Below are 57,082 nucleotides of genomic sequence, written 5' to 3' on the forward strand. Positions count from 1 at the left end.
CCGGCCACGCCCGCACCCGCCCCGGCCGCCCCGGCCCCGGTCGCCGCTTCGGCCCCGGCCCCGGCCGCTCCGGTGCCCACCCCGGCGCCGGCGGCGCCCGCGCCGACTCCGGCGCCGACGGCCACCCCGGTGACCCCGGCCCCGACCGCCGCCGCTGTCGCGGCCAACGGCGACGGGTACGTCACCCCGCTGGTGCGCAAGCTCGCCACCGAGCACGGCGTCGACCTGAACACCCTCACCGGCACCGGTGTCGGCGGGCGCATCCGTAAGCAGGACGTACTCGACGCCGCCGCCAAGGCCAAGGCGCCGGCTCCGGCCGCTGCCGCCGCCCCGGCGCAGGCCGCCGCGGCCGCCGCGCCCAAGTCGGCGCCGAGCCCGCTGCGGGGTCGCACCGAGAAGCTGTCGCGGCTGCGTGCCACCATCGCCAAGCGCATGGTGGAGTCGCTGCAGGTCTCGGCGCAGCTCACCACCGTGGTCGAGGTCGACGTCACCAAGATCGCGCGGCTGCGCGAGCAGGCCAAGGCCGACTTCCTGGCCAAGCACGGCGCGAAGCTGTCCTTCCTGCCGTTCTTCGCGCTGGCGGCGGTCGAGGCGCTGCGGCAGTTCCCGAACGTGAACGCGTCGATCGACATGGAGGCCGGCACGGTCACCTATCACGACGCCGAGCACCTGGGCATGGCCGTGGACACCGACAAGGGCCTCATCGTCCCGGTGATCCGCAACGCGGGCGACCTGAACCTGGCCGGCCTGGCCCGACGGATCGCCGACGTGGCCGAGCGCACCCGCACCAACAAGATCCTGCCGGACGAGCTGTCGGGCGGCACCTTCACGCTGACCAACACCGGCAGCCGCGGCGCCCTGTTCGACACGCCGATCATCAACCAGCCGCAGGTGGCCATCCTGGGCACCGGCGCGGTCGTCAAGCGCGCCGTGGTCGTGGACGACCCGGACCTGGGCGAGCTGATCCTGCCCCGGCAGATGGTGTACCTGGCGCTGTCGTACGACCACCGGCTGGTGGACGGCGCCGACGCGGCCCGGTTCCTCACCGCGGTCAAGGAGCGCCTGGAGGCGGGCAGCTTCGAGGCCGAGCTCGGTCTCTGACCCAGCGTCAAGCGAGGGGCGTCCCGGCTGTGGCCGGGGCGCCCCTCGCCCGTTCGGCGGGGGCAGCGGGCGCGTCCGGCTTCGGGCACAATGCCGCCGTGATCAGACGCGCCAAGACGATCGCGGCCGGTACGCCCTGCCGCTCCTGCGGCGAACCGGTGGTGTCCGAGCGAGACGCCGCCCCGTGGTGCCCTGGCTGCGAGTGGAATCTGGAGGCCTTCGACCGCCGCCGGGCCGAGCTGGGCTGGCGCTGGGTCGACCGGCTGACGTTCCGCTGGGCACTGCGGCAGACCCGCCGCGACTACGCACAGTGGACCGTCGACGGCCTGGGTCGCCCCGATCGGGTCACCTGGGTGGCGCTGCAGGCGGTGTCGCTGGCTCTGGCCGGGTGCTGGCTGCTGCTGGTCGGCGCCGGGTTGTGGCTGTCGGTCGCCGGATGGCCCAAGGGCCTGGTGTTCGGGGTGCCGTGCCTGCTGCTCGCGTACGCGCTGCGCCCGCGCCTGGGCCGCCTGCCCGAAGACAGTCCGCTGCTCACCCGGCAGGCCGCCCCGACCCTGTACGCGCTGGTGGACCGGGTCGCGGCCGCGGTCGGCACCCGGGCCCCGGCGGTCATCGCGGTGTCGTACGACCTCAACGCCGGCACCGCCGAGGTCGGCCTGCGCCGCGACCGCGTCCTGGAACTTGGCCTGCCGCTGTGGGCACTGCTCCCGGCGCAGCAGCGGGTCGCCCTGCTCGGCCACGAGCTGGGCCACTTCGTCAACGGCGACCTGCGCCGGGCGCTGGTGACGCAGCCCGCTCTGACCATGCTGGGCCGGGTGGTGCGACTGATGCGCTACGACTACACGGCCGCCGCGATGGGCGGCCCGGCCGGGCTGGCCCTGCGGCTCTTCTTCAGCCTGACCAGCTGGATTCCCTGGCTGCTGCACCTGGCCGTGCACAGCATCGCCGCGCGCGGCGGGCAGCAGGCGGAGTACCGGGCGGACCTGATCGCGGCGCGGGTGGCGGGCACCGCCGCCGCCCGCGACCTGGCCGACAGCATGGTGACCCTGCCGGAGGTGCTGGAGCCGGTGAACCGCTCGGCCCGGATGGGCGTGGCCCCGGCGCTGTGGCTGTCCACCGCCGAGCACGTGCGGGCGGGGCTGGTCGATCGGCTGCCCGGACTGCGGCAGCTGTCGGTGCGCGAGGAGACGTCGCTGTTCGCGTCGCACCCGCCCAGCGGACTGCGGGCCCGGATGCTGGAGGCGCACCGGTCCGATGCGGAGCCCGCGCCGCTGGTCGTACTGTCGCCGGAGGACAACTTCCGCATCGACGCCGAGCTGGCCCGGTGGCTGGAGCAACTGCGCCAGGCGGTGTCGGCCCGCTGAGGCGGTCCCGCTCGGGCATGATTGGCGTATGCGGATCGTGGTGGCGGGAGCCTCGGGCTTCCTCGGGCAGCCCTTGCTGGCGACGTTGCAGGCGCACGGCCACGAGGTGATCCAGCTGGTCCGCCGCCCCGCCGAGCACCCGTCCGAGCGGCAGTGGGACCCGGCCGCCCCGATCCGCCTGCCCGACGGCACCGACGCCGTGGTCAACCTGTGCGGGGTGGGCGTCGCCGACCGCCGCTGGACCGACGAGTACCAGGCGCTGATCCTGTCCAGCCGGATCGTGCCGACCGCGACCCTGGCCCAGGCGGTGGCCGAGCAGCGCATCCCGCTGCTGGTCAACGCCTCCGGCGTCGGCTACTACGGCGACACCGGCGACCGTGAGGTGACCGAGCTGTCACCGGTCGGCGACGACTTCCTGGCCGGGGTGTCCCGGCACTGGGAGCAGGCGACCGTGCTCGCCTCCGACGCCGGGGCGCGGGTGGCGCTGCTGCGCACCGGATATCCGCTGCACCGCGACGGCGGTTTCCTCAAGGCGCAGCTGGTGCCGTTCAAGATGGGCGTGGGCGGGCGGCTGGGCAGCGGGCGGCAGTGGGTGCCGTGGATGTCGCTGGCCGACTGGCTGGGCGCGGTGCTGCACGTGCTCGGCGACGACCGCATCGACGGTCCGGTCAACATGGTCGGCCCCGAGCCGGTCACCAACACCCAGTTCACCAAGGCGTTCGGTGCCGAACTGCACCGACCGACCCTGTTCCCGATCCCCAAGGCCGCCCTGAAGATGCTGTACGGCGAGTTCGGCAACGAGGCCTTCCGCAGCCTGCGCGTGCTGCCCGCCGTCCTCAAGGAGACCGCCTTCCCCTACCAGCACCGCACCATCTCCCAGGCGCTGCGCGCCGCCATGACCGACCCCCTCCCCACCCCCACCCCTCATTGATCATGAACTCGCGGGGTGCCGCCCCGCGCTCAGCGGCGGCGGCTGACCGCCGCCGTGGCCAGAGCGCGGAGTGCGTCGCGGGCGTTGGGGTCGATCGGCAGGTCGTCCAGGACGGCCAGGGCCCGGGCGCAGCGCTGCTCGATCAGTGCCTCGACCGCCTCGGGCGCGCCGGTGGCGGCGATCGCGGCCCGTAGCCGCTGCGCACCGCGTTCGCCCAGGTCGGCGCGGCCGTAGAGGGTGGTGATGGTCCGGGTCTGCGCCGTGTCGGCGCGGGCCAGCGCCAGTCCGATCAGCACGGTCGGTTTGCCCTCGCGCAGGTCGTCCACGATCGACTTTCCGGTCTGCTCCGGCTGCCCGAACACGCCGAGCAGGTCGTCACGCAGCTGGAACGCCGCGCCCAGCGGGTCGCCGAACCGCTCGAACCCGTCGAGCAGGTCGGCGGCCGCGCCCGCGAGCGCGGCCCCGATCTGCAGCGGCCGGGTGACCGTGTACCGCGCCGTCTTGTACCGGATGACCTGCTCGGCCAGCGGCAGCGAACCGCTCGCGACGGTCAGGTCCAGGTACTGCCCGACCATCACCTCACTGCGCATCAGCGCGAGCCAGCGTCGGGCGGCGGCGACGCGCCCGGGGTCGGCGCCCGCCTCCTCGAACATCTGGTCCGACCACATCGCGCACAAGTCTCCGGCGAGGATGGCCAGACTCGCGGCGAGTCGCTCCCGGTCGGCCGCCGCCCCCCGCAGCGGCGGCACCCCGGTGAAGGCACGGTGCAGCGTCGGTTCGCCCCGGCGCAGGTCGCTGGCGTCCATCAGGTCGTCGTGGATGAGCGCGAAGCTGTGGAACAGTTCCAGCGCGGCCGCGGCCGAGATCACCGCTTCCTCGGCGGCCGGGTCGAGTTCCCGCTCCGGCGCGGCCGCGCGCCAGCCCCAGTAGCAGAACAGCGGCCGCAGGCGTTTGCCGTCGGCCAGCACGAACCGGCGGATGAGGGTCATCGCCTCGGTCAGCCCGGACGCGGGCGTGTCGGGCGTCTGATTCTCGATCGTGCCGAGTTCGTCGGCGCGGTGGTTCAGGAAGCGCGCGAGCGCGGTGTCGAAGCGCTGCCGCAGCGGCGGCGGCTCGGGGAGAGTGGTGCTGGTGGCGCGGCGTGGTGCGATGGTGGGTACGGCACGGACGGTCGACATGGCCGGCTCCTCTCCGGCTGGGCGCCCCGGTGCAGCGCTACCAACTTGACTAAGTCAATCATACAAGCAATTGCATCAATGCATACATGACACTGAACCTCAACCTGTCCACTTCACGCGAGTGGGCTTCTCATTCATCGCCAAATCGGATCCGAACGTTACGTGGCCGGGGGATCGACGATCCCCCGGCCACGTAACGTTCGGTTCAGCAGTCGCGCAGCTCCGGCGACTGGTTGCGCAGCTGCGCCAGCGGCGAGATGAACTCGGAGTACGTCTGACCGCCGACCGCCGACAGCGCGAACGCCGCCACCCGGTGACAGTTCTGGAACGCGAACTTCACGCCGAAGTGCCGCTCCGCCGCGCCCCGAATCGAGTCGCTGGCCAGCGCGCGCAGCAGCTGCCCGCGCTCGGCCTCGCTCGGCGGCGGCACGGCGTGCTCGCCGAAGGGCGCGGTCGGGTCATCGGCCAGCTCCTGCGCGGCGGCGGTGAGCACCGCCCACGCGTACGGCAGCGACTGACGGACGCAGTCGACGAACTCGGCGTCGTCGACCTGCCCGGCCTCGGCGCGCTCCAGCAGCGCCACGGGAACCTCCAGGGACATGTGCCTTCCTCTCCTCATCGGTGGTGCTCGGCGAGCTCGAGCCACTGCGGCCCGAGCACGAAGTCGGGGTCGACCTGGGCGGCAAGGTCCTCACCGCTGCGGGCGTTGCCCCACGCCTGCGCGTTGCGCAGGTGGAACTCGACGGCCTGGGCGGTGTAGCGGTCCCAGTCCTTGGCGCAGCCGTCCACGGCGGCGCGGATCACGTTGAGCGCGGCCCGGTTCACCGGCTCCAGCTCGGCGATGGGCCGCGGGGCGCCCCGCTCGGCGGCACGCACGAACGACGACCGCCCCACCCAGGTGAGCAGGTCGCCCCCCACGTGTTCGCGCAGGAAGTCCACGTCCGAGGCGTCGTCGATCTTGTTGCCGACCACGTGCACCCGCACCCCGAACTCACGGGCGTAGCCGATGTACTGCCGGTACACCCCCACGCTGCGCAGGGTCGGCTCGCACACCAGGAACGTGGCGTCGAACCGGGTGAACAGCCCCGAGGCGAAGCTGTCCGCACCGGCGGTCATGTCGACCACGACGTACTCCCCCGGCCCGTCGACCAGGTGGTTGAGCAGCAGCTCGACCGCGCCGACCTTGGAGTGGTAGCAGGCCACGCCCAGGTCCTCGGTGGCGAACGGGCCGGTCACCGCCAGCCGCACCCCGCCGACGCGGCGGACCAGTCCGTCGTAGATCGGGTTGGGTTCGGCCACCCGCAGCAGGCGCGAGCCGCGCCCCGGCGGGGTGGTCTTGACCATCGCGGCGGCCGAGGAGATACGCGGGTTGTCGCCGCGCAGATACTCCTTGATCTGGCCGAGGTGGTCGCCGAGCGAGGGCAGCAGGACAGCCTCGTCCTCGCTGATGCCCAGCGCGGTGGCCAGGTGCTGGTTGATATCGGCGTCGACGGCCAGCAGCGCCGCGGAGTCCTCCGCGGCCAGGTGCCGGGCCACCAGCGCCGCAAGGGTGGTCTTGCCACTACCGCCCTTGCCGACGAATGCCATCTTCATACTGCTATTGATACCCATTTTCAATAAGGACTCAACCACCCCGGGCCTGGCGTGTCGTCGCTGATAAACTGCGCCGAGTGTCGATCGCCTCGCAGCGCACTCCGCTCACCCCGCCCGCGTCCGAGCCGAACGCTCCCGACGCGGCCCCGGCCTCCGGCAACCCCCGCACCTGGCGAGCAGACCTGCTGGTCGCGGCCGTGTCGCTACTCACCGCGGGGTGGGTCACCGGCGCACTCTGGGCCGACCCGGCGCACCGCGCAAGCGGCGTCAACTCCGGTGACCAGGCCTTCTTCGAATGGCTGCTCTCCTACGGGGCGTACGCGATCACGCACGGAGTCGACCCGCTCTTCACCCACCTGCTGAACGTGCCCGACGGCGTGAACCTCGCCGTCAACACCTCGATCACGGTGTACGCGGTCGTCTTCGCCCCGCTGACCATCCTGGCCGGGCCCACCGCCACCTTCCTGGCGATCCTCACCCTGAACCTGGCCCTGAGCGCCTTCGCCTGGTATCGCCTGTTCTCCCGGCACCTCGGGGCAGCGCCGTGGGCCGCCGCGGTGGGCGGCCTGTTCTGCGGCTTCGCCCCGGCGATGATCTCCCACGCCAACGCCCACCTCAACTGGACCGCGCAGTGGGTCATCCCGCTGATCATCGGCCGCTGCCTGCTGCTGATCCGGCGCGGTCGACCCGTCCGCGACGGCGCCATCCTGGGCCTGCTCATCGCGGTCTGCTTCTCCATCGCCGCCGAGGCGCTCTTCTTCACCGCGCTCGCCCTGGGCGTGTTCACGCTGGCTTGGGCGCTGTCGCGGCGCACCGAGACCCGGGCGCTGCTGCGCCCGGCGCTGACCGGCCTGGGCACCGCCGCACTGATCGCGGGCGCGCTGCTGGCGTACCCGCTGTGGCTGCACTTCCTCGGCCCGCAGGGCTACCACGGCACCGGCTTCGACCCGAAGGTCCACAACGAGGACCTCGCCGCGTACGCCGCCTGGCCGGAGCGCTCGCTCGCGGGGGCGCTGGGCCTCAACGCCAAACTGGCCGCCAACCCGACCGAGGAGAACTCGTTCTTCGGCGCCCCGCTGCTGCTGCTGATCATCGTCGGCCTGGTGCTGCTGTGGCGCCGCGCGGACCGGGCGCACCGGGCCACCCTGCGCGCGCTGGCCATCGTTGCGGGCGTGTTCATCGTGCTGTCACTCGGCCCGGAACTGCGCTGGCTGGGCCGCCTCACCGGCACACCCATGCCCGAGGCCCTGGTCGGCGGGCTGCCCATCTTCAACGCCGCCCTGCCCTCGCGCCTGGCCCTGATCGTCGCCCCGGTCTTCGGCCTGCTCCTGGCCTGGCTCGGCACCGCGCTGACCCGCCCCGAAACGGCGACCGGCAACCCCCGGCCGCTGCCAGGCCCGCGCTGGGTCTGGGTCGCCGCGTTCGCGGTCGCGCTGGTGCCGTTGGTGCCGACCCAACTGCTCGCCCGCGACCGGGTGCCCGTCCCGCACTTCTTCGCCGAGGGCACCTGGCGCCAGTACGTCGCCGACGGCGGCACCGTGGTGCCCGTACCGATCACCAACGACCTGGTCCCCGACGGTCAGCGCTGGCAGGCCGCCGCCCTGGCCGACGCGGCCGGGGGCGGCAAGGGCGTGTTCCGGCTGCCCGCCGGGTTCTTCCTCGGCCCCGGCGGCCCCAACGGCACCGGCCGCATCGGCCCGATCCCGCGGCCGACCCAGACGCTGCTGGAGGAGGTCGCCAAGACCGGCACCGTCCCGCCGATCGGCGACACCGAGCGCGCCGCGCTGCGCGAGGACCTGCGCTACTGGCAGGGCTCGATCGTGGTGCTCGCCGACGACGTACACGGCGCCCATTGGCCGACCTACCAGCCCGCCCTGCTGCAGACCATGACCGCGCTGCTCGGCGCCCCGGAGCGCGTCGACGACGTCTGGCTCTGGCGCGTACCCAACTGAACCGGCGACGTCGCCACCCAGCCCGCCCGTTCCCCCGCCCCACCACCGGACACCCGATGGGCGGCGGGGCGGCTGGCGGCTGACGGGAGCGGCTAAGCGGTGTGCGGCTGGCGGCTGGCGGCTGGCGGCTGGCGGCTGGCGGCTGGCGATGATCGCGGTCCGCGGTCACTATGTCGGCTACTAGCCGAGATTCCGACCGCGGACCGCAATCATCAGCCGAAACGGCCCCGAAGATCGCGACCTCCGGTCATTTCACTGCACGCGCCATGGGCCGAAACCCACTTTTCGGCCGCAAACGCCGATCATCCGCGGCGGCAGGCGCCGAAGATCGCTACCTCTGGTCACAACGCTGCACGCACCTCGATCAGACTTCCGCCCCGACCGGAACAGACGATCACCAGCACCTCACAGGCACGAAGATCATGCCTATGGGGTCGCGTTGTCGACGCTCGGACGACCTCCAACCCATAACGTGGTCATCGACTAATGCGGCATAGTGGTCGCGAGTTCCGATCGCGACCACGGCGCGACCACTCCAGGACCCAGCACCCGCGGCCACGATCCGGTCGACGGACAGGCAAAAGACCAGGGACGACGGATGGCGAACGGCAGAACCCATGGATGACGGCACTCCCGGCGAAGCGGTCACCCGACCGTCGGTCGCCTCACGCCCGGCGAGGATGCCGCGACGCACGACGGTCGCAGATGCAGAGGCGGTCGATGCCGAGACGGTCGTGGATGCCGAGGCGCTCGCGGACGCAGAGGCAGTCGGCGGGGCCGAGGCGGTCGTGGATGGCCTGACCAGAAACTGGTCGGGCAGGCTCGACGAGATTCCGCTGGCGCCCGCTGTGGGCGAGGTGATCGAGGTGGTTCCGGTCGTATCGCGTCGGGGGCACGGCTGGTTGCTGCTGAGCGCCGAGGGCACGATCGCCTGGTGCGACCGCGATTTCGGCGCCTACCGGCCGCTGGCGAAGTCGCGGGTGCCGGACCTCGACGACCCCGAACCCCGGTTCGGCTTCCGGCCCGGCAGGCGGCTACATGTCGACCCGACGGGCCGGTTCGCCGCGGTCGTACTTGATGGCGGCAGTCGCGGGCAGGTGCTGGATCTGGCCGGCGGCCGGGTCACCATGGAGCTCTCCGCCGATGACGACAACCCGGAAACCGTGCCGTTCTCGCTGGCGCTCGCCGAGCATCGCGGGCGGCCCGTGGTCATTCACCGCACCGCCTGGAACCGGCTGGACGTCAGCGATCCAGCCACCGGCGCGCTGCTCACCGCTCGGGAGTCGCCGCGCGACGGCGACAGCGAGCACCACCTGGACTACTTCCACGGCGCGCTGCTGGTCAGCCCTGACGGCGAGCGGGTGCTCGACAGCGGCTGGGTGTGGCACCCGGTGGGTGTGCCTGCCGTCTGGGAACTGGCCCGGTGGCTGGCGGAGGACCCGTACGAGTCCGAGGACGGCCCGAGTCGGGTCGACGTGTGCAACCGCGAATACGCCTGGAACGCGCCGATGACCTGGATCGACGCGCACACCGTCGCCCTGTCCGGAGGTGGCGAGCCGAAACTGCCCGACGTCGCGGTCTACGACGTGACCCGCACCGGTCGGCACCACGGCGTCGACTGGTGCGCCGAGGTGACCCGGTTCGACGGGCCACGTGGCGCGCTGTTCAGCGACGGCTGGCACCTGTTCAGCGCCGACGGCTCCGGCCTGGACGTCTGGAACCCGGGCACGGGTGAACAGCTGGGCCGGATCGACGGCATCAGCCCGACCGCGTACGACCCGGCCACCGGCGATTTCGTGCAGTTGCTCACCGGTGGCGTACGCCGTTGGCGGTGCCGCTGAGCCGGGTCACCACCGCCACTCGGCGCGGACCAGGCGCGGGGCGACGCGCTCGCGCCACGCCTCGCGGGTGCTCGCGCCGATTCTGCGTACCAGCGGTACCCCGAACCACAGCAACACGACGCCGCTGTACGCCGCGCTCACCCACTGCCCTGCCGTCAGGTAGCGGAACTGCCAGGACACCAGCGGATACCACAGTGAGCTGTACTCGGGGGTGTGCCAGCAGAGCGCCTCGACCGCCTGGTTGCTGGGGAAGCAGGCGGTCGGCCACAGCTCGTGCCAGAACAGGCTGTTCACGCCGATCCACACCGACACGATCAGCACGGCGAGGGTGAGCAGGTCGGCGCCCAGGCGCGCCTGCCGGTGCCCGAGCCGCAGCGCCAGGGCCAGGGAGGCGGGCAGGATTCCGGCGAGGAAGAAGCGCGGGCCCCAGCTCATGCCGCCGTACCAGGCCCACCAGGGGGCGTAGACCAGCAGCAGTCCGCCCAGGAAGGTGAGCCAGAGGCGGTGTACGCGGGCCAGGTCGATGCCGGTCGGGCCCAGGTCGGCCAGCGGCTCGCGGATCGGCAGGAACAGCCCGGGTAGGTACCAGACCAGGCCGCGGCCGAACGAGAACAGCAGCGCCAACAGGCCGAAGAAGATCGGGTACGAGAATCCGGGGCGCCCCGAGAACGGCATGATGTCCCTGGACCCGCGGTCGCCGACGTAGCCGCCGTGGCGTACCAGGATCTCCAGCAGCACCAGCGCGACCGCCGCGACCACCGGCAGCGCCAGTCGCAGCCGCCGGTCGCGCCACAGCTGGGACAGGCTGACCAGGCCCAGGCCGACCAGGGTGGCCGGGGTGTTCACCGCGCCGACCACCAGCGACGCCCAGCCCCAGCCGCGACGGCGGCCGCGCACCACGACCACGATGCCGACCATCACGAAGATCATCGTGAACGGCTCGCTGCCGTAGTGGCCGACGTCCGGTGCGATCATGCTGGCGGCCACGGTGAGCAGCAGGAACCGGCGGATCAGCGCGCCGGGCACCAGTCCGCGCAGCAGCAGCGCCAGCGCGGCCAGTCCGGCCGTGAAGACGACCAGGTTGAAGTACCTGATGCCCGCCTCGGGCGTGGCCACCAACTTGCCCAGCAGCCACAGCGGCGTGGAGAACAGCGGACCCATCAGCGAGTACTCGCTGTGGTCCACGCGGCCCTCGGCGAGCAGCGCGGTGATGCTGCGCAGCCGGTCGACGCCGTCGGCGACCGGCCCCAGCTGCTGTCCGAACACCAGCCTGGCCAGCCCGGCGGCGATCAGAAGAACCTCCACGGCGGCGGTCCAGCCCGGACGCCCGCGCTCCTCCGGCTGCGCCGCGGTGACGTGCGGCCCGGCTTCTATGGTGGTCGTTGACACGCCGGATACCTTACGGCCCGGCCGACCCCCGGCCGCCGTCCCCGCCGCCTCCGGCCAGCCCAGCCGCCTCCGGCACCGTCCGGCGCCTCGCCCCGCCCCGCACCGCCGCACCCCGCGGCGGCGCCATGCGGGAACAGGCGTCATGCGTGAACAGGCGCCGCGAGTTAAGAAGGGCACCTTCTACATCGCAAAGCGATAAGAAGGTGCCCTTCCTCACCTCAGGTCAGGGGGAGCGGCGCCAGAGTTTGCCGGGCCACCAGACGAAGCGGCCGATGTCCACGGTCAGCGCCGGGACCAGCAGCGAGCGGACCAGCAGTGTGTCCAGTAGCACGCCGAACGCCACCGCGAACGCGATCTCGACCACGAACACCAGCGGGAGCACGGCCAGCGCCGCGAACGTGGCCGCCAGCACGACGCCCGCCGAGGTGATGACGCCGCCGGTCACGGCCAGGCCCTTGAGTGTGCCCTGCTTGTGGCCGATCCGGCCCGCCTCCTCGCGGACCCGGGTCATCAGGAAGATGTTGTAGTCGACGCCGAGCGCCACCAGGAACACGAACGCGAACAGGGGGTATGACGAGTCGGCGCCCGGGAAGTCCAGCAGGTCGGTGAACACGTACCCGGAGATCCCCAGCGTCGCCAGGTACGACAGCACCACCGTGGCGATGAGCAGCAGCGGCGCGATCAGCGAGCGCAGCAGCACCATCAGGATCAGGAAGATCACGCCGAGCACCAGCGGGATGATCACGTTGCGGTCGCGCTGCGAGGTCTGCTGCACGTCGATGTTGATCGCGGTGAAGCCGCCGACCTTGGCCTCGGCACCCTCGATCGCGTGCACCCCGGTGCGCAGCCGCTGGACGGTCTCGGTGGCGGCGGTGGAGTCGGCCGCGTCGGCGAGCGTGGCGTCGATGCGGACCAGCCCGCCGACCACCTTCGGCTGGCCGTTCGGGATCGGGAACGGGCCGGTGTAGGGGTGCGCCTCGGCTACGCCGTCGGTGGCCCGTACCACGGAGAGGACCTGGTCGAGCTTGTCGGCTCGGACCACGATCTCGGCCGGGCTGCCGGTGCCGCCCGGGAAGTGCGCGGTGGTCAGCTCCTGCGCGGCGACCGAGTCCGGACGGCCGGTGAAGCCCTCGGTCTGCGGGATGCCCTCGGCCTTGAGCTGGGTCAGCCCGGCCACCCCCGCCAGCAGCAGGAACGCGGTGGCGATCCAGACCAGTCGGGCGCGGCGGCCGACCAGCGCGGAGACCTTCGCCCAGATGCCGCGCTCCTCGGCGGGCGCGGAGCCGAACTTCGGCCGCACCGGCCAGAACGCGGCCCGGCCGAGCAGGGTCAGGATGGCGGGCAGCAGCGTCAGCGAGACGAGCAGGCTGCTGGCGATGCCGATGGCGCCGACCGGGCCCAGGCCCTTGTTGGAGGCGAGGTCGGACACGAGCAGGCAGAGCAGGCCGAGGATGACGGTGGCGCCACTGGCCATGATCGGCTCGAACGAGGCGCGCAGCGCGACCCGCATCGCGTCGTACCGGTTCTCGGTGCGGCGCAGCTCCTCGCGGAAGCGGGACACCAGCAGCATCGCGTAGTCGGTGGCGGCGCCGAGCACCAGCACGTCCAGGATGGCCTGGCTCTGGCCGGAGACCGTGATGACGTCGTTCTTGGCCAGCAGGTAGACCACGCCGTTGGCCAGCGCGAACGCCAACCCGGCACCGAACAGCACCACCACCGGCAGGATCGGGCTGCGGTAGACGATCAGCAGGATCAGCGCGATGATGCCGACGGTGACGCCCAGCAGCAGGCCGTCGATGTCGCCGAAGACGGCCATCATGTCGGTGAGGATGCCGCCCAGGCCGCCGACGTGGGCCTGCAGGCCGTCATCGGTGCCGGTGTGGTCGCGGATCCACTCCACGTAGTCCACGTTCTTCTGCGCGTCGGTCTCCGAGAACAGCACGGTGACCTGCATCGACTTGCCGTCGTCGGAGAGCTTGGGCACCAGCGGCACGTCGACGAGGTGGGCGCCGAGCTCGGACTTGATCGCGGCGAGCTGGCTCGCGATGGTCGTCTGGTCGGCCGCCGTCAGGCCGCCGTCCCGGGCGTAGATCAGCTGCGCGGGCACGGCCTCGATACCGGCGAAGCCCTTGGCCAGGTCGAGCACCGCGGTGGCCTCGGCGCTCTCCGGCAGGAACGACGCGTTGTCGTTCTTCTGCACCTGGCTGACCTTGCCGGCCAGGTTGCCCATGCCGCCGCCGACCAGCAGCCACAGCACCAAGGCCACGGCGGGCAGCACCCAGCGCCGGCGCCGGACCGGCGCCTGTCCGCCGCCTGCGCCCGGGTCGTCCACCCGGGACTCGTTCTTCTCCCGCGTCGCCGTCATAGCGAGGCGTCCTTTCCCGCGTCTCCAACAGCAAGTGTCAGCACGTGCCACTATTTGTGAAAACTTTCACGAGCACGGCTTGTGGCTCACATTACTGGTCATGAGTCGGCCACGCATTCACGGGTGCGGGTGACCCCGACCACGTCCGGCCGCCGCGGCCCGCCGCGCGAGTAGCCTGAGCGACGTGACCAGCACTGCGATTCCCACGCTCGCGGTACGCCGCGCGGGCACCGTCGACTACCGGACCGCCTGGGACGACCAGCGCCGCCTGCACGAGGGCGTCGTGGCGGGCACCGAGCCCGACACCGTGCTGCTACTGGAGCATCCGAGCGTCTACACCGCCGGCAAGCTCACCGAACCGTGGGAGCGTCCCTTCGACGGCACGCCCGTCGTCGACGTCGACCGCGGCGGAAAGATCACCTGGCACGGGCCGGGGCAGATCGTCGGGTACCCCATCGTCAAGCTGCCCGTCATCCGCGGCGGCCTGGCCGACGTCGTGGCGCACGTACGCCGGACCGAGCAGATGCTCATCGACGTCTGCGCCGAACTGGGTCTGGCCACCGAGCGGGTCAAGGGCCGCTCCGGGGTGTGGGTGCGCGCCGACGAGCGCGGTCCGGACCGCAAGGTCGCCGCGATCGGCATCCGGGTCGCCCGCGGCGTGAGCCTGCACGGCTTCGCCCTCAACTGCGACCCCGACCTGACCTGGTACGACCGCATCGTCCCCTGTGGCATCAAGGACGCCTCGGTGACGTCCCTGTCCGCCGAACTCGACCGCGACGTGACCGTCCCCGAAGTCCTCCCCCTGGTCGAACGCCACCTCCCCACCATCCTGGCCACCTGACCCCTCAAGGTCATCGGAGTTCAAGGTCATCGGAGTTGCCGGGCAATCGGGCGTATGAGTTCGCGAGATACGCCCGATTGCCCGGCAACTTGAACGATCACCGGGGCGCCGACGGCGCCCGGGACGTCACGGGGTGACGCGGTTGAGGTCGCGCGGGAAGGCGCTGACCTCGCGGATGTTGGGCGCGCCGGTCAGCCGGGCCGTGAAGCGCTCCAGGCCGATGGCGAAGCCGCCGTGCGGGGGCATGCCGTGCCGGAACGCCTGCAGGTACGACTCGTACGCCGCGGGTCCTTCGCCGTGCGCCGCCAGCGCCGCCACGTAGTCGCTGTAGCGGTGCAGCCGCTGGCCTCCCGTAACCATCTCCAACCCCCGGAACAGCAGGTCGAAGCTGTTGGACCAGCGCGGGTCGCCCGGCTCCGGGTGGGTGTAGAACGGTCGCTTGACCATCGGGTACCCGGTGACGAAGACGAAGTCGCTGCCGTGCTCGCGCACCGCCCACTCCCCGATCGCCCGCTCGTGCGCGGGCGCCAGGTCCGGCTCGTCCGCGGGCGCGCCCGCGATCTTCAGCGCCTCACTGAAGTGCAGCGCCGGGATCTCGGCCGGGACCTCGGGCAGGGCCAGGTCGTAGCCAAGCTCGCCGACCCGGGCGACCATCCCGGCCACCACCTCGCGCAGCACCGCCATCACGTCCCGGTGGTCGCCGATGAACCCCAGTTCGGCGTCGAGCGACGTGTACTGGGCCAGGTGACGGGTGGTGTCGCTGGGCTCGGCCCGGAACACCGGCCCGACCTCGTACACGCGCTCGAAGACGCCGACCATCATCTGCTTGTAGAACTGCGGCGACTGGGCCAGGTAGGCCGGGCGGCCGAAGTAGTCGATCGCGAAGACGTTGGCGCCGGACTCGGTCGCGGTCGCGGTGATCTTCGGCGTGTGGATCTCGGTGAAGCCGAGGGCGTCCAGCGTCTGCCGGAACCCGCCCGCGGCGGCGGCGGCCACGCGCAGCCCGCGGGAGCGGGACGGGTGGCGCAGCGACAGCGGCGCGGCGTCGAGTTGCGTCGGCAGGCCCGCGCTCAGCACCGGCCGGTACAGGTCGAACGGCGGCGCCTCGGCGGGCTCGCCGAGCAGCCGTACCCCCACCTCGGTGAGCTCGACCCCGCCCGGCGCCGCCGGGTTCGCGGTCACGGTGCCCTCGACGGCGACGACGGTCTCCTCGGGGAGCGTCTCGACCAGCTCGCGCAGCTCGGGTTCGGTGATGACGGCCTGGCTCAGTCCCGCGGCGTCGCGCACGATCAGGAAGGCGACCGATTTGAGCAGTCGGCGGCGATGAATCCAGCCGGCGATGGTGATCCGTGCGCCCACATGCGCGGGCAGCTGTGCGGAAAGGATGCGTTGCATGGGTGTTTACCTCCGGGTTCTTCCGCAACGCCATCCCCAAAGGGGTGTGGGCGGTTTGGGAACCCGCGGTGCCACCACACCTTCACCCCGTGTCGCCGTGCGACTGCCGGGGCCTCTTGCAGCGCGGTTCGGGGCCTACGAGCGCGGTCTGACCGGCTCGACCCGGGCGTCACTCCGGTGATCGCCCCGTTCCTGCTGTTGGGCCGAGGCTAACGGCTGCTCCGACGGCAGGGCAACCCTATTCGTTGTATGGCAGCAGTCTCCGGCATATGCTGACCGCGTCGACATATGAGGGTGGTGTTCCGATGGCCAACACGCTGATCGATCTTGATGACGAGGCGCTGGAGCAGGCACGCGCCTACTACGGCACGACCACGAAGAAGGACACCGTGAACCGCGCGCTGCAGGACGCCGCCGCGCGACAGCGCGACCGCCGGCACGCCTTCGGCGAGCATCTGGAGCAGGCGTTCGCCGAATACGCCGCCATGGCTCCCGAGGAGCGGGAGGACTATGAGCGACACCTGGGCGCGGCCAGCCGGATGCTGGAACAGGTGGGCACGCTCGACGAGGCCTGGGTCCGGCGCCGCCGCGAGTGGGACGCCGTTCGCCCCGCTCGCGCCGCATGATCACCCACCTGCTCGACACCAGCGCGTACTTCCAGGGGCGGCTCAACCTCGGCGCGATGCGACGGCTCAAGGAACTGTCGGCGGACGGGTCGCTGGCCGTGTGCGCCGTGGCGATGCTGGAGATCCTGGTCGCGGCCCGCAACACCCAGGAGTGGCGCCAGATGCGCGCCGCGCTCGGGCTGCTCCCCCGGGTCGAGTTGTCGGATCCGCTGGCCGCGATCGATCTGCACGGTGCGCTGGCCCAGCGCGGCCAGCATCGCACCCCACCGGTGGATGTGGTGGTGGCCGCGACCGCCGCCGAGCACGGCCTCACGGTGCTGCACTACGACCGCGACTTCGAGCGGCTGACGCAGGTCAGCGGGGGCGCCGAGGAGTGGGTGGTGCCGGCGGGCACCGGGCACGCCCTGGGACGTTGACCGCGCGCTGAGACGTCCGTTACCCACGCTGAGATCAAGGGGTTGTCGGCGCGTACGCTGGCCGCATGACCATCGTCGCTCCCGAGGGCCGCCGCCTGCTGCGTGTCGAGGCCCGCAATGCCGAGACGCCGATCGAGCGCAAGCCCGAGTGGATCAAGGTCAAAGCGAAGATGGGCCCGGAGTTCACCCAGCTGCACTCGCTGGTGAAGCGGGAGGGCCTGCACACGGTCTGCCAGGAGGCGGGCTGCCCCAACATCTACGAGTGCTGGGAAGACCGCGAGGCGACCTTCCTCATCGGCGGTGACCAGTGCACCCGCCGCTGCGACTTCTGCCAGATCGACACCGGCAAGCCCGCCGAGTTCGACGCCGACGAGCCGCGCCGGGTCGGCGAGTCCGTGGCGACCATGGGCCTGAAGTACGCCACCGTGACCGGCGTCGCCCGCGACGACCTGCCCGACGGCGGCGCCTGGCTGTACGCCGAGACGGTCCGGCAGATCCACAACCTGGTCCCGGGCTGCGGCGTCGAGCTGCTGATCCCCGACTTCAACGCCGTCCCCGAGCAGCTGGCCGAGGTGTTCGCGGCCGCGCCCGAGGTGCTGGCGCACAACGTCGAGACCGTGCCGCGCATCTTCAAGCGCATCCGGCCCGCGTTCCGCTACGAGCGCTCGCTCGAAGTGATCACCAAGGCCCGCGAGGCCGGCCTGGTCACCAAGTCGAACCTGATCCTGGGCCTGGGCGAGGAGCGCGCGGAGGTGTCGCAGGCGCTGCGCGACCTGCACGCGGCGGGCTGCGAGCTGATCACCATCACGCAGTACCTGCGCCCCACCCCGCGCCACCACCCCGTCGAGCGCTGGGTGAAGCCGGAGGAGTTCGTCGAGCTGAGCGCCGAGGCGACCGAGATCGGTTTCGCCGGCGTGATGAGTGGTCCGCTCGTTCGCTCGTCGTACCGGGCCGGACGCCTGTACCGTCAGGCCCTGGCAGCCCGTACCGCCGCCTGAACCGTCGACACTGACCCTTAGGATCCACACCCATGGCAAAGGCCGAAGAAAAGGTCTCCTTCTTCCAGCGGTTGAAGCAGATCGGCATGGTGTTCTCGTTCACCGCCAAGCAGGACCGCTGGTTCGTGCCGCTGGTCGCGGCCGCCGCGCTGATCCCGCTGGCCGTGACGATCACCGCCGTGCTGCTCGGCGCGGGCTGGCTGTGGCTCCCGATCGGCATCCTTTTCGCGCTGCTCGCGGTGCTCATCGTGCTCAACCTGCGGTCCAACACCGCGATGATGAACATGATGGAGGGCCAGCCGGGCGCGGCGGGCCAGCTGGTCGAGCAGATGCGCGGCGACTGGCGGGTCAAGCAGGCCGTCAGCGCGACCGCGCAGATGGACGTGGTGCACCTGGTGATCGGCAAGCCGGGCGTCATCCTGCTGGCCGAGGGCAGCTCGCAGCGGGTCAAGCCGCTGCTGGGTGAGCAGAAGCGCCGCCTGGCCAAGGTCATCGGCGACACCCCGCTGTACGACTACATCATCGGCACCGAAGAGGGCCAGCTGTCGATCCGCAAGCTGCGGAGCACGCTGCTGCGGCTTCCTCCTCGCCTCAAGGGCAAGGACATCAACGCCCTCGACCGGGCGCTGACCGCACTGACGGCCCGCCCGCAGATGCCCAAGGGCGGCCTGCCCAAGGAGTTCCGCCCCAAGATGCCACGCGGCCGCATGCGCTGACCTGACGTAAGGAAGGGCACCTTCTTATCGCTTCACGCGGTGGAAGGTGCCCTTTTCAACGCGCACTTTCATCGTCATTCATAAGATCCAGTAGGAACCTTCCGGAAGATGTCTACTAGATCTAACGTCTAGGACATGCGACGCATCACCGATCCGCAGGTGCTCAAAGGCCTCGCCCAGCCCATCAGGCAGAAGCTCTACCGGCTGCTGGTGCAGCTCGGGCCCGCAACCGGCGCGACGCTGTCCAAGCGCCTGGGCACCGATCCCGGGCAGACCAGCTACCACCTGCGCGAACTGGCCCGGCACGGCTTCGTCGAGGACGTGCCGGAGCTGGCCCGCGACCGCCGCGAGCGCTGGTGGCGCGCCGTACCCGGCTCCACCGGCTGGGCGCACGTCGACTTCCCCACCCCGGAGGGTCAGGCCGTCGCCGCCGCGGCCAAGGCCCAGGTCGTCATCGACGAGTTCGAGCGGGTACGCGCCTACGAGCGCAGCCGCGACACCTGGAGCCCGGCGTGGCAGGCCGCCGCGACCAGCAGCGATTCGTTCCTCCGGCTCACCTCCGACGAGCTGGCCGGACTCACCGCCGAACTGCACGAGGTGCTGGTGCGCTATGCCCGCCTCGGCCGCGAACGCGCCGCCGCGCCGGAGCCCGATCCCGACCGCGAGCACGTCTTCCTGTTCTTCCACGCCTTCCCCGAGCGTCCCTGACCTCCGTCCCCCAGGAGCACCCCCGATGACCACCGCCACCCTCACCCCGCCCCCGGCGGCCACCCCGGCCCGCCCCGCCCACCGCGAACCCGGCTACCTGCGCTACGTGGCCGGGCAGGCCGTGTCCGTCCTCGGCGACCAGGTCTGGTACGTCGCGCTGTCGTACACGGCAGTCCAGCTCGCCGACCCGGCCACCGCGGGCGCCGTGCTGGCCGTCTCCTCGGTGCCGCGGCTGTTGCTGCTGCTGTTCGGCGGGGCGATCGTCGACCGGTACTGCCCGCGCCGCCTCATGATCGGCAGTGACCTCGCCCGCGGCGCGATCGCGCTGGTCACCGCCGCGATCGCGGTGGCCCAGCCGAGCATCACGCTGCTGGTCGTGGTCGCGCTCGCATTCGGCGTCGCCGACGCGCTGTTCCTGCCCGCCGCGGGCACGATGCCGCCGCGCCTGCTCGCACCGGCGCAGCTCACCAGCGGTCTGGCCCTGTCCGGGCTGGCCGCGCGCCTGGCCCTGACCCTGGGCGCCCCGCTGGGCGGCCTGCTGCTGCCGCTGGGCGGGCTCCCGCTGGCCTGCCTGGTCAACGCCGTCACCTTCGCCGTCTCGGTGCTGGCGCTGTGGTCGGTCCGTCCCACGCCCGCCCCGGCCGGCACCGCCCGCGCCCCGCTGGGCGCCTCGATCCGCGAGGGCCTGCGCCACCTGGCCCGCCATCGCGTACTGCGCGGCACGCTGGGCGTGTCACTGCTGGTCAACGTCGGTTTCGTCGGCCCGATGAACGTCGGCCTCGCGCTGGTCGCGGCCGACCGGGGCTGGGGCGCGGGCGGCATCGGGGCCATGCTCGCCGGGTTCGGCGCCGGCGCCGCGCTGGGCAGCCTGGCCATGCTGCGGGTACGGCCCCAGCGCGGCATCGGCCCGGTGCTGGCTCTCGGCGCGACGGTCCAGGGGGTCGCCGTGTTCGCGGTCGTGCTCGCCCCCGCTCAGGCGTGGGCGGTGGCCGCCACGGCGGTCGTCGGGCTGACCAGCGGGCCGCTCGGGGTGCTGCTGTCGGCGCTGGTGCAGGGCCACACCGCCGACACCCACCGGGGCCGGGTCGCCAGCGTCAACACGCTGGCCAGCCTCGGCGTCACGCCGTTGGCGATCGCGGCGGTCGGCGCCGCGGCGGGGGCGTTCGGGACGGTGCCGACATTCGCGGGCAGCGCGTCCCTGGAGCTGGTCGCGGCGGTGCTGTGCGTGGCGGTCCCCGCCCTGCGCGACGCCCGCCTCGCCCCGCCCAGCAGCCGCCCTTAGCCGCGAACGGCGAGCGCCCTGCGGCGCGCGCCCTGCGGCGAGCGCCCTGCGGTGTGCGACGTCGAGCCGCGGCGCTCGGAGGTCGGGAGGCTCAGACGGCAGGGCGGATGATCGTTCCGGCGGCGCGGTCGTGCAGGCCGCGGCGCTCGGGATCCATCACCAGAGCCGGGATGACCAGGGCGAGCAGGATGCCGCGCAGGGCGCCACGAAGTAGGCCGACCGGCTGACCCGTCTGGTCGCCGAGACAGGTAATCTTCGCCAGACGCATGCCGGGGGTCTGACCGAACAGGCCCACGAAAAAGGTGTATTCGGCGATGAGCACGACAACCGGGGCCCAACCGTCCACCATCGGGCGGGCGAAGATCCCGGCGACGAGGACGCACAGCATCCAGTCGAGCAGCAGGGCGCCGAAGCGCCTGGCCAACGACGGAACAGCAGGTAGCGAGGCGTCTGTCACCCGGTGAGCGTACCGCCCGGGTCGGTGAGGCCTCATCGGGCCGGTTTACAGGTGACGTAACACGGCCGAAACAAAACTGACACGGCAGGGCAACGCCGCGGTTCTAGCGTCGCGACCAGCCAATGGCCACCCGACGCAACGCAGCGCCGTCGGCCGCGTTTCCCAGGGAAGAGCCCCCGAGAGATGTGCTGAGTGGGGGCCGTGAGCTCCCAGAGACCATCCGTGCCAGGAGGACGTGTGTTCGCCAACTCCGAAGAACTGCTTCGGTACATCAAGGACGAAGACGTCAAGTTCGTCGACGTCCGCTTCTGTGACCTGCCCGGCGTGATGCAGTTCTTCACGGTGCCGGTGCAGTCGTTCGACGCGAGCGTCTTCTCCGACGGCCTCGCCTTCGACGGCTCGTCCATCCGCGGCTTCCAGCAGATCCACGAGTCGGACATGCTGCTGCTGCCGGACGTGACCACGGCGTTCATCGACCCGTTCCGGATCCAGAAGACGCTGGCGCTGAACTTCTTCATCCACGACCCGTTCACGCGTGAGGCCTACTCGCGTGACCCGCGCAACGTGGCGAAGAAGGCCGAGGCGTACCTGGCCGCCAGCGGCATCGCCGACACCGCGTACTTCGGCGCCGAGGCGGAGTTCTACATCTTCGACTCGATCCGCTACTCCACCCAGGCGAACCAGGCGTTCTACCACATCGACTCGATCGAGGGTGCCTGGAACACCGGTGCGGCCACCAACGCCGACGGCTCGGCCAACCGCGGCTACAAGCCCGGCTACAAGGGCGGCTACTTCCCGGTCGCGCCGACCGACCACTACGCGGACCTGCGCGACCAGATGGTCACCAACCTGGTGAACCTCGGCTACACGGTCGAGCGCGGTCACCACGAGGTCGGCACCGCCGGTCAGGCTGAGATCAACTACAAGTTCTCGACGCTGCTCGCCTCCGGCGACCAGATGCAGCTGTTCAAGTACGTCATCAAGAACACCGCCTGGCAGGCCGGCAAGACCGCGACCTTCATGCCGAAGCCGCTGTTCGGTGACAACGGTTCGGGCATGCACACCCACCAGAGCCTCTGGCTGGGTGGCGAGCCGCTGTTCTACGACGAGACCGGCTACGCCGGCCTGTCGGACACCGCCCGCTGGTACATCGGCGGTCTGCTGCACCACGCGCCGTCGCTGCTGGCCTTCACCAACCCGTCGGTCAACTCGTACCGTCGTCTGGTGCCGGGCTTCGAGGCGCCGGTCAACCTGGTGTACTCGCAGCGCAACCGCTCCGCCTGCACCCGTATCCCGGTGACCGGCACGAACGCGAAGGCCAAGCGCATCGAGTTCCGCTGCCCGGACCCGTCGTCGAACCCGTACCTGGCGTTCTCGGCGATGCTGATGGCCGGTCTCGACGGTATCCGCAACAAGATCGAGCCCCCGGCTCCGATCGACAAGGACCTCTACGACCTGCCGCCGGAGGAGGTCGCGAACGTGACCCAGGTGCCGGGCTCGCTGTCGGACGTCCTCACCTCGCTGGAGAAGGACAACGACTACCTGCAGGCCGGTGGCGTGTTCACCAGCGACCTGATCGAGACCTGGATCGACTACAAGCGGTCCAACGAGATCGACCCGGTTCGCCTGCGGCCGACGCCGCACGAGTTCCAGATGTACTTTGACTGCTGACGAAGTCAGCAATCAAACAGCAGCTCAGTGACTGCTGTGAAGGAGGGGCCGGGCTCAATGCCCGGCCCCTCCTTCGTCGCGACAAACCATCGGCCCGTACCCAAACCCCGCCCTTACGCAGGCGTCTTAACCCCCGACGCCGCCTGTTCCGGAGCCACCGGAGCGGGTTCGGCGGCGGTCGCGGTGGCCACGGCGACGGCGGCCGGGGCGGCGCCCAGGACCGGGGCGGCCGCCGCGACCAGGCTCGGGCTGTTCGGGGCGCCGATCGGGCCCGACCCGATCGACATCAGCACCGACAGCAGGGCCGCGCTGACCGCCAGCGACAGCGCCCCACGCCACTCGATCGCGGTGACGTCGGCGCCGACAGCGCCGCTGACCGAGCCCACGCCGAACGCCGCGATCAGGGCCTGGACGAAGGTCTTGATCGCACGCTCCATGGTGCCGATCCAGAACTGCTTGTTGAGCAGGTACATGCGGTTGCTCCCTAAGGGGTGAAGCCCGAAGACGGGCATGAGCCTAGATGCCCGGGATCGCCGGATGGCGTCGCGTGTGCGACACCTGCCCTCACCTGGCACAAACCGGTTCGGACGACCGCGGCTGACCAGACGGAGGATTTCCGTTACCTGGCGGTAACGGCGATCACACCTGGTGCGTAGACTCCGCCAACGTGAAACCCCCACGTACTTTCCTGCGCCGCCTGCGCAAGGTCGCACTCTGGACCCTCGGTGTGGTGGTGGTGCTCGCCATCGTCGCCACCGGGCTCGGCGTGTGGTCGGTGCGCCGTGCCTTCCCCACCGAGGAAGGCACCCTCGCCCTGCCGGGCCTGTCCGCGCCGGTCACCGTCAAGCGTGACCAGTACGGCATTCCGCAGGTGTTCGCGAAGACCTCCGACGACCTGTACCGGGCGCAGGGCTACCTGCACGCCCAGGACCGGTTCTGGGAGATGGACTTCCGCCGCCACGTGACCGCGGGCCGGATCTCGGAGCTGTTCGGACAGAGCCAGCTCGAGACGGACAAGTACCTGCGCACCATGGGCTGGCGCCGGGTGGCCGAGCAGGAGGTGGGGCTGCTGTCGCCGCAGGCACAGCAGGGCCTGAAGGCGTACGCCGACGGCGTGAACGCGTGGCTGGCCGCCAACACCGACCGGCAGGGCGACGGGTTCGCCGCCTCGGGCGCGCTGAGCCTGGAGTACAGCATCCTCGGCCTGCAGAACTCCGACTACGTGGTGGAGCCGTGGCAGCCCGCCGACAGCCTCGCCTGGCTCAAGGCGATGGCGTGGGACCTGCGCGGCAACATGGAGACCGAGATCCGCCGTGAGGCGCTGAAGGCCGAGGGCCTGTCGACCGCGCAGGTGGAGCAGCTCTACCCGACGTACCCGATCGACCGCAACGTGCCGATCGTGCCCGGCGGCGCCGTGGTGAACGGGGCCTTCGACCAGAACGCGAAGGGTGCGCCGACCCCGACGACCCCGAAGGCCGACGCGGTGTCGCTGCCCGCGGGCGGGCTGCTCGACCTGGCCGACGGCCTGGCCAAGCTGCCGGGCCTGATGGGCAACGCCGACGGCGACGGCATCGGCTCGAACTCGTGGGTGATCTCCGGCAAGCGGACCGCCACCGGCAAGCCGATCCTGGCCAACGACCCGCACCTGAGCCCGAGCCAGCCTGGCATCTGGTACCAGATGGGCCTGTTCTGCGAGTGCGGCCTGAAGGTCGCCGGTTTCACCTTCTCCGGTGTGCCCGGCGTGGTCATCGGCCACAACGACCGGATCGCGTGGGGTTTCACCAACCTCGACCCCGACGTGATCGACATGTACCTGGAGAAGCTCGACGGTGACAAGGTCAACGTCGACGGCCAGTGGGAGCCGCTGACCACCCGCCAGGAGGTCATCAAGGTCGCGGGCGGCCAGGACGTGACCATCACGGTGCGTACGAGCAAACACGGCCCGCTGCTGTCGGATGCCAGCGACGACCTGAAGAAGCTCGGCGGGGACTACGCGCTGGCGATCCGCTGGACGGCGCTGGACCCGGGCCGCACCGCCGACGCGCTGTTCTCGCTGAACAAGGCGAAGGACTGGACCGAGTTCCGGGCCGCCGCGGCGCTGTTCGAGGTGCCCGCGCAGAACATCGTGTACGCCGACGTCGACGGCAACATCGGCTACCAGTCCCCCGGCCGCATCCCGGTGCGCGGCGCCGCCGGCGACGGCAAGTGGTTCGCGCAGGGCTGGGACAGCAAGTACGACTGGACCGGCTTCATCCCGTTCGCGGAGCTGCCCAGCGTGTTCAACCCGGAGCAGGGGTACATCGCCACCGCCAACCAGAAGGTCATCGGTGACCAGTACCAGCACCACCTGACCGACGACTGGAGCTTCGGCTACCGCAGCCAGCGCATCAACGACATGATCCAGGCGAAGTCCGGCATCACGCTGGACGACGTGCAGCAGATGCAGTTCGACAACCGCAACGGCTTCGCGCCGACGCTGATCCCGGTGCTGCAGGCCGACCAGCGGGGCGGCCGGTCCAAGGTCGAGCAGGACGCGGACAAACTGCTGCAGGGCTGGGACTTCCAGCAGGGCGAGGACTCGGCGGCCGCGGCGTACTACAACGCGATCTGGCGCAACCTGCTGCTGCTGACGTTCGACGAGATCCCGAGCGACTACACGCCCGACGGCGGCGACCGGTGGTTCGAGGTGGTGCGGGCGCTGCTGGACAAGCCGGACGACCCGTACTGGGACGTGAAGTCCACCCCGACGGTGGAGAAGCGCGACGACATCCTGGTCCGGGCCATGTCCGACGCGGTGAAGGAGCTGTCGGAGGCGCAGGGCGAGGACGTGTCGAAGTGGCGCTGGGGTGCCATGCACACGCTCACCCCGACCCACGCCACGTTCGGCGAGTCGGGCATCGGGCCGATCGAGTGGCTGTTCAACGAGCCCGCGGCCGGGGTGTCCGGCGGTGACTCGATCGTCAACGCGACCGGCTGGAGCGCGGGCGACGGGTACGAGGTCGACGCGGTGCCGTCGATGCGCATGATCGTGGATCTGGCGAATCTCAACGACTCGCGCTGGGTGCAGCTGACCGGCAACTCCGGCCACGCTTTCCACGACAACTACGCCGACCAGTTCGAGCTGTGGCGCACCGGCCGAATGCTGCCGTTCCGCTTCGACAACGACGACCAACCCCTGGACTCCACCCAGGTCCTGACCCTCACGCCATAAGGCTCTCGGGTTAAGAAGGGCCCCTTCTACATCGCAAAGCGATAAGAAGGGGCCCTTCCTTACGTCTGGAGTGGGAGGGGGATGACGAGGCAGGCGGCGCCCAGTGAGATCCCCGTATCCACCGCGACGACCAGCCCATCGGCGTACACCACCGGCGCGCAGACGATCTCCGGAGGCACCCCGAAGGTCTCCGGAATGGTGGAGTGGCCGTGCACGATGCGGCTGCCGCCGAGCTTGGCCAGCAGCTCGCGGGCGTTGTCGGGACCACCACCGGCCAGGAACTCGAAGCGGCGGAACAGCAGCCGGGTGTTGCGTCCGAACGTCTGCGGGTCGCGGTCGCACATCACCTGCCGCACCGCGGCGTTGATCTCGTTGATGGTGCCGCCGAACTCCAGGTAGGCCATGGTGTCGGCGTGGATGAGCAGGTGGTCGTCGACCAGCGCGACCGCGGGCAGGCCGGCCAGCCAGTCCGAGCGCGGGTCGTCGAGCCCGGCCAGGTCGGTCTCGTGGCCGCCGTTGAGGGCCCAGACGGAGACGATGTCGCGCAGCTCGGTGACGGCGGAGTGGGGCGTGTGCCTGCTGCCGTACAGCAGCATGTCGTGGTTGCCGATGACGCAGCCGACCTCGCCGCCCGCCGCCTCGGCCTCGCCCTGCAGCCGCCGGATCAGGTCGATCACGCCGAGCCCGTCCGGGCCCCGGTCGGTCAGGTCGCCGAGGAACCACAGCCGCGCGTCACCGCCGGACCACGTCCCCTGCTCGTCGATCAGGCCGGTGCTCCGCAGCGCCCGGGTCAGCGGCACGAGGTGTCCATGCACGTCACCGACCACATACAGCGCCACGGGCACACAGTACGCCAGGCGCGTTTCGAAAACGATCACGGCTGGAACACGGTCAGGGTGGACCTTGTGCCGCCGCGCGCACACGTGTGGGGTTGTGCGCACAACCCCACACATGTGCGCTCACGCGTGGAACAGCCGCTCGACGGCGGCGCGGGCACGCCGGGTGGTCTTGAGGTATTCGTCCAGGAACTCGCCCGGGTCGCCGGCCGCGAGGATGCGGGCCACGCCCGCCAGCTCCTCGCCATGCCGGGGCAGCTGGTCGACAGCGCGGCCCCGGATCAGCGTGAGCGCGTTGCGCACCCGCGAACACAGCGTCCAGGCCGCGTCCAGCACCTCGGCGTCCTCGACCGAGACCAGGTCGGCCTCGTGCGCGGCGCGCAGCGCGACCAGCGTACGAGTGCTGCGCAGGCCCTCGACCTCATGGCCGTGGCGCAGCTGCCACAGCTGCACCGTCCACTCGACGTCGGCGATGCCACCCCGGCCCAGCTTGGTGTGGGTGAGCGGGTCGGCACCCCGGGGCAGCCGCTCGCTCTCCACCCGCGCCTTGATCCGGCGGATCTCGGTGATCTGCTCGCGCCGCAGCCCGTCGACCGGATACCGGATCGGGTCGACCAGTGCCGTGAACCGGTGCGCCAGGTCGGCGTCGCCTGCCACCGGCCGGGCCCGCAGCAGCGCCTGCGCCTCCCAGATCTGCGACCAGGTCGCGTAGTAGCGCTGGTACGCGGCCAGGCTGCGCACCAGCGGCCCCTGGCGCCCCTCGGGGCGCAGGTCCGCGTCGACGCCCAGCGGCGGGTCGGGCGCGGGCGCCGACAGCAGCGTGCGCAGCTGCTCGGCGATGGCCAGGGCCACACCGTTGGCCTCGTCATCGCGCATACCGGGGGCGGGCTCGTACACGAACAGGACGTCGGCGTCGCTGGGGTAGCTCAGTTCGGCGCCGCCGAGACGGCCCATGCCGACGATGGTGAACCGGAACTCGGGTGGGGCCCCGGCGGCCTGGCGGGCCACGGCCAGCGCGGCACCGAGGGTGGCGTCGGTGAGGTCGGCCAGGCCCTGACCGACGTCGAGGACGTCGACCGGGCGGGCCGGGGCCAGCTCCCCGGCGCCGCTGAGCAGGTCGGCGCAGCCGATCCGGAACAGCTCGCGGCGGCGCATCGCGCGGACCGCGGCCACGGCCGAGCGCGGGTCGGCGTGGCGGGCCGCGGCGGCGGCCAGGCCGTCGCAGAGCGATTCGCGCACGCGCAGGGCCAGCTCGGTGTCGTCGGCGAGCAGCCGCAGCGCCTCAGGGTCCCGGGTGAGCAGGTCGGTCAGGTATCGAGAGCTGTCCAGCACCCGGGCCAGCCGCAGCGCCACCGGCCCCTCGTCGCGCAGCAGCCGCAGGTACCAGGGGGTGCTGCCGAGGGTGTCGGAGACCTGCCGGTAGGCCAGCAGCCCGGCGTCGGGGTTGGGCGCGTCGGCGAACTCGGCCAGCAGCACCGGCAGCAGGGTGCGCTGGATCGCGGCGGTGCGCGACACCCCGGCGGTCAGCGCCTCGAGGTGCCGCAGCGCCCCGGCCGGATCGGCGTAGCCGAGCAGCTCCAGGCGGCGCCGGGCGCCCTCGGCGCGCAGCGACAGGCCATCGGCGGGCACCCGGGCCACGGCCGCCAGCAGCGGCCGGTAGAGGAGTTTGGCGTGCAGGCGGCGTACCTCGGCGGCGTGGGTGACCCAGTCGGCACGGAACGCCGCCACCGGGTCGAGCCCGGCGCCCTCGCGGGTGCGGCCGACGCCCAGCGCGGGCTCCTCGCGCTTGTAGTTCATGGCGCGGGCCAGCCAGCGCAGCGCGGCGGTGCCCGCGCCGCCGTCGTCGGCGGGCACCGTGTGGGTGCGCCGCAGCCGCTGCAACTGCAGCCGGTGCTCGACGTTGCGCAGGAAGCGGTACGCCTTGCTCAGCGCCTCGCCGTCGCCGCGGCCGACGTACCCGCCCGCGACCAGGGCCCGCAGCGCGCGCAGCGAGTTCCCCGAGCGCAGCGACTCGTCGCCGCGGCCGTGCACGAGCTGCAGCAACTGCACCGCGAACTCGATGTCACGCAGCCCGCCGGGCCCCCGCTTGATCTCGCGCTCGATCTCGTTGCGCGGCACCTGGTCGATGATGCGTCGCCGCATGGCCCGCACGTCCTCGACCGCCTCGGGCCGCTCCGCGGCGTGCCAGACCAGCGGCTGCAACGCGGCCAGCCACGCCTTGCCCAGGCCCGAGTCCCCGGCCACCGGACGCGCCTTGAGCAGCGCCTGGAACTCCCAGGTCCGCGCCCAGCGCTTGTAGTACACGAGATGGCTGGCCAGCGTACGCACCAGCGGCCCGCGCCCGCCCTCGGGCCGCAGCGCCGCGTCGACCGGCCAGGCCACGTGCCCGCAGATCTCCATCAGCGCCGCCGCGACGGTCGTGGCCGCGCTCAGGTCCTCGTCCTCGGCGGCGACGAAGATGACGTCCACGTCGGACACGTAGTTCAGCTCGTCCCCGCCGCACTTGCCCATCGCGATCACGGCCAGCCTGGGCCGCGTGCTCACCCGCCCCAGCGCGATCCGGTACGCCGCCCGTAGCGTCGCGTCGGCCAGCGCGGTGATCTCGGCCATCGTCGTCTCGACGTCGACCCCGTCGGCGAGGTCGGCCGCCGCGATGCGCAGCAGTCCCCGCTGGTAGCCCTGCCGCAGCGCGGGCACATCGGCCAGCCCGCTGTGCACCTCGTAGCGCGGCGGCACGGTGTGCGTGAGCACCTGCCACTGGCCCGCCTGGGCCGCGACCTGGTCACCCAGCGCCGACGACGCGCCCAGCACGGTGAGCAGCCGGATGCGCAGGTCCTCGTCGGCGCCCAGCCGCTCCAGCACCCCGGCATCGCGTTCGCAGATGCGGTGCAGTTGGCGCAGGGCCAGGTCGGGGTCGGCGGCGCGGCCGAGCTGCTCCAGGATGAGCGCGCTCTCCTCGTCGACGGGCCGCTGCGCGTCGGGATCCCAGAGTCGCAGCCCGCGCAGCAGCACCACCGGGTCCGGCCCGGTCGCCGCGAGAGTGAAGCCGAACCGTGCCAGCCTGCCGATGCCCGCCACGCGCTCAGGCTATCGGTCGGTGCGGTGGTCAGCCCAGCAGCGGCAGGTCCCGCCGCACGTCGACCTCCGGCGTACGCCCCAGGGCCAGGTCGGCGAAGCGCCGCGCGAACGGCTGCCACACCTCGGCCATGTCGTCCTGCGTGGCCTCGACGCCCGCGACCAGGCCGTCGGGCTGCCAGCCCTGCTCGGTCATCCAGTCGCGGCTGTCCTCCACCCACGCGGCGAACATGTCCAGGTCGCACTCGATGTGGAACTGGGTGCCCCAGGCCCGGTCGCCGAGGCGGAACGCCTGGTGCGGGTAGCGTGGCGAGGCCGCGAGCAGAGTCGCCCCGATCGGCAGTTCGGTGATCTCGCCGAAGTGGTACTGGATCACGTCGGGCGCGAACGGGACCGCCCACCACAGCGGGTCGGACTCGGCCACGTCGCGGCGCGCCACCAGGCGGGCGCCGATCTCGGGGCCCATGGTGGACCGCTCGACCGTGCCGCCGTGCGCCTGAGCGAGCAGCTGCCCGCCGAGGCAGATCCCCAGCGTCGGCACCCGGTGCTTGACGGCCTTGCGCAGTAGCCCCTCCAGCTTCGGCAACCACGGCGCGCCGGGCACCCCGCCGGTCGGGAACGTGTCCCGGTCGCGGCCGAGCACCACAAACGCGGCGTACCCGGCGAGGTCGTCGGGCAATTCGTCGCCCTTGTGCGGCTGGAGCACGGCCAGCTCCAGGCCTGCCTCGGTCAGCCAGTCGCCGAGTCGGCGCAGGTCGTCGGTCGGGTCGTTCTCGATCACCAGTGCGGTCGCCACGCCGACGAGGTTAGCCCGCGCGACCCGGTGACCGCCGCTCAGGATGCCGAGGCGGTCGGGTTGAACGGGTCGCCGACGCAGCCGATGGCGGCAGGCTCGGTTGTCCCCGCGGCCGCACGGATCAGGGTCGGCGGGCGGCCTTCTTGCTGATGCGGGCGCGCACGGCGCGGCGGGCCACCGGGCCGAGGTCGTCGACCAACTCGACCAGCACCGCGAGCTGCTCCAGCGCGGCCATCGCGCGCTGGGCGCCGTCGTGGTCGACCCCTTCGTACAGCTCCAGGCCGATGAACGCGGCGGCGACCGCCTTGGCCAGCCCCGGCACGTCGGCGATCTCGGAGATGGGTGAGCCGGCCAGCACCCGCCGCAGCACGTGCTCGATCTCGTCCGTCCACAGGCCGAGCGCCTGCGCGGTGGTCTCGGTGAGCTTGCCGCCGTGCTGCGCTCCGGCCAGCAGCTGCGCCAGCACCGCCACGTTGCCGAGCTCGCGCTCCTCGGCGTGCAGCGCCCGGCCGACGTCGAGCAGCCCGCTCAGCGAGGTGACCGACTCCAGCCGCTGCCGGTAGGCGGCAACGCGGGCCTCGGTGGCGGTACGGCAGGCGGCGACGAGCAGCTCCTCGACGCTGCCGAAGTGGTAGAAGACCAGCGCCTGGTTGACCCCGGCCGCGGTGGCGATGGTGCGCGCCGACGCGCCCGCGATGCCATGGTCGCGCAAGGTGGCCAGGGCCCCGTCGAGCAGCCGCTGTTTGGTGTCGGACATTGATTCCCCTCCCCTGGCGAGCCTAGGCAGAGGTCCCGAACGGCGCCGGCCACCCCCCGTTGCATTTGTGGCCGGCGCCGTTCGAAGTCTGGAATCCGACTTGGATGCGAGCACTTTCGCGCACAGGTCTGACAGAAACGGGCTCCGGCGGCTCCGGTGTCGACATCGGAGCCGTGGACCCGCCCCAGTAGCCGAACGTCGACCGGTCAGACTCGACCCTAGCCTGATTTGAGCGATCGCTCAAGTCGTGCCTGAGCGAGTTCGCGCATTCCCCCGATACCGCGGGCGTCCGCCTGCCCAACGCGGGCGAGGGCCGGCTAGGGAAGCACCAGTTCCACGAGGACCGGGCGGTGGTCACTGCCCCGCAGCGACAGCACGCGGTAGTCGCGCACGCCCACCCGCCGGTCGGCCAGCACCCGGTCCAGCACCACCGGCGGGATCCGATCCCCGTCGTACGGCCCCCACGTGCCGATCAGCCCGTGCCCGGTCACATCCGCCGCGTCGCGGTAACCGGAGTCGATCAGGTCCCGGATGAAGTGGTGGTCCAGTGTGGCGTTGAAGTCGCCCAGCAGCACCCGCAGCGGACCGTCCGGGGTGGCCGGTTGCTGGTCGGCGTAGCTGTCCCGCCACGGCGGCACCGCCACCTCGGTGGACGGCGCGGTCGGGTGCATCGACTCCAGCGCCACCTGCTGCCCGTCCGGCATGGTCAGCACCGCCTTGGCCTGCCCGAAGTGCCACGGGTTCAGCCGCATCCCGGCATCACGCAGCGGATACCGTGCGAACAGCCCGGAGCCGCCCACATTCGGGTCCGGATAGGTCACCCAGTACGGCAGCGTCTCGCGCAGCCCGGCCGCCTCCAGCTCCGCCACGAACGTCGGCGTCATCTCCTGGATCGCGAGCACATCCACCCGCTGCTCGCGCACCAGCGCCGCCAGCCCGGCCGAGCTGGCCGAACCGGCGAGCACGTTGGCGGTCAGCACGCGCAACTCCGGGCCCTTCGCCCCGGCCAGCGGGTCGCCGTCGGCGGTCATCCGCGGCAGCACCACCGCCGCCAGCAGCACCGCCACCAGCCCGGCCGCGGCCGCGGCCGCCCAGCGCCGCCACACCAGCAGCCCGACCAGGGGCACCAGCGCCCCGAGCGCGACGTACGGGGTGAACGCGATCAGCTGCGTCATCGGGTACCACTCATCCGAGCCGGTCAGACGCAGCAGCGCCCATACCGCGCCGGGCAGCACCAGCAGCCACGGCAGCACGGACCGTACGGTGAACCGTAGAAAGCTCCGCATGCGCTCGGACTCTAATGATCGTCGGCCCGGCGCGGGGGCGGGCTTTGTGAAGGTTCTGTGCGCGGCGCTAGGCTCTGCGGCCATGACCGAAGCGGCCGCCCCAGCCCCCACCACCCCTACGCTGCACCCGGACCGGCTGCGGCCCGGCGACACCGTCGCGCTGGTGTCCCCGTCGGGGCCGGTGCCCGCCGAGCGGGTGGAGGCGGCCGTGTCCGTGCTGACCGGCTGGGGGCTGCGCCCACATGTGTACCCGCACGTGCTGGCCCGGCACGGCTTCTTCGGCGGCACCGACGAGCAGCGCCTCGACGACCTCAACGCGGCCCTGTCCGACCACCGGATGCGGGCGGTGCTGTGCACGCGCGGCGGCTACGGCGCCCAACGCATCATCGACGGCCTCGACCTCGACGCGGTCCACCGCGACCCGAAGCTGGTGATGGGCTTCTCCGACATCACCGCGCTGCACCTGGCGCTGTGGCAGGGCGCCCGGCTGGCCACGGTGCACGGGCCGGTCGCGGCCCAGTTCGACAAGGGTGCCGACTCGCTGACGGCACTGGGTGCCCGGCACGCGCTGATGACCGGCGAACCGGTGGTGATCGAGGCCGACCCGGCCGAGGACACCCACCCGGTGCGCACCTCCGGGCGGGCCGAGGGCGTGCTGCTCGGCGGCAACCTGTCGCTGCTGGCCAGCACCCTGGGCACGCCGCACCTGCCGGACCTGACCGGGGCGATCCTGCTGGTGGAGGACGTGAGCGAGTTCCCGTACCGGGTCGACCGGATGTTGACCCAGCTGCGCCGCAGCGGCGTGCTCGCCGGGGTCGCCGGGATCGCGGTTGGGCAGTTCACCGACTGCGCCGACGGCTGGCCGGTCACCGTCGCCGACGTGCTCGCCGAACGCCTGACCGACCTGGGCCTGCCCCTGCTCGGCGGCCTGCCGATCGGCCACGGCGCCCAACACACCGCCGTGCCGCTGGGCACCCGGGCCGTGCTCGACGTCGACGCGGGCACCTTGACGGTCGCTCCGGCGGCGGCCTGACCTCGGCCACCCCGGCGGCTCAGGCGGCCGCCGGGACCGGGTCGGCGGTGCCGACCGGCACCGCGGTACGGCAGCGCAGCAGGCGCTGCCAGATCATGCGGACGCCGGTCCAGGCCCCGTGGCGGCGCACCGCCTCCAGCCCGTAGCTGCTGCAACTCGGGCTGAACCGGCAACGCGCAGCGGTGCGCGCGGAGATCCGCCGCTGGTATTCGCGGATCAGGTTCTCGGCCAGCCGCGTGGCGAGGCCGGACCGGCCACCGCCCGGCACCGGTGTCGAGGTGAACAGCCCGGCCACGGCACGGAACACCACCTCCGGCAGGTGCAGCCAGGCCTCGATGTCCTCGCCGCCACCGCCGCAGCACAGCCCGCCGGGGCAGCAGGCGAAACACCCTGGGCAGGGCGGTTCCTGAGCGGCCATCGCCACACCTCCTGATCACGCTCTGGGCGAGGAGGCTAACAGGCCGGGGCCGGGACGGTGGGGCGGGTTCGGCGAGGTTCGCGGCGGATCCGGCGGCGTTACCGGGTCAGCGCGATGAGCACCACGAATGCCGGGATGGGCGTGACCATCAGGCCGACGCCCCAGCCGACGAGCACGCCGACGCCGAGGCCGCTGTCCCGCCGGACGATGCGCACGATGCCGTAGGTCAGTGCCGCCACGGCCAGCAGTCCCTGACTGAGCAGGCCCCCGGCGGCGTACATGGACTCCAGGTCGGTGTCGTAGTCGCCCGGGGCGGGTCGGCCGAAGGCCAGCGCGGCCACCACCGCCGCCAGGATGGTGGCCAGGTGGCCCAGCGCGGCGAGTCCGGCACCGCGCCACATCCGCCGCGCCCGCGCCTGGAACGGATTGATCGGCGGCGCGGGTGGCGCGTCGGGCAGGACCGCCACGGCCGAGGTCGACGGGTCGTCCGGTGCCCGGTATGGGTTGTCTCGCATGGGATGCGCCTCCGTCCCGGGCCGAGGAGAGGAGCCCGTGGCACGCAGCGTAGCGCCGCGCCCCACGGGTTCGACTTCGGCCGATCCGGCGGATCCGGCCGGGCGGTGTCACCTGGCCGGGCGGTGTCGTCCGGGCGGAGGTGGCGGTCGTCCGGCAGCGGATCTGCTGCCGGACGACCGGGGTCACGCGGTGCCGGTCAGGCGGGGGCGCAGGTCAGAAGCACTGCGAGGCCGACCAGAAGCGGCTGGCGCGGATGTCGACGTGGACGTGGTCGCTGTGGTCCGGGTAGCCGGGGCCGAGGATGCCGTTGAAGCCGTGGTAGCGGGCCTGCTTGGCCATGGTGCACAGCGAGTGCGCCCCCGCGCCGAGGTCGGCGCTGTTGCCGTACAGGTGCTGGCTGTCGGAGGCGCCACCGACCGCGGCGTTGCAGGCCTGGCTGCGGAAGCCGGATGTGACCCGGATCGGCTGGTCGCCGAGGGCATGCCGCAGCGCCTCCAGGCGCCACATCACCTTGAGCGCGTTGGACTTGGCGGTGGCTGCCGAGACGTTGCCGCCGGCCCAGGTGGTGTTGCAGGTGTTGAGCTCGGAGTAGGCGAAGTGGATCGGGGTGCAGTCGTCGTCCTGCAGCGAGTAGATCTTGTTGTACGTCTGCGGTCCGGCGATGCCGTCGGCGCCCAGGCCGTACGCGGACTGGAACCGGACCACCGCGTCGTGGGTCTGCTGGCCGAACACTCCGTCGATGGTCATGAAGCCGCCGTAGCCGGGGTAGCCCGCGACACGGATCTGCAGCTGGCGCACGTCCTCGCCGGAGGTGCCGGTGGACAGGTTGCGGGTCCAGGTGTAGCAGCCGTCGGCGAAGGCGGGGGTGCCGCCGACGATGACGGCGGCCGTCGAGCCGACGGCCGCCATCACGATCACGGTCAGTGCCCGGATAAGGGCTTTTCTGAGGGTACGAGGGGGCATGGCGAAACCATGCCAACCACGTACGTCGATGTCAATACTTTACATGAACTGATGTGTTCATGAAGTAAACCTGCACGCTCAGTGCCCGGAGCGCACCCGGCGGTCACCGCCCGCGGCGGTCACGCCGTAGGCCAGCGCGTCGACCAGCGCCCGCCAGCTCGCCTCGACCACGTTCTCGTGCACGCCGACCGTGGTCCAGTCCCGACCGTCGGCGTCGACCGTCTCGACCAGCACCCGGGTCACCGCGTCCGTGCCGTGCGACCCGGCCAGGATGCGCACCTTGTAGTCGGCCAGTTCCAACCCGGCCAGCTGCGGGTAGTGCCGCGACAGCGACTGGCGCAGCGCCTGGTCCAGCGCGTTGACCGGGCCGTTGCCCTCGGCGGTGGCGATCACCCGCTCGCCGCGCACGCGCAGCTTCACGGTCGCCTCGCTGACCACCGCCCCGTCCTCGCGATGCTCCACGATCACGCGGTACGACTCCAGCGTGAACGGGGTCGTCTGCTCCCCCAGCGACTCGCGCACCAGCAGCTCGAACGACGCGTCGGCCGCCTCGAACGACCAGCCCGCCGCCTCCAGCTCCTTCACCCGGTTGGTGACCTTGGACAGGGTGTCCGGATGGGCGGCCAGGTCCAGCCCGAGCTCGCGGCTCTTGAGCTCGATGCTGGCCCGGCCGGCCATCTCGGTGACGAGGATCGCCATGTTGTTGCCGACGACCGCGGGATCCACATGGTTGTAGAGCGCGGGGTCGACTTTGATCGCACTCGCGTGCAGCCCTGCCTTGTGGGCGAAGGCGGCGGACCCGACGTAGGCCTGGTGGGTGTCGGGTGCGATGTTGGCGATCTCGGCGATGGCGTGCGAAACGTGCGCCATCTGTTCCAGGCAGCCCTCCGGTAGGACGGTCATGCCAAGCTTCAGTTGCAGGTTCGCCACGATCGCGAACAGGTCGGCGTTGCCGGGGCGCTCGCCGTAGCCGTTCGCGGTGCCCTGCACGTGCCGTACGCCCGCCTCCACCGCGGCGATGGTGTTGGCGACGGCGCAGGCGGTGTCGTTCTGGGCGTGCATGCCGAGCACCTCGGGCTCGATGCCCAGGCGCCCGCACAGCGCCTCGATGGCCCGGCTGACCTGCGAGGGCAGCATGCCGCCGTTGGTGTCGCACAGCACCACCCGCTCGGCCCCGGCGTCCAGGGCGGCGCGCACGACCGAGGCGGTGTAGTCGGGGTCGAACCGGAAGCCGTCGAAGAAGTGCTCGCAGTCGACGAAGACGCGGCGACCCTGCTCGCGCAGGTGGGTCACGCTGTCGCGGACCATGGCCAGGTTCTCCTCCGGCGTGGTGCGTAGCGCCCGTTCCACGTGCCGCCGGTCGGACTTGGCGACCAGGCACACCGCCGGGGTGCCCGCCGCGAGCAGGCCCGCGATCTGCTGGTCCGCGGCGACCGGGACACCGGCCTTGCGGGTCGAGCCGAACGCGACCAGCACGGCGTGTTTGAGCTGCAACTCGGTCTGGGCACGGGCGAAGAACTCGGTGTCCTTGGGCACGGCACCGGGCCAGCCGCCCTCGATGAAGCCGACGCCGAACTGATCGAGCAGCCGCGCCACCGCGAGCTTGTCGGCTACCGAGTACGTGATCCCCTCGCGCTGTGCCCCGTCGCGCAGCGTGGTGTCGAAGATCTGCATGATGTCGCTCCTCCTGAGCCGCATGCTGCTGTGGATGGACCTTGATGCCGGGCGCCGTTCCGGTACGCCAGAAAGACGCGCAAAACAAAGACGCCGCAAAACAAGACCTGCAAAACAAAAGACCCCCCGCGGTCGCGGGAGGTCTGCGCGTCGGCGAGGGGCCTGAGAGTTCAGGCGGTGCCGGCGCGCTGGCTGCGAATAATCAGTGCGAGGTGGATCACGCTCGGTAGCGTCCCACTTTTACGACGCTCAGGCCAGCAAGCTCCCGTATTCCGGGACAACGTGGCGCGATTCGGCGGGATACGGCAGGCCACAGGCCCTGTGGCAGGTGCCACAATGTCACGATCACGCAATCCGCAGGTCATGACCCCGTGTCTAATCTTGAACTGCTCAAGAAAGCACCATGTACGGAGGATTCTGCGTGCTCACCGTCGGCGACCACTTCCCGGCCTACGAACTCACCGCCTGCGTCTCGCTGGACGCGGACAAGGCGTTTGAGACGATCACCCACAAGACCTACGAGGGCAAGTGGCGGGTCCTGTTCAGCTGGCCCAAGGACTTCACCTTCGTCTGTCCGACCGAGATCGCCGAGTTCGGCCGCCTGAACGGCGAGTTCGCCGACCGCGACGCCCAGGTGCTGGGCTGGTCGGTCGACAACGAGTTCGTGCACCACGCCTGGCGCAAGAACCACCCCGACCTGCGCGAGCTGCCGTTCCCGATGCTGGCCGACGTCAAGCGCGAGCTGTCGGCCGCCGCGGGCGTGCTGGGCGAGGACGGCGTGGCACAGCGCGCGACCTTCATCGTCGACCCGAACAACGAGATCCAGTTCGTGATGGTGACCGCGGGCTCGGTCGGCCGCAACGTGGCCGAGGTGCTGCGGGTGCTCGACGCCCTGCAGACCGACGAGCTGTGCCCGTGCAACTGGAACAAGGGCGGCCAGACCCTGGACGCCGCCGCGCTGCTGGCCGCCTGATGGGCCTCGAGGCGATCAAGGCGGCGCTGCCCGCGTACGCCCGCGACACCAAGCTCAACCTCGGCAGCGTGCTGGGCACCTCGCCGCTGACCGAGCAGCAGCTGTGGGGCACCGCGCTGGCCTGCGCGGTGGCCGCGCGCAACGCGACCGTGCTGCGCGAGATCGCGGCCGAGGCCGCCGACCACCTCAAGCCCGAGGCGGTCGAGGCGGCCAAGGGCGCGGCGTCGATCATGGCGATGAACAACGTCTACTACCGGTCCAAGCACCTGATCGGCGACGAGGCGTACCAGACGCTCCCGGCCCGCCTGCGCATGCAGATCATCGGCAACCCGGGCGTCGACAAGGCCGACTTCGAGCTGTGGAGCCTGGCCGTCTCGGCCATCACCGGCTGCGGCGTCTGCCTGGAGTCGCACGAGAAGACCCTGATCGGCACCGGTGTCGGCCGCGAGGCCGTGCACGAGGCCCTGCGCATCGCGTCCGTCATCCACGCCGCCGCAGTAACCCTCGACGCCGAGTCCGCCCTCGCCTGAGGCAAGGGAGGGCCCCTTCTTATCGCTTTGCGATGTAGAAGGGGCCCTTCTTGACATCCGCCGCCACCGGCCCTTCCCACGCCACCGCTCGCCGGCGGAAGGGGTGTTAAGAAGGGGCCCTTCCCCTACGGAAAGCGATAAGAAGGTGCCCTTCCTTACTCTCGGGCCACAGTGGGGGCAAATAGTTGAACGCTCAAGTACTCTGGTTGGCGTGACGACCCGCATGCCCGCTCTCTACCTCAGCCACGGCGCCCCGCCGCTGGCCGACGACCTGCTGTGGACCCGCCAGCTGGCGGACTGGTCCGCCGACCTGCCCCGCCCCACCGCGATCCTCATGGTCTCCGCGCACTGGGAGAACGCCCCGCTGGCGCTGGGCGCGACCGAGACCGTCCCGCTGGTGTACGACTTCGGCGGCTTCGAGCGCCGGTACTACGAGGTCACCTACCCGGCCCCGGGCGCACCCGAGCTGGCCGAGAAGGTCCGCGGGCTGCTGCGCGGCCCCGGCCGCCCCGTCGTCGACGTGCCCGACCGCGGCCTCGACCACGGCGCGTACGTGCCGCTCAAGGAGATGTACCCCGACGCCGGCATCCCGGTGCTGCAGATCTCCATGCCGACGCTGGACCCGCGCGCGCTGTTGGAGATCGGGCGACGGCTGGCGCCGCTGCGCGACGAGGGTGTGCTCATCGTGGGCTCCGGCTTCTTCACGCACAACCTGCGCGCCGCGATGCCGTACGCGTTCCTCGGCGCCGACGCCCCCGTGCAGGGCTGGTCGGCGGAGTTCGACGACTGGGGCGCCCAGGCACTGGCCGCCCGTGACGTCGACGGCCTGCTCGACTTCCTGCACGCCGCGCCGTCGGGCCGGATGGCGCACCCGCGCACTGAGCACTTCGCGCCACTGTTCGTCACCCTGGGCGCGGGCGAGTCCGACCTGGACCGACAGCGCAGCGTCATCGACGGGTTCTGGATGGGGCTGGCCAAGCGGTCCGTCCAGCTCGGCTGACGGGACGACGCGTCGAGGCGGGCGGCGGTGGAGCGGGACCCGCTCGGACACTACGGTAGGGGCGTGACGATCACGCCCGACCGCAGCATCACGTTCACCGCCGTCTTCAACTTCCGTGACCTGGGCGGGCTTCCCGCCGCCGGCGGGGCCGTGGTCCGGCCGGGCACCGTGTTCCGGTCGGACAACCTGAGCCGCCTGGTGGAGGCCGACCGCGATTCGTTCGGGGCGCTGCGTATCCGCACCGTGATCGACCTGCGCCGCCCCACCGAGGTCGCCTCGTACGGGCGGGTGCCGGAGTGGACCGGGGTGGTGTGGCGGCACAACCACCTCGAGCACCCGCTCTGGGACCACAGCACCTACACCGCCGAGACCGGGGTGGCCCGCTGGCTGGCCGAACGCTACCTCGAGCTGGCCCACCACGGCCGGGCCGACATCGCCCGGGTGATCGGGATGCTCACCGACCCGGACAACGGCCCCACCGTGGTGCACTGTCTGGCGGGCAAGGACCGCACCGGCCTGATCGTCGCGCTGACGCTGGACCTGCTCGGCGTCCCCGACGAGGAGATCGCCCTGGACTACGCGCTCACCGGGCGTAGCGAGGCGGCGTTCACCCGCTGGTTCATCCAGGCCCATCCGGACCAGGCGAATGTGCCGACCCCGGTGGTCTACCAGCAGACACCGGCCGAGGCGATGCTGCTCACGCTGCGCGAGCTGCGGCAGCGGTACGGATCGGTGCAGGAGTATCTGGTCGGCTCCGGGCTGCAGCCGGAGCGGATCGGCATGCTGCGCGAACGGCTACTGCTGCGGTGAGCGCCGAGATGCTGGACTTCGCGGGCACGGTCTTCAACTTCCGCGACGCGGGCGGGGTCGCCACCAGCGACGGCGCGATGGTGCCGGCGGGGTTGCTGTACCGCTCCGACGCGCTGTGCGACCTGGCCGAGTCCGACCGGGAGGCGTACGCGGCGCTGGGTGTCCGTACCGTCATCGACCTGCGCAAGCAGGTGGAGCTGGACCGCTACGGCCGGGCGCCGCAGTGGGCCTGCGAGCGCTGGCACAACGTGCCGCTGAACAATCCGATGTGGCGGCACGAGGACTTCTCCTCGGCCGACGGGGTGGCCGCGTTCCTGACCGAGCGCTATCACGAGGCGGCGGTGCACGCCGCCGAAGACATCGTGGCGGCGGTGCGGATCCTCGCCGACCCCGACTGCGGCCCGGCGGTGGTGCACTGCTGGGGCGGGCGCGACCGCACCGGCGTGGTGGTGGCGCTGGTGTTGGCGCTGTGCGGGGTGGCCGACGCGGACATCGCCGCCGACTACCACCGCACCGAACACGGCACGGCCCGGTTCCTGGCCTGGCGCGAGCGGCACCGGCCGGGCAAACCGCCGCTGGAGCCGTACCTGGCCAGCACCCCGGCCGAGGCGATGCTGCTGTTCCTGACCGAGCTGCGGCAGTGCCACGGCTCGATCGAGGGCTACCTGACCGGCGCCGGCCTGACCGAGGCGGAGATCGCCGCCCTGCGCACCCGCCTGCGCACCGACGCCTGAGACGCCGCGTCAAGAAGGGGCCCTTCCGCCACGCGAGGCGACTATCGTTTCTGCTCGTCTCGCTGACGCGAGCCGATGAAGGGCCCTTCCTCAGCTCTGGGACAGGAGGGTGAGGGCGGCGGTGCGGGTGGGGTCGGTGGCGAAGGCGGGGTCGCAGCCGGGTAGCAGGTCCAGGGCCGTGCGGGCCGGTGCGGCCGCGTCGGCTGGGCGTCCGGCCTGGGCGTACGACAGAGCCAGCTCCTCGAACAGCCAGCCGTCCGGGGACGCCGCCTCGGTGACGGCCAGTTCCAGTTCCGGCAGCGCCTCGGCGGGGCGGCCGAGCAGCCGCAGCGCCTTGGCCACGGCGTAGCGGGCGATCGGGACCAGGGCGGGCTGGTCCGGGTAGGCCTGGCGCACCGCCAGCGCCTGCCGGAACGCGTCCAGCGCCGGTTCGAGCTCGTCCGCCTCCAGCAGGTCCCAGCCCAGGTTGTTGAGCAGCGAACCCTGCCAGCGGCGCACCTCGGGGTCGGCCGACGCGCGGGCCTGGGCCAGCGCCGTCTCGGTCCACGCCCGCCGGTCGGCGGCGGCGGGCTGCACCAGCGCCACCATGTGCGCGGCGTCGACCGCCACGAACTCGGCCGAGGAGTCGGTGTCGGCGCGGGCCAGCTCGTACGCCTCGGTGAACAGCGGCAGCGCCGCGGCGGCGTCACCGCCGCTGCGCCGCAGCCGTCCGCGCTCCAGTCGTGCCCTGGCCCGCACCACCGGCACCGACCCGGCCAGCTCCTCGGCCCGGTCGACCAGCTCGTCCCCGGCGGCGAAGTCGCCACGCAGCCCGTGCACCCGCGCGAGCTGCGTCAGCACCTCGGCCCGGCCGGTGTCGCCCGGCTCGGCTTCGAGCCGGGCCGACAACCGCTGCCACGTCGTGTCGAGATCGGCGAAGTCCCACAGCCCCCGCAGCCGGTCGCCCATCACCGGCCCAGCGTCTCCAGGACGAGCTCGGACAGCTCGATGATCGCGAACATGGCACCGTGCGGGTCGCTGAGCATCGCGTAGTTGCCCACCGGCATCTCCAGCGGACCGGTCAGCACCCGACCGCCCAGCTCCTGGCAGCGGGCCACGGCCCGAGCACAGTCGCTGACCTCGAAGGTGACCCGCCAGTGCGCGGGCGCGTCCATCGGGTAGCGGGAGTCCATGACCGACAGGCCGCCGACGGTCCGGCTCTCCACCAGCCACTCGATGTACGGAACCCCCTCGACGATCTCGCCCTTGCGCTCGTACCAGCCGAAAGCCTTGCCGTAGAACGACACCGCGGCGGCCTCGTCGCGCGCGACCACCTCGGTCCAGCACTGGGTGTCCGGCTCGTTGTTCAGCTCGGCACCGGCGAAGGTGCCCTTCTGCCAGAGCCCGAACACGGCGCCCTCGGCGTCGGCGCACAGCGCTGTCCGGCCGCGCGCGCCCCGGTCGGTGGGCGGCATCAGCACGGTGCCACCGGCCTCCGCCACCGTCTCCACCGCGTCGTCCACGCTCTGCACGCAGATGTACTCGAGCCAGGCGGAGGGCCGTCCGGGCGCGCCCGGTCTGATCCCCGCCACGGCCCGACCGTCCAGCGAGAACACCTCCCCCGGCTCCCACCCGAACATGGCCGCGTAGAACGCCGTCGCCCCGGCGACGTCGGCTGCGGCGTACTCCGCCCAGCACGGCGTGGCAGGCGCGTATCCCCTAACTCGCATGTCGACACCTTAGGGCTAGATCGGCGCTGCGGCGAGAGGCCCGCTCGCCCCACCGTTACCCGCCGTTCGGCCAGGTGTACTGTCGATCGGGTCGATCGGTCCATGCGCGAACGTCACTGTCGCGCGATGATGTGGCCATGCTCCAGGATCGATCCGTCGTGGCGGGCCTCAACACCGCGCTGAACGAGGCCGACGTGGTCGGGCTGCGCGTCTACTGGCCCGGCCGCACGGTGCGGTTGCTGCTGCACGTGCTGGCGCTGCCCGAGGAGGGCCCGGCCGACCCCGACACCCGGCGGGCCCTGATCTTCACCGGCGTCTCGCAGCTGCGCGTGCTGCTGCGCACCGACCGCAGCAACAGCCGCGACTACGGCCGCGCGATCACGCTGGCCGACGCCGACGACGCGGACCGGTTCCTGGCCTCGGTCGGCTGGTCGAACCCGATGTACGGCTGGACCTTCGTCGACGACCCGCAGCTGACCCAGGACTGGCCCGAAGAGGTCAGCTTCTCGCTCACCTCGCCCAACGGCCCCGCCGAGGGTCCCGACACACACACCCTGTACTGGTTCTGCGAGTGCGGCCGGGCCGAGCCGGGCGGCGACATCGGCTACTGCATCGAGGGCGACATCCGGTTCGAACGCCTGGAGGTCGAACGCGCCGACGGCTCAGCCGTCCCGCTGACCGCCTTCATCGCCGCCGGAGTGCGCTGGTGGGAGGCGTTCAACGCGACCGACCCCCGCGTCTCCCCCGAAGCCCAACAGTCCCAATCCCCCTCCCCCGCCTGGACCTGAGGTAAGGAAGGGCCCCTTCTCCAACGCCACCGCAGGCGGTTGCGGGCGGCTGGTGCGGACGGGGGCGGGTCAGGTGGCCGACGTCGCCGCCACAGCGGCCCGCCGCAGCGCGTCACGGTAGATCGGGCCGCGCAGTAGCCGCTCCGGCAGGGCCTTCGCCGCAAGGCGCAGCGCGCGGACCGAGATCGAGGCGGAGACGTCCGTGGTGGGCAGGGCGATGCTGCCGTAGATGCGGCGAGCCCAGGGCGGCTGCAGGGCGAACGCGGTGGCGGCCACGCCCGTGTACAGCAGGCGGGCCGGGGTCAGGCCCAGGTGCCAGGGCAGCGGCGGGGCCATCAGGAAGCGCAGCGTGTCGGCGCATTCCCTGGTCATCTTCAGGGCCGGGCGCATGGACCGGTAGTAGGCGGCCACCTCGGCGGCGGTGCCGGGCACGGTCTCGGGGTCGAGCCCGATCAGCGCGGCCGCCGCCCGCTGCTCGGTGAAGTAACGGTCCACCTCGGCGTCGGTCAGCTCCAGCCCGGCCCGGCGGGCGGTACCGACGAACGACTCCACCTCGGTCACGTGCACCCAGCGCAGCAGCTCCGGCTCGTCGATGCGGAACTGCTCGCCGGTCCGCCGATCGACCGCCCGCATCCGCGCGTGCAGCCCGCGCACCCGCCGCCCGGCCGCCTTGGCCTGCGCTGTGGTCCCGAAGATCACGGTGCCGACGTACTCGGCGGTGCGGATCAGGCGGCCCCACGGGTCTGTCTTGTAGTTCGAGTTCTGCACCACCCCGGCGATGGCGCGCGGGTGCAGCGCCTGCAGGAACAGGGAGCGGACGCCCGCGACGTACAGGATCGGCTCGGCGTGCACGCGCCAGGTGACCGAGTCCGGCCCGAACAGGCCCACGTCGCAGGTCTCGTCCACGGCGCAGGTCTCGGCGGCGGCGCGGGTCTCGGCGGTGGCCGGGTCCGTGCTGACGGCACTCATCACCCCAGGGTGCCACGCGCCCCGGCCGGGGAGAGCCGGGGCGCGTGGTTCATACCGGTAGCGGGCGTACTATCCGATCTTCGCGCCGACGTGGATCGCGATCGCGTCGTGCGCCGCGACGTTGGCGACGAACCAGCCGTTGGCGTCGACCGTGATCACCGGGCCGGTGCAGGAGCTGCCGGTGTAGTCGCCGTGGATGACGTCGCAGTAGCGCCCGGCGGGCACGTTCGTGTGGTACGACCGCCCGTTGACCGCGCTGTCCTCGTCGTTGATGGTCAGGTAGCCCTTGCCGTTACGGCCGAACGCGATGTGGTTGTTGCCGTTGTCGTACCAGTTGACGACGGTGGTGCCCTTGACCGTGTTGTGGAAGGCGACCATGTTGGCGATGACCTGCCAGCGGTGCTCACAACGCCAGCCGCCGGTGTAGCAGGTGGAGTTGTTGGTCTTGCCCGCCGAGTTCGACGGCGGACCCTGGTCACGGTTGCTGAACTCGTAGCTGCTCATCACCGCGGGCGAGCCGTACGGCCAGGCCAGCATGAACGCGTTGGCCAGCGCGTAGATTCCGTTGTCCTTGTAGGTGAGGATGTCGCCGCCGTCGCGCTGGGTGTCGTGGTTGTCGGTGAACACGACCGCCTTGCTCGTGGTCAGGTAGCCCCACGGCTCGCCGAAGTTGTTCAGGTACGCCAGCTTCTCGTACCGGAACACCCGACCCAGGTCCTTGCCGTACCGGAACTCGTGCACGTCGCCGTTGCCGGTGTACTCCGTCGGCAGGATCGGCTCACCGGCCCCGAAGATGACCTCCTGCACGATGTACGCGCTGCGCGACAGCTTGGCCTTGATGGCGGCGATGTCGGCGGCGGGCATGTGCTTGCTGGCGTCCAGCCGGAACCCGTCCACGCCCAGGGTGAGCAGGTCGTTGAGGTATCCGGCGATCTTCGTGCGGACGTAGTCACTCTCGGTCTTGAGGTCGGCCAGGTTGGCCAGCTCGCAGTTCTGCACCTCGTACCGGTCGTTGTAGTTGACGATGTCGTCGTTGCCGTTGCGCCCGCAGTGGTGGAAGTCCTGCGTCTGGTAGATCCCGGGATACGTGTACGAGGTGTAGGTCGAGCCTGCCCAGCCGGTGCCCGAGCCGACGCCGGTCATGTGGTTGATCACGGCGTCGACGATCACCTTGACGCCCGCGTTGTGGCAGGTGGTGACCATCGACTGGAACTGGGCCCGGGTGCCCTTGCGTGACTCGATCTTGTAGCTGACCGGCTGGTACGCCACCCACCACTGCTGGCCGGTCGCGTGCTCCTGGGGCGGTGAGACCTGCACGTAGCCGTAGCCGCGCGGGCCGAGGAAGTTGGTGCACTCGGCCGCGACCGAGGGCCAGTTCCATTCGAAGAGCTGGACGATCACGTCCTTGGTGCCGGACGGGGCGGCCGCGGCGGGGGCGGTGGTGACGCCGGTGACGGCTCCGGCGGCCAGGACCGCCGACAGCGCCAGAGGGAGGAGCCTGCGTCGTCTCATGGGGACACTCCATACACGATGGAAACCTCGCTGAAATCTTTCAGCAAAGTTACAATCGGCTTGCCGTCCGGTCAACGTCTAGGCAAAGGGCTGGCACGCCAGACCGGATGAAAGATGTTTCAGTGACGGTCCAGCCAGCGCGCCGAAGCCGGGACCACCAGCAGCACCACCACCACTATGGCCAGGCTGAGGACCACCGCGTGTTCAAGCAGCAGGAGTACCGGAAGGACGATCGCGAAACCCCGGGCGTCGGCCAGGGCCGTCAGCGGGGTCAGAAACGGGCACAGCGCCCAGGCCAGGCACAGGCCGGACAGGGTCAGCAGCCCGGTCCGCCCGGCCGACTCACCACGCCGCAGCGCGCGGGCGTAGGCCAGCGCCGCGACCAGGCCCACCACCGTGACCGCGATCTCGCCCAGGGTCCACAGGCGGACGAACTCCACCCCGCCCAGCAGGGATTGTCCGACCGGCTCGCCGGTGTGCCGCGCCTCCTCGGCGTCCTGCGCCGACTGGATCGCGGTCAGCGTGTCCGCGTTCACGACGGTGAGGACCATCTCGGCGGCGGTGGACAGCACGCCGAAGACCGCCCCGGCCACGGCCAGCCACGAGGCCCAGGTGATGGTCGCGGGGCGCGGCCACGGCGGCGGCACGGGCTGGGCAGCCCCCAGGTCGGCCAGCAGCCGATCGTGCTCGGCCGCCGTGCCGATCGCCGCGCGGTGCTCCGGGTGCTCGGCGTACCAGCGGATCGCGTCGGCCAACAGCACCGGATGGACGTCGTAGGCCAGACCGATCCGGGGTCGCGTCGCGGTGCCGACACCCGGCAGCCAACCGGTGGTCTCGACCAGCTCGGGCCGCGCCACCGCCAGCGTCAGCACGGACATCGGCGACACCGCCCGCGGCGGACCGCCCGGGGCCAGCGCCGCCCAGGGCACCGTACGCCGCCACCAGCCCGCCCTGATGGTGAGCCCCACCGGCTCCAGCGCAAGCCACGTCCCCTGCCAGGCCCCCGCGACGGCGATCGAGCCCACCAGCGTCAGCATGACCAGCAGCATCCCCGCGCCGAGCAGCAGGCCGGGCGCCGACGACAGCGCCCGGTCGGCCGTCATGACGAGCCAGGCCAGGCCGCCCGCGATCACGGCCCAACCCAGCAGGACGCTCACGGCCGAGAACGCCGGGGACACGTGCGGTCGGGCGAGGAAGGCCCCGTCCGCGACCGTGAACCGGGCCGGCCGATGAGCCAGGCCCGCCATGCCGACGGCGCTCAGGTTGACGGCGTTGCCGACCACGATCAGTCCGAGGAACGCCGCGAACATGACCGCGAGCGAACCGCCGCTCCACCAGCCCGGCGCGCCCACCAGCGCGAGTCCGGGCGGTACCGCGCCCAGCACCAGCGCCGCACCAGCCGCGACCAGCACGATACGGCGCATTCGGCGCCGCCCTTCCCCGTCGACCATGGCGCACTTTCTAGCAGCACCCGACAACCTCCCCGTCGGTCAGGGGCGCGCTCCCCGTCGGTCAGGGGCGCGCATGGCCGACCTCGGACCGCTGGTAGCCGCTAAGCGGGACCGCGCAGGAAGGGCGGCAGCCCGAGGGCACCGCCTCCGACGGGGCGGGGCGGGGCGAACGGAGCAGTGCGGGACTGCTCGACGGCGGCGAAGCCGTAGTCCAGCATCTGCGCCTCGTACTCCTGCTTGGCCCGCAGCAGCGGCATCGCGCCGCGCGCCGCGTCGGACAGCAGCGCGCCCAGCAGACTCGCGTCGCGCAGCGCGATGTTCGCGCCGTCGCCGCGCCCCGGCGACATGGTGTGGACCGCGTCGCCGAGCAGCGTCACCGCGGGCTCGCGCCAGAAACCCACCGGCCGCGCGGAGCTGAGCACGACCGGGAAGGTCGCGGCCGCGTCGGCCTCGGCCACGATCCGGCGTACGGCCGGATGGAAGCCCGCCACGGTCCGTGTCGCCAACGCGTGCAGCCCGGCCGCGTCCACGCCCCTGGGTAGCGGCCCGTGCACGGTCATCGTCCACGAGAAGCAGTCCTGGATGGGAGTGAGCCGCACCTGCGGCGCGAACCGCGCCACCGCCTCGGCGTACGGCGTGACCGGGCGGCAGGTGGCGACCGCGAACGCGCTGCCGTCGGCGGCCACGACCCGGTTGAAGCTGTCGACCAGCACGTCAGGGGTCGCGGCGAGCAGTTCGGGGGTGAGCGGGGTGCGGCCATACAGCGCCCAGCCCAGGTCGTCGTGCCCGGCGTCGGGCAGCAGCTGGGCGCGCACCGCCGAGCCGGTCCCGTCGGCGCCGACCAGCAGGTCGCCGGTCTCGGTCGAGCCGTCGTCGAACCGGGCCTCGACCCGGCCGTCGGCGGTGGCGGCATAGCCGCGGCAGGCCCGGCCGAAGCGCACCCCCGGCAGCTCGGCCAGCAGAATCTCCCGGAGCGTACGCCGGTTGACGCCGAAGCCGCCGTCGGTGGCGGGCGGGATGTCCTTGGCGAACCTCGGCACCAGCTGGTCGTCCATGAAAGACATCAGGCGGGCCTGGCGAATGGCGGTGGCCTGGGCGAGTTGGTACAGGTGCGGCGGCAGGCACGCGCGCAGCGCCTGGGCACCGGTGCCCTTGAGGCTGATCCGGTAGCCCTGGTCGCGGCTGTGGGCGGAGTCGTCGCGCTCGTGGACGGCGGCGCTCACGCCGCTACGGTGCAGGCTCTGGGCCAGGCAGAGACCGCCGAGGCCGCCACCGGCGATGATCACGTGCAGCGGGCTTCCTCCTCGGGCGGGGGTCATGATGTCGCTCATTCGGGTGACGATAGGCCATTAGCTGTCATGACAGCAACAGGCATGACAGCAACAGTCGCGACAGCTAAAGTCGACGGTATGGACAAACCCGCGCCCGACTTCGCCGCCCTCGGCGGCGGGTCCATGCTCCACCAGGTCTCCCGGGAACTGACCAACCTGCTGGACCGCCAGTTCGCCCAGCACGACCTGACCACCCAGCAGGCGGCCCTGCTCCTGCACGCCGCGGGCGGCCCGGTCACGCCGAGCAGCCTGCGCGGGGACCTCGGCACCGACACCGCGGGCATGACCCGGCTGGTCGACCGCCTGGCGGGCAAGGGCCTGCTGCGGCGCGCCCCACACGCCGAGGATCGACGGGCGGTCGTCATCGAGCTGACCCCGACCGGGCGGGCGCTGCTGCCGCACCTGCCGCCGATCTTCGGACGTACCGTCGGGCGGATGTTCGCCGACTTCTCCCCCGCCGAGATGACCCAGTTCAACGCGCTGCTCCGCCGCGCCCACACCAACCTCACCACCCCCTGACCCCGCGCCCCGCCCTCACGGACGGTCCGGATGCGCCGCTCACGGGCGGCCCGGATGCTGCAGTTTCGGGGAAAGTGCCGGAATCGGGGCCAAGATTCGCGCACCTTCCCCGAAACTGCAGCGCCCCCGCCGGGAGGGGCGGGGGCGCGGGCGACGAGTGTGGGGCGGGTGTGGGTCAGTTCGGCTTCTTGCCGAAGCGGAGCTTCCACGGGACCATCGCGGACTCCACCTGGACGCCCAGGCTCATCTTGGAGACGCCCTCGGCGCGCTCCTCGAATTTGATCGGCACCTCGGCGATGCGCATCCCCTGCCGCACGACGCGGTAGTTCATCTCCACCTGGAACGCATACCCGTTGCTCTGGACCGACGCGACATCGATCGCGCGCAGGGTGTCGGCGTGCCACGCCTTGAAACCGGCGGTGGCGTCCTTGACCTTGAGCTGCAGGATCGCGTTGACGTAGAAGTTCGCCCAGGCCGACAGGGCCTTGCGGTGCCAGGGCCAGTCGCTGGCCAGCGCGCCGCCGGGGACGTAGCGCGAGCCGAGCACGACGGCCGCGTCGGTGTGGGCGAGCTTGTCCAGCATGCCGGGGATGGCCGAGGTCGGGTGGGACAGGTCGGCATCCATCTGGATCACGATGTCGGCGCCCTCGTCCAGCGCCCGCGTCATGCCCGCCACGTACGCCCGGCCGAGGCCGTTCTTCTCGGTGCGGTGCAGCACGCTGACCGGGATCGGTCCGTCGACGGCCAGCTTGTCCGCGACCTCGCCGGTGCCGTCCGGCGAATTGTCGTCGACGACCAGCACGCCAAGGTTGGGGATCTTCAGCGCCGCGAGCAGGTCGACCAGCTTGGGCAGGTTATCCCGCTCGTTGAACGTCGGCACGACGACGGTGGTCTTCGGAGCGCTGGACATGATCACCTTTTGGTCTGGCCGGACTCGGCACGTGAAGTGGGCGCGGCAGGGTTCGAACCTGCGACCCTCCGCTTGTAAGGCGGATGCTCTCCCGCTGAGCTACGCGCCCGGTGGGCAGGCGCCCGCACGGAACCCGGACATCCTACCTGACGGTGCGCCGAGATCTCGAAACCCCGGCGCACCGGAAGAGATCACAGCGCGGCGAGGGCCTTGCGCCAGCCGTCCTGATCGCGAGCCTCACCGGGCAGGTTCATCTCGGCGTACCGGACGACGCCATCGCGGTCGACCACGAAGGTGCCCCGGTTGGCGAACCCGCGCTCGTCGTTGAAGACGCCGTACGCCTGGGCCACCGCGCCGTGCGGCCAGAAGTCGGCCAGCAGCGGGAAGTCGTAACCCTGCTGGTCGGCCCACACCTTGTGGGCGAAGACGGAGTCGACGCTGACCGACAGGACCTGGGTCGTGTCGTTGGCGAAGTCGCCGATGTTGTCGCGGACCGAGCACAGTTCGCCCTGGCAGATGCCGGTGAAGGCGAGCGGGTAGAACACCAGCAGCACGTTCTTGGCGCCGCGGAAGTCCGACAGCCGCACTTCCTGGTTGTTCTGGTCCTTGAGCACGAAGTCCGGTGCCTGCGTCCCGACCTCGATCATGGTGATTCCCCCAAAAACCTTCGGCGGCTGCTGCCTCCGGCGCGGGCAGAGCCGCCCGCCGACCGCGCCGCAGATCATGGTCGCAGGCGTGATTGGCGGCCTGCCGGGTGGGGCAGGCCGCTACGACGGCGGCCGACGTCAACGCTTGGGTGCGCGCGCCGCCTTCGGTGCCACCAACCGCGCCGCGCTCCAGTCCTTGCCGGCGCTGAGGGTGGAAGTCTGGGTAAGTCCGGCGGTGGGTGCCGCCTCGGCGATCTCGCTCGGCTCGACGTGTCCGGGCCGGCCCGACTTGGGCGTCAGCAGCCACACCACGCCGCTCTCGGCGAGCGGGGCGATCGAGTCGACGAGCAGGTCGACCAGATCCCCGTCGTCCTCGCGGTACCACACCAGCACCGCGTCGACGACCTCGTCGGTGTCCTCGTCAACCAGGTCTGATCCGCATGCGTCGGCCAGGGCGTCACGGAGCTCGAAGTCGACGTCGTCGTCGTACCCCATCTCCATGACCACCATGTCCGGCTCGATACCGAACCGGTCCGCCAGGCTGCGTACGCCCTCGGCGGCCTGACCAGCGGTCGCGCTCACTGTCGCGTGCCTCCTCTTCCGTTCGTGCACGCCCGCCCAGTCGGCGGGTTCACGTGCCCTTTGCGTTCTGTTGCCATTGTCGTCGGCGTCACAGCCGACTGCCGGTAGTCCACACAGTTCTAGCCCCCAGCGCAAGTGGCGCACCGCGCGGGTTCGTAAAAAGGGCCCGCTACGCCGCCAGGAGGGCCCGCGCGGCGCGCTCGATCGCGTCCTCGCCGACCAGGACATGGTCGGCGGCGGGGCCAAGCGGCAGGAAGGTGTCGACGGCCGCGATACGGCGCGCCAGGCCCACGTACCCGGCGTCGACCAGGGTCGCGAGCACCCCCTCGGCGACGCCTCCGGTACGGCGGGTCTCGTCGACGACCAGCACCCGGCCGGTGGCGGCGGCCTCGCGGACGATGTCGGCGACCGGCAGCGGAGCCAGCCAGCGCAGGTCCACCACGCGGCAGCCGTGACCCGCCTCGGCCAGCCGGGCGGCGACCCGCAGCGACATGCGTACGCCGTTGCCGAAGGTGATGATGGTCAGCTCGTCGGTGGGCCCGAAGCTGTAGCCGCGGGCGCGGCCGACGGGCACGTGCGTGTCGCCCCAGCGCGCGGGCGGGACGTACGGCGCGGCCCAGCCGCCGTCGCCGTCGTGGTGCAGGTCACGGGTGTGATAGAGCGCGATCGGCTCCAGGAACACGCTGACGGTCCCGTCGACCTCGGCCGCGGCGACGCAGGTGCGCAGCATCGCGGCGGCGTCGTCGGGCCGGGCGGGGGCGGCGACGACCAGGCCCGGGATGTCGCGCAGCACCGCCACCGAGTGGTCGTTGTGGAAGTGCCCGCCGAAGCCCTTCTGGTACGCCAGCCCGGCGATGCGGACCACCATCGGGTTGCGATACGCCCCCTGTGAGAAGAACCGCATGCTGGCGGCCTCGCCACGCAGCTGGTCCTCGGCATTGTGCAGGTACGCCAGGTACTGGATCTCCGGGATCGGCAGCATTCCGCCCAGCCCGGCGCCCAGCCCGAGGCCGAGGATGGACGTCTCGTCCAGCAGCGTGTCGAACACCCGGGCCGGGCCGAACCGGTCGCGCAGCCCCTTGGTCACCCCGTAGACGCCGCCCTTGCGGGCCACGTCCTCGCCGAACACCAGCGCCTGCGGGTGCGTCACCAGCAGGTCGGTGAGGGTGGCGTTGATGCTCTGGGCCAGGGTCTGCCCGCCGCCGCGCTCGGGTGGGGTGCCGCCGAACGCGTCGGCACGAGCGGCCAGCAGTGCGCCCGCGGCACGTTCCCCCGCCCGGGTGACACTGCGGGCCACCCGCAGCGGGCGGCGCGGCGCCAGCGGGGCGACCACCTCGGCGGCCGAGGCCAGCTTGGGTTCCTCGCGCACCTGGGCGGCGGCGTGCTGGACCCGCCAGCCGATCTCGTCGTACCGGCTGAGCAGCTCCAGCGCGGTGGCCTGGCCGGAGTCGATGAGCAGCCGGGCGGTGCGCAGCAGCGGGTCCAGTGCCAGGTCGTGCTCGATCTCGGCCGGGGCGCGGTAGGCCAGCTCGGCGTCGGCTCCCGCGTGGCCCATCAGCCGGACCGTACGCAGGTGCAGCACGGCCGGGCGGCGATGACGGCGCACCCAGGCGACCGCGGAGCGGGCCACCGCGTACGTCTGCGCCAGGTCGCACCCGTCGGCGTGGTGATAGCGCAGGCCGGGGCGGGCCTTGAGGGCGGCGCCGACCCATCCGGCGGGTGAGCGGACGCTGATGCCCAGCCCGTTGTCCTCGCACACGAACAGCAGCGGCAGCCGCAGCCCGGTGAAGTCCGACCAGCCCGCCGTGTTGAACGCGGCGGTGGCGGAGGCGTGGTTGACCGAGGCGTCACCGAACGAGCAGACCGCGATCGCGTCGCGCGGCCACGGCGGCAGCGGTGTGTCGAGCTCGGGGGCGGCGTGCCGCCCGGCCCGCAGCGCGTCCCCGCCCTGCCTGGCCCGCTCGATCGCGAAGGCCAGCCCGACCGCGCGCGGCAGGTGCGAGGCGATGGTCGAGGTGGTCGGGATGATGTTCAGCTCGGTGCTGCCGAAGACCTTGTGCCGCCCGCCCGCGATCGGCTCGGCGGCGCTGGCCACGATGCCGCGCAGCACGTCGCGGATCGGGTCGACCTTGCCCTCGGGCAGCTGCCCGGCGCGGGCGCAGTAGAACGCGCCGGAGCGGTAGTGCAGCAGCGCCGGGTCGGTGGGGCGCAGTGCGGCGGCGACGGCCGCGTTGCCCTCGTGCCCGGCCGAGCCGATGGTGTAGAAGCCCGCCCCGTCGGCGCGCAGGCGGCGCGCGGCGAGGTCGAGGTGGCGGCTGGTGACCTGGGCGTCGAACAGCTCACGGGCCTGGGCGGCGGTCAGCCCGCTGTCGCCGCGCACCGTCGCATGGGGATCGGCGGCCGGGGTCGTGGTGGGCTGGGTGGACCAGGCTGTCAGCGCGCCACGGAACCGTTCGTCGAGATCATGAGAGGTGCTCACGCTGCACAGCATGACCCAGGAGGGTGACAGGCAACCAGTCGGATCGCGGATCGGACACGCGTGGCGGCCTGGCGAAATACCCTTATTGTCGGGTTCCTGACGATAATCGGGCCATGGCGAAACCTTGTCCCCCGATGATGTTCACCCTGCTCGGCGCCGGACTGCTGGCGCTCACCGCCGTACCGGCGGCAGCGGGACCAGACCACGCGAAGAACGCCGACGTACCGGCGGTGCTCGTCGGCGCCGGCGACATCGGCAGCTGCGCCAGCGACGGCGACGAGATCACGGCCAAGCTGCTCGACAGGATTCCGGGCACCGTGTTCACCCTCGGCGACAACGCGTACGTCGCGGGCACCGCGGCCCAGTTCCAGAAGTGCTACGAGCCGTACTGGGGGCGGCACCGCGACCGCACCCGGCCCACGATCGGCAACCACGACTCCCGTACCGACGAGGGCGACCCGTACTACGACTACTTCGGCAAGGCGGCCGGGCCGAAGGGCAAGGGCTGGTACTCGTACGAGCTGAACGGCTGGCAGGTGCTGGTGCTCAACTCCACCTGCGACCTCGTCGACTGCGACGCCGACTCCGAGCAGCTGGAGTGGCTGGCCGACGAGCTGTCCGACAGCGACGCCAAGTGCCAGGTCGCGATGTTCCACCACCCGTACTTCACCTCGGGCAGCAAGCACCACTCGGAGCCGCGGGTCAAGCCGTTCTGGGACGTGCTCTACAAGCACGGCGTCGACGTGGTCCTCAACGGCCACAACCACAACTACGAGCGGTTCGCGCCGCAGAACCCCGACGGCAAGGCCGACGCCGACGGCATCGCCGAGTTCATCGTGGGTACGGGCGGCGGCGGCCTCAACGGCTTCGGCCACCACGCGGCCGCCAATTCGCAGGCCCGCGACGCCAAGGACTTCGGCGTACTGAAGCTGAGCCTGCACGAGGACGGCTACGACTGGAAGTTCGTCGCCCAGCCCGGCTCCACGTTCACCGACACCGGCAGCGCCGACTGCCACTGAGCCGCCGCCGGTCGCGGACCGCTCGGTGCCATCCACCGAGCCGTCGGCGGTTGCAGACCGCTCGGTGCCATCCGTAGCGAAGGCGAAGGATGGCACCGATTAAGGTCGCAGAGCCGACGGCTCGGACAAGTCAGTTCAGTCGCGCCAGCCAGCGATCTCGACGCCCTTGGCGGACTCCACCCGCAGGCCGAACTGGATCTCGGCGGTGGTGCCGGGCTGCAGGGCCAGCTTCCAGGTGAGCACGCCCAGGTCGGAGCGCTCGGCGGGCTCGGGCTTGGCGTGCAGCTCACGTACCGCGATCTGCGCGTCGCGGGAGACCGGCAGCTGGTCGAGCACGGTCATCGCGACCGGGCGCGGGCTGTGGTTGGTGATAGTGATCTTGTATTCGGCGTCGGTGCGCCGGGTCGAACCGAGCGTGGCCTTGCTCGCGGCCCGGCGCACCAGCTCCCGCTCCACCCGAACCCGGTCGTCGACGCCCAGCGCCAGCTCGCGCTCCTCCAGCGGCGCCCACGGCTCCAGCCGGGTCGAGCCGACGAAGTCGCCCTCGTGGAACAGTGCGGCCTGGCCGGGCGGCAGTGTGTGCCCGGAGGTGTTGCGCACCGTGGCCCGCAGGGTCGCCTCCTGGGCGCGTACCGGGGCGGTGATGTGGTCGAGCTTGGCCTCCAGATCGAAGTTCGCGATCAGGGTGCGGTGCGCGGTGCCGTCGGCGGGCACGGCCACCGGCTTGAGCGGGGTGTACGTCGCCGCGACCGGCCCCTCCTCCACCGCCGCGCTGGTCTCCCGCACCGCGGCCCGCGCCTTCGGCATGACGGCCTGCATCGGGGCCGCACCCGGGGCCGGGGCGGGCATCGCCGCGGCGGCCATCGGCGCCCCGCCCACCGGCATGCCGAACAGCTGCGGCGGGGCCGGGTGGAACACGTCGACGAACCATGGGTCGAGCTCGGGCACGGTCAGCGCGCCCGCCGGGCGGGCCGTGGACAGGCGCAGCTGGCACTCGGGCCAGTCCTCGCCGGTGCGCTGGGTGATCATGCCGTGCCAGGTCAGGGCGAGCCGGTCGTCGGCCAGGCGCAGGTCGTACCCACTGGTCCAGCTCGCGCCCGGGACCAGGTAGGTCAGCTCCAGCTCGACCTCGCCGCCGCCCTCGTCGACCTCCAGCAGGATCTCGGCCAGCAGGCGGTCGGGGCGGGCGCTGCCGCGCAGGTCCATCAGCCGCCGCTCGACGGCCTCGCGCCGCTTGTGCAGTTCCGTGCGCTCCTGCTCGCGCAGGCGGCGGTCGCGGTGCAGCGCGGTCAGCTGCTCGTCCAGGCCGTCGGCGAACCGGGCCGCCGCGGCGACCTCGCCCGCGGCCAGGTTGCCCGCGCCGCGCATCGCCAGCCGGGCCAGGAACCGCTCGCGGGACACGGCCACGGTGTCGGCGTCGAGCAACTCCCCGACCCGGGCCTCGATCTCGCGCAGCTGCGCCTCCAGCGCCGCCACGGAGGCGTCGTCGCTGACGGCTTCGCGTCGGGTGATCACGTTGACCCCGGCAACCGCGGCCGGGCCGTGCCCGGAGACCCGCACGGAGTCGCGCAGCAGGCCCAGCGGCAACGGTCCACAGGGGACCCGGTGCTCACCGGCGGGCAGGGTCACGGTGCCACGGCGGGTGACCCGGGCGCGGTCGGGGAAGACCGTGACGGCCACGATCGGTGCGTCGAGGGATTCGAGGCTCATAAGCTGAGGCTACCGAAACG

The 57,082-nt window shown here is 71.7% G+C and carries 51 protein-coding genes and 1 tRNA gene; 23 read left to right on the forward strand and 29 right to left on the reverse strand.

What is annotated here, in order from left to right:
- The 3 genes from sucB to KUA19_RS32690 form a co-directional block, all read left to right on the forward strand.
- Positions 1 to 1,101 (forward strand): 2-oxoglutarate dehydrogenase, E2 component, dihydrolipoamide succinyltransferase (sucB, locus tag KUA19_RS32680; protein WP_217402317.1); only part of this gene is annotated, 1,101 nt, incomplete at its 5' end.
- 98 nt (positions 1,102 to 1,199) lie between these two features.
- Positions 1,200 to 2,465 carry a M48 family metalloprotease gene (locus KUA19_RS32685; protein WP_217402325.1) on the forward strand — a complete coding sequence of 422 codons (1,266 nt, stop codon included), beginning with the start codon at positions 1,200 to 1,202 and terminating at the stop codon, positions 2,463 to 2,465.
- A 28-nt stretch (positions 2,466 to 2,493) separates the two neighbouring features.
- The gene (locus KUA19_RS32690) at positions 2,494 to 3,396 is read left to right on the forward strand and encodes a TIGR01777 family oxidoreductase (RefSeq protein WP_217402327.1); all 903 of its coding nucleotides are present in this window, start codon (positions 2,494 to 2,496) and stop codon (positions 3,394 to 3,396) included.
- Between the two features lie 29 nt (positions 3,397 to 3,425).
- On the opposite strand, the gene KUA19_RS32695 is transcribed toward KUA19_RS32690, so the two are convergent.
- From KUA19_RS32695 to KUA19_RS32705, 3 genes are all read right to left on the reverse strand, one after another.
- Entirely contained in the window at positions 3,426 to 4,574 is a 1,149-nt protein-coding gene (locus tag KUA19_RS32695) for a polyprenyl synthetase family protein (protein WP_217402329.1), read from the reverse strand.
- 205 nt (positions 4,575 to 4,779) lie between these two features.
- Positions 4,780 to 5,175: an SCO5389 family protein gene (locus KUA19_RS32700; protein ID WP_217402331.1), complete on the reverse strand. Its 396-nt coding sequence runs from the start codon at positions 5,173 to 5,175 to the stop codon at positions 4,780 to 4,782.
- A gap of 14 nt (positions 5,176 to 5,189) precedes the next feature.
- Positions 5,190 to 6,167, reverse strand: a complete 978-nt coding sequence (locus tag KUA19_RS32705) for an ATP-binding protein (RefSeq protein ID WP_217402333.1) — start codon at positions 6,165 to 6,167, stop codon at positions 5,190 to 5,192.
- A gap of 77 nt (positions 6,168 to 6,244) precedes the next feature.
- On the opposite strand from KUA19_RS32705, the gene KUA19_RS32710 reads away from it, so the two are divergent.
- Together KUA19_RS32710 and KUA19_RS32715 are read left to right on the forward strand one after the other, a co-directional pair.
- The gene (locus KUA19_RS32710; RefSeq protein ID WP_372451921.1) at positions 6,245 to 8,119 is read left to right on the forward strand and encodes a DUF6311 domain-containing protein; all 1,875 of its coding nucleotides are present in this window, start codon (positions 6,245 to 6,247) and stop codon (positions 8,117 to 8,119) included.
- A gap of 734 nt (positions 8,120 to 8,853) precedes the next feature.
- On the forward strand, positions 8,854 to 9,960 hold the full coding sequence (locus tag KUA19_RS32715) for a hypothetical protein (protein ID WP_217402335.1): 1,107 nt from the start codon (positions 8,854 to 8,856) through the stop codon (positions 9,958 to 9,960).
- A gap of 6 nt (positions 9,961 to 9,966) precedes the next feature.
- Here KUA19_RS32715 and KUA19_RS32720 read toward each other — a convergent pair whose 3' ends face one another.
- Together KUA19_RS32720 and KUA19_RS32725 are read right to left on the reverse strand one after the other, a co-directional pair.
- A complete protein-coding gene (locus tag KUA19_RS32720; RefSeq protein WP_217402337.1) occupies positions 9,967 to 11,349 on the reverse strand; it encodes a hypothetical protein in 1,383 nt (460 codons plus the stop codon).
- 223 nt (positions 11,350 to 11,572) lie between these two features.
- Positions 11,573 to 13,579 carry an MMPL family transporter gene (locus KUA19_RS32725; protein ID WP_254550478.1) on the reverse strand — a complete coding sequence of 669 codons (2,007 nt, stop codon included), beginning with the start codon at positions 13,577 to 13,579 and terminating at the stop codon, positions 11,573 to 11,575.
- Between the two features lie 319 nt (positions 13,580 to 13,898).
- Between KUA19_RS32725 and lipB the strand changes: the two genes are divergently transcribed.
- Positions 13,899 to 14,555: a lipoyl(octanoyl) transferase LipB gene (gene lipB, locus KUA19_RS32730; protein WP_217402340.1), complete on the forward strand. Its 657-nt coding sequence runs from the start codon at positions 13,899 to 13,901 to the stop codon at positions 14,553 to 14,555.
- A 126-nt stretch (positions 14,556 to 14,681) separates the two neighbouring features.
- On the opposite strand, the gene aspS is transcribed toward lipB, so the two are convergent.
- Positions 14,682 to 15,950, reverse strand: a complete 1,269-nt coding sequence (gene aspS, locus KUA19_RS32735) for an aspartate--tRNA(Asn) ligase (protein WP_217402342.1) — start codon at positions 15,948 to 15,950, stop codon at positions 14,682 to 14,684.
- A 305-nt stretch (positions 15,951 to 16,255) separates the two neighbouring features.
- Between aspS and KUA19_RS32740 the strand changes: the two genes are divergently transcribed.
- The 6 genes from KUA19_RS32740 to KUA19_RS32765 all read left to right on the forward strand — a co-directional run bounded on the left by KUA19_RS32740 (position 16,256) and on the right by KUA19_RS32765 (position 20,696).
- Positions 16,256 to 16,576: a type II toxin-antitoxin system VapB family antitoxin gene (locus KUA19_RS32740; RefSeq protein ID WP_217402344.1), complete on the forward strand. Its 321-nt coding sequence runs from the start codon at positions 16,256 to 16,258 to the stop codon at positions 16,574 to 16,576.
- Positions 16,573 to 16,992 (forward strand): PIN domain-containing protein, encoded by a 420-nt coding sequence (locus KUA19_RS32745; protein ID WP_217402346.1) that lies wholly within the window; start codon positions 16,573 to 16,575, stop codon positions 16,990 to 16,992. Before KUA19_RS32740 ends, KUA19_RS32745 begins: the two co-directional genes overlap by 4 nt.
- A gap of 65 nt (positions 16,993 to 17,057) precedes the next feature.
- Entirely contained in the window at positions 17,058 to 17,990 is a 933-nt protein-coding gene (gene lipA / locus KUA19_RS32750; protein ID WP_217402348.1) for a lipoyl synthase, read from the forward strand.
- Between the two features lie 32 nt (positions 17,991 to 18,022).
- On the forward strand, positions 18,023 to 18,706 hold the full coding sequence (locus tag KUA19_RS32755; protein WP_217402350.1) for a DUF4191 domain-containing protein: 684 nt from the start codon (positions 18,023 to 18,025) through the stop codon (positions 18,704 to 18,706).
- A gap of 135 nt (positions 18,707 to 18,841) precedes the next feature.
- The gene (locus tag KUA19_RS32760; RefSeq protein ID WP_217402352.1) at positions 18,842 to 19,414 is read left to right on the forward strand and encodes a winged helix-turn-helix domain-containing protein; all 573 of its coding nucleotides are present in this window, start codon (positions 18,842 to 18,844) and stop codon (positions 19,412 to 19,414) included.
- A 25-nt stretch (positions 19,415 to 19,439) separates the two neighbouring features.
- Positions 19,440 to 20,696, forward strand: a complete 1,257-nt coding sequence (locus tag KUA19_RS32765) for an MFS transporter (protein ID WP_217402354.1) — start codon at positions 19,440 to 19,442, stop codon at positions 20,694 to 20,696.
- A gap of 91 nt (positions 20,697 to 20,787) precedes the next feature.
- Here KUA19_RS32765 and KUA19_RS32770 read toward each other — a convergent pair whose 3' ends face one another.
- Positions 20,788 to 21,153, reverse strand: coding sequence for an RDD family protein (locus tag KUA19_RS32770; RefSeq protein WP_308167778.1), 366 nt, complete (start codon positions 21,151 to 21,153; stop codon positions 20,788 to 20,790).
- A 237-nt stretch (positions 21,154 to 21,390) separates the two neighbouring features.
- On the opposite strand from KUA19_RS32770, the gene glnA reads away from it, so the two are divergent.
- Complete coding sequence (gene glnA / locus KUA19_RS32775; protein WP_217402357.1) at positions 21,391 to 22,824, forward strand: type I glutamate--ammonia ligase; 1,434 nt, start codon at positions 21,391 to 21,393, stop codon at positions 22,822 to 22,824.
- 113 nt (positions 22,825 to 22,937) lie between these two features.
- Here the strand turns inward: glnA and KUA19_RS32780 are convergent, their stop codons facing one another.
- On the reverse strand, positions 22,938 to 23,297 hold the full coding sequence (locus KUA19_RS32780) for a holin (RefSeq protein ID WP_217402359.1): 360 nt from the start codon (positions 23,295 to 23,297) through the stop codon (positions 22,938 to 22,940).
- Positions 23,298 to 23,491: 194 nt separating this feature from the next.
- Between KUA19_RS32780 and KUA19_RS32785 the strand changes: the two genes are divergently transcribed.
- Positions 23,492 to 26,035, forward strand: a complete 2,544-nt coding sequence (locus KUA19_RS32785; protein ID WP_308167779.1) for a penicillin acylase family protein — start codon at positions 23,492 to 23,494, stop codon at positions 26,033 to 26,035.
- A gap of 59 nt (positions 26,036 to 26,094) precedes the next feature.
- Here KUA19_RS32785 and KUA19_RS32790 read toward each other — a convergent pair whose 3' ends face one another.
- The 5 genes from KUA19_RS32790 to KUA19_RS32810 form a co-directional block, all read right to left on the reverse strand.
- A complete protein-coding gene (locus KUA19_RS32790) occupies positions 26,095 to 26,874 on the reverse strand; it encodes a metallophosphoesterase (RefSeq protein ID WP_217402361.1) in 780 nt (259 codons plus the stop codon).
- A 120-nt stretch (positions 26,875 to 26,994) separates the two neighbouring features.
- Entirely contained in the window at positions 26,995 to 29,949 is a 2,955-nt protein-coding gene (locus KUA19_RS32795; protein WP_217402362.1) for a bifunctional [glutamine synthetase] adenylyltransferase/[glutamine synthetase]-adenylyl-L-tyrosine phosphorylase, read from the reverse strand.
- 28 nt (positions 29,950 to 29,977) lie between these two features.
- Complete coding sequence (locus KUA19_RS32800) at positions 29,978 to 30,742, reverse strand: type 1 glutamine amidotransferase (RefSeq protein WP_217402364.1); 765 nt, start codon at positions 30,740 to 30,742, stop codon at positions 29,978 to 29,980.
- A gap of 121 nt (positions 30,743 to 30,863) precedes the next feature.
- On the reverse strand, positions 30,864 to 31,499 hold the full coding sequence (locus KUA19_RS32805; RefSeq protein WP_217402366.1) for a TetR/AcrR family transcriptional regulator: 636 nt from the start codon (positions 31,497 to 31,499) through the stop codon (positions 30,864 to 30,866).
- Positions 31,500 to 31,816: 317 nt separating this feature from the next.
- Positions 31,817 to 32,785, reverse strand: coding sequence for an endonuclease/exonuclease/phosphatase family protein (locus KUA19_RS32810; RefSeq protein ID WP_217402368.1), 969 nt, complete (start codon positions 32,783 to 32,785; stop codon positions 31,817 to 31,819).
- 82 nt (positions 32,786 to 32,867) lie between these two features.
- On the opposite strand from KUA19_RS32810, the gene KUA19_RS32815 reads away from it, so the two are divergent.
- Positions 32,868 to 33,818, forward strand: coding sequence for a S66 peptidase family protein (locus KUA19_RS32815; RefSeq protein ID WP_217402370.1), 951 nt, complete (start codon positions 32,868 to 32,870; stop codon positions 33,816 to 33,818).
- A gap of 19 nt (positions 33,819 to 33,837) precedes the next feature.
- Here KUA19_RS32815 and yidD read toward each other — a convergent pair whose 3' ends face one another.
- From yidD to cimA, 4 genes are all read right to left on the reverse strand, one after another.
- Complete coding sequence (yidD, locus tag KUA19_RS32820; RefSeq protein WP_217402371.1) at positions 33,838 to 34,236, reverse strand: membrane protein insertion efficiency factor YidD; 399 nt, start codon at positions 34,234 to 34,236, stop codon at positions 33,838 to 33,840.
- 98 nt (positions 34,237 to 34,334) lie between these two features.
- A complete protein-coding gene (locus KUA19_RS32825) occupies positions 34,335 to 34,751 on the reverse strand; it encodes a hypothetical protein (protein ID WP_217402373.1) in 417 nt (138 codons plus the stop codon).
- Positions 34,752 to 34,965: 214 nt separating this feature from the next.
- Positions 34,966 to 35,715, reverse strand: coding sequence for a D-Ala-D-Ala carboxypeptidase family metallohydrolase (locus KUA19_RS32830; RefSeq protein ID WP_217402375.1), 750 nt, complete (start codon positions 35,713 to 35,715; stop codon positions 34,966 to 34,968).
- Between the two features lie 78 nt (positions 35,716 to 35,793).
- A complete protein-coding gene (gene cimA, locus KUA19_RS32835) occupies positions 35,794 to 37,389 on the reverse strand; it encodes a citramalate synthase (RefSeq protein WP_217402377.1) in 1,596 nt (531 codons plus the stop codon).
- A 403-nt stretch (positions 37,390 to 37,792) separates the two neighbouring features.
- Between cimA and KUA19_RS32840 the strand changes: the two genes are divergently transcribed.
- The 5 genes from KUA19_RS32840 (at position 37,793) to KUA19_RS32860 (ending at position 41,436) form a co-directional block, all read left to right on the forward strand.
- Positions 37,793 to 38,362 (forward strand): peroxiredoxin, encoded by a 570-nt coding sequence (locus tag KUA19_RS32840; RefSeq protein ID WP_217402379.1) that lies wholly within the window; start codon positions 37,793 to 37,795, stop codon positions 38,360 to 38,362.
- Entirely contained in the window at positions 38,362 to 38,892 is a 531-nt protein-coding gene (gene ahpD, locus KUA19_RS32845; protein ID WP_217402381.1) for an alkylhydroperoxidase, AhpD family, read from the forward strand. Before KUA19_RS32840 ends, ahpD begins: the two co-directional genes overlap by 1 nt.
- A 211-nt stretch (positions 38,893 to 39,103) precedes the next feature.
- Entirely contained in the window at positions 39,104 to 39,892 is a 789-nt protein-coding gene (locus KUA19_RS32850) for a dioxygenase family protein (protein WP_308167780.1), read from the forward strand.
- A 63-nt stretch (positions 39,893 to 39,955) separates the two neighbouring features.
- A complete protein-coding gene (locus KUA19_RS32855; RefSeq protein WP_217402383.1) occupies positions 39,956 to 40,702 on the forward strand; it encodes a tyrosine-protein phosphatase in 747 nt (248 codons plus the stop codon).
- A complete protein-coding gene (locus KUA19_RS32860) occupies positions 40,699 to 41,436 on the forward strand; it encodes a tyrosine-protein phosphatase (protein WP_217402384.1) in 738 nt (245 codons plus the stop codon). Before KUA19_RS32855 ends, KUA19_RS32860 begins: the two co-directional genes overlap by 4 nt.
- Positions 41,437 to 41,526: 90 nt before the next feature.
- Here the strand turns inward: KUA19_RS32860 and KUA19_RS32865 are convergent, their stop codons facing one another.
- Together KUA19_RS32865 and KUA19_RS32870 are read right to left on the reverse strand one after the other, a co-directional pair.
- A complete protein-coding gene (locus KUA19_RS32865; RefSeq protein ID WP_217402385.1) occupies positions 41,527 to 42,387 on the reverse strand; it encodes a tetratricopeptide repeat-containing protein in 861 nt (286 codons plus the stop codon).
- The gene (locus KUA19_RS32870; protein ID WP_217402386.1) at positions 42,384 to 43,145 is read right to left on the reverse strand and encodes a VOC family protein; all 762 of its coding nucleotides are present in this window, start codon (positions 43,143 to 43,145) and stop codon (positions 42,384 to 42,386) included. Before KUA19_RS32870 ends, KUA19_RS32865 begins: the two co-directional genes overlap by 4 nt.
- Before the next feature lie 137 nt (positions 43,146 to 43,282).
- Here KUA19_RS32870 and KUA19_RS32875 point away from each other — a divergent pair, with 137 nt between their 5' ends.
- A complete protein-coding gene (locus KUA19_RS32875; protein ID WP_217402387.1) occupies positions 43,283 to 43,933 on the forward strand; it encodes a hypothetical protein in 651 nt (216 codons plus the stop codon).
- Positions 43,934 to 44,002: 69 nt separating this feature from the next.
- Here KUA19_RS32875 and KUA19_RS32880 read toward each other — a convergent pair whose 3' ends face one another.
- The 4 genes from KUA19_RS32880 to KUA19_RS32895 all read right to left on the reverse strand — a co-directional run bounded on the left by KUA19_RS32880 (position 44,003) and on the right by KUA19_RS32895 (position 49,196).
- Entirely contained in the window at positions 44,003 to 44,902 is a 900-nt protein-coding gene (locus KUA19_RS32880) for an oxygenase MpaB family protein (protein WP_217402388.1), read from the reverse strand.
- Between the two features lie 69 nt (positions 44,903 to 44,971).
- A complete protein-coding gene (locus KUA19_RS32885) occupies positions 44,972 to 46,414 on the reverse strand; it encodes an alpha-amylase (protein ID WP_217402389.1) in 1,443 nt (480 codons plus the stop codon).
- Between the two features lie 119 nt (positions 46,415 to 46,533).
- On the reverse strand, positions 46,534 to 47,838 hold the full coding sequence (locus tag KUA19_RS32890; RefSeq protein WP_217402390.1) for a hypothetical protein: 1,305 nt from the start codon (positions 47,836 to 47,838) through the stop codon (positions 46,534 to 46,536).
- 128 nt (positions 47,839 to 47,966) lie between these two features.
- Entirely contained in the window at positions 47,967 to 49,196 is a 1,230-nt protein-coding gene (locus KUA19_RS32895) for an FAD-dependent oxidoreductase (RefSeq protein ID WP_217402392.1), read from the reverse strand.
- A 78-nt stretch (positions 49,197 to 49,274) separates the two neighbouring features.
- On the opposite strand from KUA19_RS32895, the gene KUA19_RS32900 reads away from it, so the two are divergent.
- Positions 49,275 to 49,715, forward strand: coding sequence for a MarR family winged helix-turn-helix transcriptional regulator (locus KUA19_RS32900; protein ID WP_217402394.1), 441 nt, complete (start codon positions 49,275 to 49,277; stop codon positions 49,713 to 49,715).
- A 175-nt stretch (positions 49,716 to 49,890) separates the two neighbouring features.
- Here the strand turns inward: KUA19_RS32900 and KUA19_RS32905 are convergent, their stop codons facing one another.
- The 5 genes from KUA19_RS32905 to KUA19_RS32925 form a co-directional block, all read right to left on the reverse strand.
- Positions 49,891 to 50,625: a polyprenol monophosphomannose synthase gene (locus tag KUA19_RS32905; protein WP_217402396.1), complete on the reverse strand. Its 735-nt coding sequence runs from the start codon at positions 50,623 to 50,625 to the stop codon at positions 49,891 to 49,893.
- Between the two features lie 37 nt (positions 50,626 to 50,662).
- Positions 50,663 to 50,734 (reverse strand) — tRNA-Val (locus KUA19_RS32910).
- An 82-nt stretch (positions 50,735 to 50,816) separates the two neighbouring features.
- Positions 50,817 to 51,272: a peroxiredoxin gene (locus tag KUA19_RS32915; RefSeq protein WP_217402398.1), complete on the reverse strand. Its 456-nt coding sequence runs from the start codon at positions 51,270 to 51,272 to the stop codon at positions 50,817 to 50,819.
- Between the two features lie 138 nt (positions 51,273 to 51,410).
- Positions 51,411 to 51,854, reverse strand: coding sequence for a DUF3052 domain-containing protein (locus tag KUA19_RS32920; RefSeq protein WP_212826107.1), 444 nt, complete (start codon positions 51,852 to 51,854; stop codon positions 51,411 to 51,413).
- A 169-nt stretch (positions 51,855 to 52,023) separates the two neighbouring features.
- Positions 52,024 to 54,345 (reverse strand): thiamine pyrophosphate-dependent enzyme, encoded by a 2,322-nt coding sequence (locus KUA19_RS32925; protein ID WP_217402400.1) that lies wholly within the window; start codon positions 54,343 to 54,345, stop codon positions 52,024 to 52,026.
- Between the two features lie 101 nt (positions 54,346 to 54,446).
- Between KUA19_RS32925 and KUA19_RS32930 the strand changes: the two genes are divergently transcribed.
- A complete protein-coding gene (locus KUA19_RS32930; RefSeq protein WP_217402402.1) occupies positions 54,447 to 55,352 on the forward strand; it encodes a metallophosphoesterase family protein in 906 nt (301 codons plus the stop codon).
- A gap of 135 nt (positions 55,353 to 55,487) precedes the next feature.
- Here KUA19_RS32930 and KUA19_RS32935 read toward each other — a convergent pair whose 3' ends face one another.
- Positions 55,488 to 57,062, reverse strand: coding sequence for a DUF4139 domain-containing protein (locus KUA19_RS32935; protein ID WP_217402403.1), 1,575 nt, complete (start codon positions 57,060 to 57,062; stop codon positions 55,488 to 55,490).
- Positions 57,063 to 57,082: the final 20 nt, after the last annotated feature.

The sequence above is a fragment of the Catellatospora tritici genome (assembly GCF_019083965.1).
Classification (GTDB): domain Bacteria; phylum Actinomycetota; class Actinomycetes; order Mycobacteriales; family Micromonosporaceae; genus Catellatospora; species Catellatospora tritici.

Coding starts and splice junctions, on each gene's coding strand:
- KUA19_RS32875 (WP_217402387.1), top strand. CDS start 43,283: ATGCTCCAGGATCGATCCGTCGTGGCGGGCCTCAACACCGCGCTGAAC.
- KUA19_RS32780 (WP_217402359.1), bottom strand. CDS start 23,297: ATGTACCTGCTCAACAAGCAGTTCTGGATCGGCACCATGGAGCGTGCG.
- KUA19_RS32900 (WP_217402394.1), top strand. CDS start 49,275: ATGGACAAACCCGCGCCCGACTTCGCCGCCCTCGGCGGCGGGTCCATG.
- KUA19_RS32755 (WP_217402350.1), top strand. CDS start 18,023: ATGGCAAAGGCCGAAGAAAAGGTCTCCTTCTTCCAGCGGTTGAAGCAG.
- KUA19_RS32830 (WP_217402375.1), bottom strand. CDS start 35,715: ATGCCCCCTCGTACCCTCAGAAAAGCCCTTATCCGGGCACTGACCGTG.
- aspS (WP_217402342.1), bottom strand. CDS start 15,950: ATGCAACGCATCCTTTCCGCACAGCTGCCCGCGCATGTGGGCGCACGG.
- KUA19_RS32870 (WP_217402386.1), bottom strand. CDS start 43,145: ATGCGAGTTAGGGGATACGCGCCTGCCACGCCGTGCTGGGCGGAGTAC.
- KUA19_RS32765 (WP_217402354.1), top strand. CDS start 19,440: ATGACCACCGCCACCCTCACCCCGCCCCCGGCGGCCACCCCGGCCCGC.
- KUA19_RS32700 (WP_217402331.1), bottom strand. CDS start 5,175: ATGTCCCTGGAGGTTCCCGTGGCGCTGCTGGAGCGCGCCGAGGCCGGG.
- KUA19_RS32810 (WP_217402368.1), bottom strand. CDS start 32,785: ATGCGGAGCTTTCTACGGTTCACCGTACGGTCCGTGCTGCCGTGGCTG.
- lipA (WP_217402348.1), top strand. CDS start 17,058: ATGACCATCGTCGCTCCCGAGGGCCGCCGCCTGCTGCGTGTCGAGGCC.
- KUA19_RS32925 (WP_217402400.1), bottom strand. CDS start 54,345: ATGCTGTGCAGCGTGAGCACCTCTCATGATCTCGACGAACGGTTCCGT.
- KUA19_RS32930 (WP_217402402.1), top strand. CDS start 54,447: ATGGCGAAACCTTGTCCCCCGATGATGTTCACCCTGCTCGGCGCCGGA.
- KUA19_RS32890 (WP_217402390.1), bottom strand. CDS start 47,838: ATGCGCCGTATCGTGCTGGTCGCGGCTGGTGCGGCGCTGGTGCTGGGC.
- KUA19_RS32695 (WP_217402329.1), bottom strand. CDS start 4,574: ATGTCGACCGTCCGTGCCGTACCCACCATCGCACCACGCCGCGCCACC.
- KUA19_RS32815 (WP_217402370.1), top strand. CDS start 32,868: ATGACCGAAGCGGCCGCCCCAGCCCCCACCACCCCTACGCTGCACCCG.
- KUA19_RS32935 (WP_217402403.1), bottom strand. CDS start 57,062: ATGAGCCTCGAATCCCTCGACGCACCGATCGTGGCCGTCACGGTCTTC.
- ahpD (WP_217402381.1), top strand. CDS start 38,362: ATGGGCCTCGAGGCGATCAAGGCGGCGCTGCCCGCGTACGCCCGCGAC.
- KUA19_RS32690 (WP_217402327.1), top strand. CDS start 2,494: ATGCGGATCGTGGTGGCGGGAGCCTCGGGCTTCCTCGGGCAGCCCTTG.
- KUA19_RS32880 (WP_217402388.1), bottom strand. CDS start 44,902: ATGAGTGCCGTCAGCACGGACCCGGCCACCGCCGAGACCCGCGCCGCC.
- KUA19_RS32725 (WP_254550478.1), bottom strand. CDS start 13,579: ATGGGCAACCTGGCCGGCAAGGTCAGCCAGGTGCAGAAGAACGACAAC.
- KUA19_RS32895 (WP_217402392.1), bottom strand. CDS start 49,196: ATGAGCGACATCATGACCCCCGCCCGAGGAGGAAGCCCGCTGCACGTG.
- yidD (WP_217402371.1), bottom strand. CDS start 34,236: ATGGCCGCTCAGGAACCGCCCTGCCCAGGGTGTTTCGCCTGCTGCCCC.
- KUA19_RS32885 (WP_217402389.1), bottom strand. CDS start 46,414: ATGAGACGACGCAGGCTCCTCCCTCTGGCGCTGTCGGCGGTCCTGGCC.
- KUA19_RS32840 (WP_217402379.1), top strand. CDS start 37,793: ATGTACGGAGGATTCTGCGTGCTCACCGTCGGCGACCACTTCCCGGCC.
- KUA19_RS32760 (WP_217402352.1), top strand. CDS start 18,842: ATGCGACGCATCACCGATCCGCAGGTGCTCAAAGGCCTCGCCCAGCCC.
- KUA19_RS32705 (WP_217402333.1), bottom strand. CDS start 6,167: ATGAAGATGGCATTCGTCGGCAAGGGCGGTAGTGGCAAGACCACCCTT.
- KUA19_RS32825 (WP_217402373.1), bottom strand. CDS start 34,751: ATGCGAGACAACCCATACCGGGCACCGGACGACCCGTCGACCTCGGCC.
- cimA (WP_217402377.1), bottom strand. CDS start 37,389: ATGCAGATCTTCGACACCACGCTGCGCGACGGGGCACAGCGCGAGGGG.
- KUA19_RS32915 (WP_217402398.1), bottom strand. CDS start 51,272: ATGATCGAGGTCGGGACGCAGGCACCGGACTTCGTGCTCAAGGACCAG.
- KUA19_RS32740 (WP_217402344.1), top strand. CDS start 16,256: ATGGCCAACACGCTGATCGATCTTGATGACGAGGCGCTGGAGCAGGCA.
- KUA19_RS32745 (WP_217402346.1), top strand. CDS start 16,573: ATGATCACCCACCTGCTCGACACCAGCGCGTACTTCCAGGGGCGGCTC.
- KUA19_RS32805 (WP_217402366.1), bottom strand. CDS start 31,499: ATGTCCGACACCAAACAGCGGCTGCTCGACGGGGCCCTGGCCACCTTG.
- KUA19_RS32905 (WP_217402396.1), bottom strand. CDS start 50,625: ATGTCCAGCGCTCCGAAGACCACCGTCGTCGTGCCGACGTTCAACGAG.